Origin of the sequence: Dyella flagellata, from assembly GCF_030160275.1 — a bacterium.
GTDB lineage: Bacteria > Pseudomonadota > Gammaproteobacteria > Xanthomonadales > Rhodanobacteraceae > Dyella_B > Dyella_B flagellata.
In genome coordinates, this window is the sequence record NZ_BSOA01000003.1 from 498,123 (window position 1) to 553,234 (window position 55,112).

Sequence of the window (55,112 nt, forward strand, 5' to 3'; positions counted from 1 at the left end):
CAGGTCGATCAGGTCCCAGCGCGAATTGCCGTTTTCCCACTCGCGCCCGTACGGCTCAAAGAAATTGCGGTAGAGCAGCTGGCGCGTGAATTCGTCGTCGAAGCGCAAGGAGTTGTAGCCCACGCCGCAAGTGCCCGGGGCGGAGAGCTGCTCGTGCACGCGCGCGGCGAAGTCGGCCTCGCTCACCCCTTCGCGTTCCGCCTGCTGCGGGGTGATACCGGTGATCAGGCAAGCCTCCGGGCTGGGTGGGCTGTCCCGCGGCGGCTTGCCGTAGAACATCACCGGCTCATCGACGATTTCCAGCTCCAGATTGGTGCGGATACCGGCGAACTGGATCGGGCGGTCCCGTCGCGTATCGGTGCCGAAAGTCTCGTAGTCGTGCCAGAAGAGCGTTTGCATGGGCAGATGATAGGGGCTGGAAGTTGGCAGCGGGGCATGGGGAAGTGGCCTGCCTCTTGCTAAACTCCCCGGTCAGGAGGGCGCATGAGCCAAGCGAACGAAGACAACCTCATCTGGATCGACCTGGAAATGACCGGTCTGGATACCGATAACGATTCGATCCTAGAGATCGCCACCATCGTCACCGACAAGGATCTGCTCGTTCTGGCCGAAGGCCCCGTGTTCGCGCTCCACCATCCGGTGGAGCGGCTGGAGGCCATGGACACCTGGAACCGCAACCAGCATCGCCGTTCCGGCCTGTGGGACCAGGTGGTGGAGTCCACCGCCACGCATGCCGAAGCGGAGCGGGCGACGTTGGAATTCCTCAAGCAGTGGCTGCAGCCGGGCAAGTCGCCGATGTGCGGCAATTCCATCTGCCAGGACCGCCGCTTCCTGCATCGGCAGATGCCGCAGCTGGAACGCTTCTTCCATTACCGCAATCTGGACGTGTCCACCCTGAAGGAACTGGCGCGGCGCTGGTCGCCGACGATCAGCCGCGGTTTCTCCAAGGAGTCGGCACATACCGCCTTGTCCGACATTCGCGATTCCATCGACGAGCTGCGCTACTACCGGCAATTCATGGGGGCGCTGGGCGGCGTGGAGCAGAGCGCATGACGACGGACCTGTTCGCCACGGTGCTCGATTGCAATGGCCGGCCGTTGACGCTGGACCGTCCGCGCGTGGTGGGCATCATCAACGTCACGCCCGATTCGTTCTCCGATGGCGGCCAGTTTTCCAGCACGCAAGCGGCGGTGGAGCACGGCTTGCGCCTGGCCGAAGAGGGTGCGGACATGCTCGATGTCGGCGGCGAATCCACGCGTCCCGGCGCGGCGGACGTGCCGCTCGAAGAGGAACTGCAACGTGTCATTCCCGTGATCGAACAACTCATCGCCCGCACCTCGCTGCCGGTCGCCATCGATACCTCCAAGCCCGAAGTGATGCGCGCGGCGGTGGCGGCCGGTGCCGGCATGATCAACGACGTGTATGCCCTGCGCCGCGAAGGTGCGCTGGACGCGGCTGCGGAGTTGCGCGTACCGGTCTGCCTGATGCACATGCAAGGCGAGCCGCGCAGCATGCAGGACGAGCCGCATTACGACGACGTGGTCGGTGAAGTGCACCGCTTCCTCACCGATCGCCTGTTCGCCTGCGAATTGGCAGGCATCGAACGGCGCAAAGTGATGGTCGATCCCGGCTTCGGCTTCGGCAAGACGCTGGAGCACAATCTTGCGCTGCTGCGCAAAGTGCAACGATTCGCCGATCTCGGCAGCGGGGTCTACGTAGGGCTGTCGCGCAAATCGATGATCGGCACGCTCACTGGGCGCAAGGACCACGCCGAGCGTGCCGCGGGCTCGGTAGCCGCCGCGATGATTGCCGTGCAACGCGGTGCACGCATGGTACGCGTGCATGACGTGGCTCCCACGGTGGATGCGCTGAAGGTATGGCATGCCGTGCAAGCTGGCGACACGCCCGAGCGGCACGACAAGCCGAAAATGCCCAGCTGGCCGGATGACGAGTAGTAACCGGATCTACTCCCTCCCCTAGGTGTAGTAGGCGAGGGTTGGGGTGGGGTGAAGCAACCTCGCCGTGAACTTCAGCAGGGCGGCAAGCTCAAACAACCCCACCCCAACCCTCCCCTGCAAGCAGGGGAGGGAGCAAGATTCGCCAACGTGAGGCATGGATAACCGACCGGAGTAGGATTCACGCCCTACAGACGCCTGTGTCCCTATTTCCTGGCTTCTTACCCCAAGACAGATCTTCATGACTCAACGCAAATACTTCGGTACCGACGGCATCCGTGGCCGCGTAGGCCAGTGGCCCATCAGCGCGGACTTCATGCTGCGCCTGGGGCGCGGCCTGGGCGTCGTGCTGGGCCGGGAAAGAAAGAAAAAGCATGGCCGCCCGCTGGTGCTGATCGGCAAGGACACCCGCGCCTCCGGCTACATGTTCGAATCGGCCCTGGAGGCCGGGCTGACTGCGGCCGGGGCGGACGTACGCCTGTTCGGCCCGATGCCCACGCCGGCGGTGGCCTACCTCACCCGCAGCCTGCGTGCGGATGCAGGCATCGTGATCAGCGCCTCGCATAACCCGCACTACGATAACGGCATCAAGTTCTTCTCCACCCATGGCGAAAAACTTTCCGACGAAATCGAGGCGGCGATCGAGGCGGAAACCGAAGCCCCGTTCACCACCGTGGATTCGGAGTACCTGGGCAAGGTGATCCGTGTCACCGACGCCATCACGCGCTACGCGGAATTCTGCAAAGCCACCGTGCCGGAAGACTTCAGCCTGGCTGGCATGAAGATCGTGCTCGATTGCGCGCACGGCGCCACCTACCAGGTGGCCCCCAAAGTGTTCGCCGAGCTGGGAGCGGAGCTGCATGTAATCGGCGACAAGCCGGATGGCTTCAACATCAATGACAACGTCGGCTCGCTGCATCCGCACGCGCTGCAGCGCGCTGTAGTGGAACAGCAGGCTGACATCGGCTTCGCCTTCGACGGCGACGGCGATCGCGTGCAGGTGGTGGACAGCCACGGCGTGCTCGGCGATGGCGATGACATGCTCTACGTGCTGGCGCGCAGCTGGCACTTGCGTGGCCAATTGAAAGGCCCGGTCGTCGGCACCCTGATGAGCAACTACGGCCTGCAGCAGGCCTTGGCCGGCATCGGCGTGGAACTGATCCGCGCCAACGTGGGCGACCGTTTCGTGCTGCAAAAACTCAAGGAGCATGGCGGCGTGCTGGGTGGTGAAACCTCCGGCCATTTGCTGTGCCTGGATCGCGCCACCACTGGCGATGGCATTGTGGCGGCACTGGCGCTGCTCGAAGCGCTCAAGCTGTCCGGCCAGGACCTGGCCACCGCGCGCCACGGCCTGAGGAAAATGCCGCAGGTGATGATCAACGTGCGCGCCGACGGTGCGCGCGAAGCGCTGGACAGCGAAGCGGTGCGCAAAGCCCTGGCCGATACCGAGCAGGCCCTGCTCGGGCGTGGCCGGGTGGTGCTGCGCGCCTCCGGCACCGAGCCGCTGGTGCGCGTGACGGTAGAGGCTGCCGACGAGGCCGAGGTGCGGCAGATGGCCCAACGCCTCGCTGACGTCGTAAAATCCGCCACCGAACGCTCGTGAACCAGTAGCGCTGTGCTTCGGGCAGCGCTACGAACAGATGCCAGGTCGCCATGGAAGGGAGCCTGTCTGGGTTATGCAGACAAGCTCCTAAGGCCCGACGTGCACCGCCCCTGCGGTGGCGGACAACTCGACCGCACGCCCATACAAGGACAATGTCATGGACCCATCTGCCCGTACTGAGCCCAAGCAAGTTCCCACCCTCGACATCCGCCGCTACGACAGCGACCGCGCGGCGTTCGTTGCCGAACTCGGCGCGGCCTACCGCGAATTCGGCTTCTGCTGCATCAGCGGCCACGGTATTACCCCGCAACTGATCGATGGCGCCTACGACGCCTTCCAGCGCTTCTTCGCGCTGCCCGCCGAAGCAAAGATGAAGTATCACGTGCCGGGTACCGGCGGCGCGCGCGGCTACACGCCCTTCAAGGTGGAAACCGCCAAGGACAGCAGCTACCCGGACCTGAAAGAGTTCTGGCACATCGGCCGCGAGATCGACCGCAACTCGCGCTTCGCCGAACTGATGCCGCCGAACCTGTGGCCGGCCGAAGTGCCGGGCTTCCACGAATACGGCTACGAGCTGTACCAGGCGCTGGACTGGCTCGGCAGCCGCGTACTGCGTGCGCTGGCCCTGCACATCGACCTGCCGGAAGACTACTTCGAGGACAAGATCGACCAGGGCAATTCCATCCTGCGCCCGATCCATTACCCGCCCATCAGCGAGGCAAACGTGCCCAACGTGCGCGCCGGCGCGCATGAGGACATCAACTTCATCACCTTGCTGGTGGGCGCCAGCGCCGAAGGCCTGGAAGTGCTCACCCGCGAAGGCAAGTGGCTGCCGATAACCACCGCGGGCGACGCCATCGTGGTGAACATCGGCGACATGCTGCAACGCCTGAGCAACCACGTGTATCCGTCCACCACCCACCGCGTGGTGAACCCGCCGAACGCCAACGCCCGCAAGCCGCGCTACTCGGTGCCTTACTTCCTGCATCCGAACCCCGACGTAGTGCTCGACCCGCTGCCGCAATGCATTACGCCGGACAATCCGCGCCGCTACGACACGTCGCTCAACTCGCATGAATACCTCATGCAACGCTTGCGCGAAATCAAACTGATCTAACCAACGGCTTTGGTAGGCTGGGATGCCAATCCCAGCATTGCCATGCACGCATACCTCGCGATGCTGGGATTGCCATCCCAGCCTACCTGTTCCATGGCCGCACCAACGACGACGTGCAAACGCCAATGCGTGTACGTCTCATTGCCTCACCCCCGCACACAACCCGCTAAAGTCCCCGCATGTCCGCCGCCCATCGCCACCACCACCACACAGAACGCCACTTCGCCGCCTCGGACACCGTCCGCGACATCGTCCTCGGCATGGCCGACGGCCTCACCGTACCGTTTGCGCTCGCCGCTGGCCTTTCCGCCGCCAACGTTGCCAGCCGCGTGGTGGTCGTCGCAGGCGTAGCGGAAATCGCCGCTGGCGCCATCGCCATGGGCCTGGGCGGTTATCTCGCAGCACGCGGCGAAGCCGACCACTACCACTCCGAGCGCCGCCGCGAATTCCGCGAAGTGCGCGAGCTGCAGCGCGAAGAAGAACGCGAGATCGTGGACATCTTCAAAGGCTACGGCCTGGATCGCGCCGCCTGCGAACCCATCCTCGAACACTTTCGCAACGATCATGAAGCCTGGGTGGATTTCATGATGCACTTCGAACTGGGCTTGGAAACCCCGCAGCCCGGCCGCGCCTTGCGCAGCGCACTCACCATTGGCAGTGCTTACATCGTCGGCGGCCTGGTGCCGTTGGTGCCGTACATGCTGATCAATACATTGAAGCCGGCGCTGCTGGTATCGGTTGTATGCACCGGTGCGGCGTTGGCGATATTCGGCGCGGCCAAGAGCCGCTTCACCGGCGTACGCGGCTGGCGCAGCGCGTTACAGACGGTGTTGATTGGTGGCTTGGCCTCAGCAACCGCTTTTCTGCTCGCCCACTGGATCGGCGGCGGCACTCCCTAACGCTCCCTCCATGTAGACAACAAAAATGTTGTATACAACATTTTTGTTGTCTATGAGGAAACACAGACAATGCGCTACGCAGTGAAGTTGATCGAATCGGACGGCGCGTTCGTAGCGACGTGCCGAGACCTGCCTGCGTTCAACAGCGTGGGCGAGACGGTGGATGAGGCCTTGCGCGAGTCGGTCGATGCCATGGCCCTGGCACTGCAAGGCTACATGGACGAGCGCGAGCCCATCCCGGCGGCGACGGAGAAGAAGCGAGGCGAGTACTGGGTATCTTTGCCGGCGCTCGACGTGGCCAAGGTGGGTTTGTACGAAGCCATGCTAGCCAAGGGGTTACGCAAGGCGGATATCGTGCGCTTGTTGGGTGTGCATGGCCCGCAGGTGGATCGCTTATTGGACCTGGCCCACAAGTCCAAGCTGGAACAGGTGGAGGATGCCCTAGGCAAGATCGGGTATCGCCTGAGTGTGGCTGTGGAGCCGGTGGACAAGCGACGGGCGGCATAAGACGCCCCAACACTAGGTAGGCTGGGATGACAATCCCAGCTTTGCCATCTATGCATACATCGCGATGCTGGGATTGCCATCCCAGCCTACGCGCGAAGCTTCGCGGCAAATCATTAATCCTGCGCCCGATACCGCTTCGACTGCTTCGCCGACATCTTCAGCGCCATCCGATCCGGCATCAGCTTGAACAGGCCCTTCACCGTGCGATTGAAACGCCCAGTCACATGCACGGCTTCGCCACGCTCCACCGCATCGATACCCTCCAGCACCACCGCTTCCGCACGCTGCCACATGAAACTCGGCATCTTGCTCACCAACGCGCGCGTGCCGGTCACATCGTGAAATTCCGAGTACGTAAAGCCAGGACATAACGCACACACATTCACGTCCAGGCCCAGATTCTCCAGCGCCAGCGATTGCGAAAACTTGATCATGTACGCCTTGCTGGCTGCATACAGCGTATGCCCTGCGCTACCCGGCACATGGCCCGCCAACGAAGCCACATTGACGATGCGTCCATAGCGCCGCTCACGCATGCCGCGCACCAAACGCCACGCAAGCTCGGTTGGTGCAGTCACCAACACGCGCAGAAAATCCGCATGTACCGACCAATCGCTCTGATCAAAGCGTCCAGGCACACCGTAGCCTGCATTGTTGATCAACCAGTCCACTTGCAAACCACGTTCGCCTAATGCAGTGCACAACTGCTCCACACCGTGCGGATCGGCCAGGTCATTGGTCAACACCGTAGTGTTCACCCGATGCAGATCATGCAGCTCCACCGCCAAGGCTTCCAGGCGATCGGTACGCCGTGCCGTCAGCACCAAATCATGCCCACGTGCTGCAAGTGCACGAGCGAAGGCGGCGCCAATACCGGCGGATGCGCCGGTGATCAGGCTGAGCGGTCGGGCTTTGGTCATGAGCTTTTTCCTAGCTGGATCGATATAAATGAAAATACCTTCAGCATGCGCGTTGCCGTGCCCAAGGTCGGTGGTTAAGCTTGCCAGCTTTCATTTGCAACGGACGCGGGCATGCGTAAAAAACTCGTCGCCGCTAACTGGAAAATGCATGGCAGCCGATCGATGGCGGACGGCCTGATGGAAGACCTCATCAAGGCCCATCCTGCCGATGGCGTCGACGTGCTGGTCTTGCCGCCGTATCCCTATCTTGCCCAGCTGGTCGACAAGTACGGTGCTTCCGGCATCGGCTTTGGCGCGCAGGATGTCAGCGAGCACCAGGGGCAGGGCGCTTATACCGGTGAGGTATCGGCCACGATGGTGGCCGACATGGGGTGCCGCTGGGCGCTGGTCGGGCATTCCGAGCGCCGCCACCACCACACCGAGAGCAACGAAAAGATCGCCCGCAAGTTCGCCGCCGTGCTCGCTGCCGGACTTACCCCCGTGTTGTGCGTGGGCGAGACCCTGCACCAGCGCGAGGCTGGGCAGACCATGGAGGTGATCCAGCAGCAGATGCACGCCGTGATGGCGCTGAATGGCATCGCCTGCTTCGACACCGCCGTAATCGCCTACGAGCCGGTCTGGGCCATCGGCACCGGCAAGACCGCCAGCCCGGAGCAGGCCCAGGAAGTGCACGCCTTCATCCGTAGCCAATTGGCTCTACAGGATGATATGATTGCCCGTCTGACCCGGCTGCTTTATGGCGGCAGCGTCAAGGCGGCCAACGCTGCAGAGCTTTTTTCGCAGCCGGACGTGGATGGAGGCTTGATCGGTGGCGCGTCTTTGGTGGCCCCCGAATTCCTAGCCATCTGCCACGCCGCCCATTGAGCGACACAAGAACCCTACGCGAGACCTCATGTTCGTCATCTTCAGCGTGTTCTACATCCTGATCGCTGCTGCGATGATCGTGCTGATCCTCATGCAGCGCGGTGCAGGCGCCGAGGCAGGTTCCGGCTTTGGTGCCGGCGCATCGGCCACGGTCTTTGGTGCCCGCGGCTCGGCCAACTTCCTGTCGCGCTCCACCGCCGTGCTCGCCGCGCTGTTCTTTGCGCTCAGCATCGGCATGGGCATCTACTTGAAGGCCAACGGCGGCGCGATCCGCCAGCAACAGGCCGATACCAGCCTCGGCGTGATGGCAGGACTTGGCAGCAAGCCCGCCAACGCGCAAAATGCGCAGCCCGCGACCCCGGCCCAGCCGAAGGCAGCGGTGCCGGCGCCAGCTGCCCCGGCAGGCAACGGCGAGGTTCCCGCCGCCCAGCCGGCCCCGGCCAAGGCACAGCAGGGCGAAGTCCCCGCTCCCACGGCCCCGGCAGCAGCAGGCAGCAAGCACTAAAATTAAGCAGTATTAGCCCAGGTGGCGGAATTGGTAGACGCACTACCTTGAGGTGGTAGCGACGCAAGTCGTGGGGGTTCGAGTCCCCCCTTGGGCACCAATGCAAGATTCCAGATTGTCCAAATCAGTCCAGAATCGTAGATAACCCCGCGTAAATGCGGGGTTTTTTATTGCCTGATGTCCAGGAGTGTCCAAATCCATCCAGGGGTGTCCAGGGCTTTTGGGTAGGTTTTTGGGTATGATTATTCCAAATCATACCCAAGTAGGTCTCAAGCCGTGCCCCGTCTTGCTACCCCACTGAGCGAACTACAGATTCGTAAGGCCAAGCCTGCCGAGAAGGCTTACTTCCTTGCCGATGGCAATGGCTTAAGGCTTCTGGTTAGCCCCGCCGGGCGTAAGTCCTGGGTTGTGCGTTACCGGCTACCGAATGGTTCGCGTCCTGCCCCGGCGACCATTGGGCACTACCCAGAGATGTCATTGGCTGAGGCGCGCATCAACGCTGTTGAGGTGCAGCGCGATGCAAAGAAAGGAAAGAGCACTGCCGGTATCCGCAAGGCTCAACAGGAGGTTGAGGCTGCAGCGAGCGCTGAATTGGAAGCCGCAGCGCAGCAGCTTGCTGAAGTTGAGCGGGTGTCGTTTCGCGCTGTATCAGGGCGATGGATGGCGGAGAAGCGTCCAACTTGGGCAATGGAGACTTATCGCAAGGCTCGTCTGGTGGTGGATGCGTATTTGGTGCCGAAGCTCGGGGGATTAGATATGCGTCAATTGGAGACGAAGCACGTTCGTCCTGTCCTAGTGGAAATGGCGAAGAGCACTCCGCAACTAGCTCGCAAGGCGCGCCAATACCTTGGAAGCATCGTAGATCACGCCATTAACGAGGGTCTCCGATCTGATGAAAGTCGCCTCAGGCTTGATCGCATTCTGCCGGCATACCGAAGTGGGCACATGCCTGCGGTCACGGACAACGACGCCAAGCTAGGTGAGGTCATGCGGGCTATTGATGTCTATCCGAACAGGGTAGTGCGCGCGGCATTGATCCTTGCGGCCCTAACTGCGATGCGCTCGGGTGTAGTAGCGAGCGCCCGATGGGAGGAGATCGATTTGAAAGCGGGGGAGTGGCGTATTCCTGGTATGAATCCGGATGGTACAAATCGCATGAAAACGGGCCAGGACTTCAGCACGTCGTTGCCGGAGCAGGCTCTTATGGTGTTGCGGGAGATGAGGGAGCGCAACATGGGTGGTGAATATGTGTTTCCACCTCAGGGGCGGCAAAACTCCCCGCACCTCAGCCGTGACACGTTGAGCAAAGCGTTGCGTGAGATGGGCTTCCAAGGCGAGCACACCACACATGGCTTTCGTGCGTCGTTGCGCACGCTTGGTCGTGAACGGTTAGGTATAGACGTGGACGTATTGGAATCTCAGTTAGCTCATGCACCGAAGGACGAGGTGGAGGCTGCTTATGCGCGAGTGAAGTTCCGTGAGAAGCGCCGCGAGGTGATGCAGCAGTGGGCTGACTACCTAGATAAGCTGAGGACGGGAGATATCTTGATGGGTGTAAGCTGATGCCCATTGGTCCTATCAATAGATGCGAAGTCCAGTGACCTCTCCTCAGATTGCTGACCGATTTGCGTTCCATCGTTCTACACCACAGATCACGATCGACGAGTACGAGCGGCGTCGAGTTGTCGAACTCGGTGAGTGGGTGATGGCGAGGGATCGTATATATCTCGATAAGTGCTTCTGGATTCATCTGCGTGCTGCGCGCACTGCCGTACCAAGTCCACCGGGCGCATCGGATCTGTTGGACGCACTCGTAGCTGGAGTCTCTACCGGGCGGCTGGTGTGCCCCATCAGCGACATGCTGTTTCTTGAGCTAATGAAGCAGTCTGACCCGGCAACCCGGGGTGCAACAGCCGAATTGATTGACGAGTTGAGCAGCGGTGTCACTCTTAGCTCGGAACCGACGCGCGTGGCAACGGAAGTTGCGCACTTCCTACACGCGAATACTGGGCATAGCGTTCATCCATTGGAGCATCTTGTCTGGACGAAGGTTCCATACATCCTTGGTGTACAGCATCCAGTGGCTACAGCCTTCCCAGAAGAAGAACAGCTCGTCATTCAGAAGGTGTTCTTGGACCATTTCTGGGAGATTTCTTTATCGACGATAATTGGGACCATTGGAAATGCGTGGCCCTTCTCTTCATCGTTCGTCGACATCGCTGATCGGCTTAATCGCGACAACGCGGCGCATGCTCCCGTGATGAAAAGCTTTTCGCAGGTCTATCGAGACGAGATCAATGGTGTTCTTGAACTCGCAGCCCCGATTGCTACTGATGTACTGCAAGAAATGGCCAAGAAAGCCCTCGGTTCCGGCATCCAACCTTCAGCAGATGAAAGAGAGGGCGTTACTAGGGAATGCCTCGGCTTTCTCAGGGCTGCAGTCCGGAAACCTGCAGGTCGACGGGCGCTGCGCACTCTGCAAGTCGGTGCGTTGTTGCATGCGGCGCTTCGTTGGAACCGAACACAGAAATTGAACGCTAACGACATATTCGACTTCCATCACGCTGGAGCCGCGCTAGGCTACTGCGATGCCTTTCTGACGGATGGCCCTATGCACGCACTGCTGATGCAGCGGCATCTAGGCATCGAGCGCGATTTTCCGTGCCGGGTGATGTCTTCAGTTGAGGACGCCGCCGCTTGGGTTTGGCATCGCATCGCGTGATGGTCCAGAAGCAACTGATGTAAGTTGAGCCGAGCAGGGTGTATAGATTTGCTCTCCTGCAAATCGTTCTATCTCCAGCGCCAGCAAAGGTGTGCATTTCTGACGGTGAAAGTGACTATAAAGCCCTATGTCGATCACAGTCAGGTCCTTTAATCACGCTGATTTCACTGAGTTTCTTCGTGGAAAAGGGTGCTCTCGCTGATTGATGTGGAGCCAGAGCACCCGATCTGCGTGGTCAGACGGGCGGTGAATCGAGAAAGACGTAGAGCACGGCTTGATCAACTCGACGGATGAGCCCTGCGGATATTACGTGGTTATTTCACGTGAGCGGTGACATGTCCCTACCGTGCGGGACATGCTCGCAATAACTGCGCTAGACAGAGAGGCGGATCCAGGCACTCACCGATTACGTCGCCATAAGTCTGCATGATCCATGCAGTGCTTACGGCGGCTCACTAGATGTTCTGGTCATAAGGGGAGCGAGAGCCTACTGAGATGTGCCCGAATTCTCCCGTTTAGTAGTTACGCTCGCCGCGTCAAACAGCCGCTTATGATGTCAAAACTGCCTTGGATAAGATTATGGCCATCAACACTGGGTTTGTTAGGGTTCCTCACTATGTCCGGCTTATCCGGATGGATAACCCGATTGGTAGCTTGTTGCTGCTTTGGCCGACATATAGCGCATTGTGGATCGCCTCCAAGGGGAGGTCTTCGTTCTCGTTAGCAATGATTTTCGCGCTCGGAACATTGCTTATGCGATCGGCGGGCTGTGCGATCAATGATTATGCTGATCGGGACTTCGACCGCCATGTAAAACGCACGGCGGGGCGTCCGCTGACCTCTGGGAAGATCCGCGCGTGGGAGGCCATTGCCATAGCCGCAGCGCTGGCATTTTTGTCCTTTCTTTTGATCTTGCCTCTTAATGGTCTAACTAAGATCATTTCCGTGCTTGCGCTGGTCATTGCGGCGACATATCCGTACATGAAGCGCTTTTTTGCGATCCCTCAAGCCTACCTGGGAATTGCGTTCGGCTTTGGCATTCCCATGGTCTTCGCCGCCGTGCAAAATACAGTGCCGCCGCTTGCTTGGCTGATGCTGGCCGCAAATGTGTTTTGGTCTGTTGCGTATGACACCGCTTACGCGATGGTTGACCGTGATGATGACCTTAAGCTGGGTATTCGGACGGCTGCGATAACTTTCGGTCAATACGATGTGCTAGCCATAATGTTCTGCTATACGGGAACGCTCAGCATTTACGCTTGGATAGGCCTATCGCTTGGTTTTGGGGTAACGTATTGGCTTGGTTTGGCCGCCGCTGCCAGTTGCGTGGTGTACTACCACAGCCTGATTGAAAGTCGTGATCGAGCCGCTTGTTATAAAGCATTTCAGCATAACAAATGGTTTGGCGGGCTAATCTTCGCCGGCATTGCCACGCAATACGCATTGGCCGGAAACTAAGTAAGTGCCTGTCCGATGACCACTCCTGCGGCAAGTGCATCAGTAGCGACTGCGCGGTTCGATGTCCCACAGGGGCTGAAAAGGCGAGCGGGCTCTTTCAGGCGTTTGCCAACGTATTTAGAGCAGGACTGACGGCGAGTATCGACTCGACTTGATCTCAAGTCAGAGGGCTTCTAAGCGGATGGTCAACGGGCCCCGGACAATGCTAGCAATCCTGTCGCCGCACGCTCGATCTCCGGCCTACCCATGGCCACGTAGGATACATGGGTGGCCACCTAACAGCGTTGCAACTCCAGAGCCCTGCTGCGCAGCTATCGACCGATTGTCATCCCCATTAACGGCGTCGAAGCTCCTCTTTGGCACGCCACTCTTTTACCAACTGGCGACGACTCCCCAAATAGCGATCGTCCAGGAAGTTCACTTTCACTATACGGTCGGCACGAAACAACCTGAAGTCTTCGCGTAATTCGCACCATCCAGCAATGAATCGTTGCGATTCTACAAATCCGATCATGATCGGCCAGATGATGCGTTCTGAGACATTTCCATTCTGGTCCGTATATGCGATGAGCATTTTGCGTTGCTCGCGCATGGCGCGTCGAACGTGTGCCAAATCGAGTCCGGAGGTATTTTCTTTCTTGCGGCCGATGTAAAGCGCATCGTCGTGCAGCGCTGGCCTCATCTCAGAAGGAAGCACACCGCTGATTTTTCCTAGCGCATTCTGGGCAGCAAGCGCCAAGGTTTCGTCGGTCTGATGACTGACCCATTTGGCGCCGGCGACGAGCGCTTGCAGTTCTTCTTCGGTAAACGAGAGGGGAGGGAGCAGAAACCCAGGTCGCAAGATGTAACCCACGCCAGGGGAACCATCGATATCGGCCCCCATCGCTTGCAGTGTAGCCACGTCGCGACGGATGGTGCGCAACGACACACCGGCCTCGCGTGCGAGCACCTCGCCGGACACCGTTCCACGGTGTCGGCGCAGTACCTGCATAAGGTCGAAGAGTCGGTGGCTTCTTGACACGTTCAATTCATCGCGATGAGCCCTTTTCCTGCTAGTTTACGGCCCGCTTCAAGCGCGGTCACCAGCGGGATCGCTTCACCCAGCGGCACAATCTCGGCGACGGGAAGTCGAAGTTTTCCGTCCCTGGCAGCCTTGGCAAGGCCATCCAGAATGTCCGCTCTCGGGGTACAGACAATCGGCTTCAATCGCCGGTTGAAGATGGAACGAAAAAAGGTTCCTGGTGTGGGGTTGATGTCCAGGTAGACACCATCCTTTTGCAGCAAATGGAGGCCTGTTTCGATCCTCATCGTCGCGGAGGTGTCGTAGACCACATCAAAACGTTCATCGATGCGCAAAAGATCAGTGGCTCGATAATCGAAAACTGTTTGGACGCCAAGGGTAAGCATTTTTTCTACGTCACTACTGCTGCAACTGCCAGTGACAACGGCGCCCAACATGCGTGCAATTTGCACTGTGGCCTGGCCGACGGCACCGGCGCATCCATTGACGAATACGCGCTTGCCAGCTGTCAGGTTCGCCTTGTCCACCAGGCCATTCCATGCTGTTACGCCGGGGGTGCTGAGACAGGCCGCCTCTTCGAATGAAACGCTGTCGGGCTTTTGAGCGATGAACGTGTCACCGGTCACCACCGCCTGGCCGAGCGCGCCGCTCTCTTTGAGACGCGCTAGACCGAACACTGCATCACCGGGTTTGAACCGTTTTACGCCGCGGCCTACCGCCATGACGATTCCGGAGAAATCGCTTCCCATCGCGCGTGGAAACACTTTTCCTGTAACCATTTTCAGATGGCCATTGCGCACCTTCCAATCGATGGGGTTGAGGGCGGCAAACTTGACTTTCACGACCACCTCGCCCTCGCCTGGCGTAGCCGGTTCAAAGTCATCCAGCCGCATGAGCTCGGGGCCGCCATAGGCGTTGTATTGAATGCGCTTCATTGCGAGCCGTCCTTGGGCTTAGTGGGGCTGTACGGTCGCCATGTAGGCGGCGAACGGTGTGGCGTCATAGATCACATGAGTGGAGGCCAGCTTGCCGTTCTCGACTTTGATGAGTTCGGCAACGACGGTGTGTGGAACGGGGTGAGTTTCCACGTCGTAGACCACCACTGCCTGCCGGTCGTCGCCATGGACGGCGAGGGTGGTCAGGCGGGTGATCATCTGTGCAAAGCCTTCCTGGAAACCGCGGAACTGCGCGATGCCAGTTGTTTGGCCGATAGGCGAGATGCAGATCACATTCTCGGCCGAGATCGAGACGATCGTTTCGACGTCTCGGTTAGCCATGGCTTCCACGTAGATGCGCGCAAGTTCCAGGGCGGTAGTGTTCGGTTTGGCCACGACGGTTCCCTTCAAGCGGGTTGGGAAACTCAGTCTAGGCGGCCATAGGGACAGTTTTTGTCACCATTGTGGGTGGAGAATTGTCATAGTTGACAGTGGCCTGCGTGTAGCACCGGTTATGGGGCGGCTGGCATTCACGGTAGAGCATCACCCCACAAGCAGATTGATTGCCGCGGATATCAGCGTCAGATAGGTCAAGATCATCCCGAAGCCACGCAACGCCGCCTTGTCTCGCCACATGCCAATCGCATGCAGCAATCGCCCTAAAGCGAGGATGCTGCCCATCATCAGCACCATCCAGGTGGTCGCTGCACGTGCCTCGGCCAGACCCAATGCGATCAGCGCAAGCGGGACGTATTCGACAAAATTGCCCTGTGCCCTGATTCGCCGACGTAATGTCTCATCGGTGCCTTCGCCCACCCAAACGCGAAACTTCGCGCGGCGCAGGGTGACGGGAATCGAAAGTACAACGAGGGCGACGGTAAAAAGTGCCGTAAAGAACGAAGTGATGGGTAGAGACGTCATGACTCAATGGCGAGAAGCAGAGAGGGCAAAAGGGGGGGGCGTGGGCTTAGCGTGCGCTATCGATGATGGAGCCGCCGTCCGGCGTGAGGCTGTAACCCGTTAAGAACTGCGCATCCTTGCTCGCGAGGAACAGAACCACGGGAGCAATGTCATCCTCCGGCGTGCCGAAGCGACCGAGCGGATTGCTTGGCGGGGGCACGTTGGCCTCCGGTCCCCATGTTTCCGCTAGTGGCAGCACGTTGTTCACGGTGATGTTGTCGGACGCCCACTCGCGCGCCGCCGTTCGTGTGAGCGCGCGCACCGCTTCCTTGGCCATGTTGTAGGGGCCGTAACCGACGAGGCCCAGAACACCTGCCATCGAACCGAAGTTGATGACGCGCCCTGCGTCGCTTGCCTTCAAATGCGGATAGCAAAGCTGCATGGTTCTCAGATAGGCGATGGGGCCCGCTTCAAAGTTCCGCTGCAACTGCGTCACGGAGAGATCCAGGATGGATGAGAACGGCGCGGTCGGATCAAATGCATTGTTGACGAGGATGTCGATTCCACCAAACGCGGCAACAACCTTGTCCACCGCAGCGCTGACCTGGTCTCCGCTACTGACGTCACAGGGAACCCCTATTGCAGTGCCACCTGCTTCTTGAATGCTGGTAACGACAGCATCAACGTTGGCAGGTGTGAGTGAAAGCACTGCTACTTTGGCTCCTTCGGCTGCGAACAGTTTGGCGGTGGCGCGACCGATGCCGCGGCCAGCACCGGTGACAATCGCAACTTTTCCATTGAGTCGGTCCATGATGCGCTCCTGTCAGTTGAGGGGGAGTGGATGGATTGCAGCGATCACCTCATACGGTGACGGCGTGGCACGAGCAACGTTTTGCGTCGCAAAGGACACGGTCAACAACACGAGCCCCACCACAGCGGGAATCGCTTCGCTGGGCTTCCGAACGCCGAGATGAGCCAAAAGCGCAAGCAGCAGGTGATAGAAGATGCCGGCGTAGGCCAGATCGCTCAGTGGCACGCTGATGCGCGACAGGATTGCAACGACAGCAAAAATCTTGACGGCGATGAGGACGGGAACGAGATAGCCCGGATAGCCAAGTCCCGCGAGATTCTGGCGAACCCATTCGCGCTTGGCGATATACATCGTTGCAGAGGTCAGGTAGAGCAGCGACAGCAATGCCGTGGCAATCCAATATGCGTAAGTTGCGGCCATGGGGTTCTCCAAGGGAGCGATAAATGTGGATCGATTTGTGCCTAGAATGGCTGCTATACGAATCTGTGCAAGTAGGATGAAATCATTGAGGTAAGTATGAAAAAGCAGACCAATGGCGATGTTGAAATCAACATGCACGAGGAAATGCGCCGCGCATTTTCGCTGCTCTCGGGCAAGTGGAAGCTGGAAATCATGTGGCTTCTGAATCAGCGTGTTTATCGCTTTGGTGAGCTGAGAAAGGCCATTCCGGGCATCACACAACACATGTTGACTGCGCAACTTCGTGAGTTGGAAGCGGATGGTTTGGTGTCGCGCACGGTCTTCGCGGAGGTGCCTCCGCGAGTCGAATATGAGATCACTCCCAAGGCGCGCGGACTCGGGCCGACGATGGAGGCACTGACGGCCTGGTGGCATGAATACGGAAGGACGGTGCCCGTCAAACCAACCTCTCGGGGGCGCCAGGCGAAGGCAGTGAAGTCGAAACAGAAGTAACGAAAAGATCTCTTAGCGGCCCGTCATCGAGACGCCGTTCACATGATGGGATTGGCCAAGCTTGCGGGTTCAACTTTGTTGACTAGCTTGGTCGCGACACGGAGGTTCCCATGCAACCCATCATTCAGATATTCCCCCATCCACTGAAAGTGGTGATCACGGTGCTGCTCGCCGCCGCATTGTGCGGTTGGTTTGCCGCGGATCCTTGGGCGGCCTTGCGGTTTTGGTCGGGCGTCTTGATCGGTGCTTGGGGTGCCATCGTGGGGTGGCAAAAGTTGAAGACGGCGAGTGAGCGATGCGCCAAACGCCGCTTCAAGGTCTTTGTGGTCGTGCTGTTGGTGTGGTTCGCCTTGGCGTGGGTGCCTCAACGGGACATTCCCGTGATCGCTGCGCCATTTGGGATTTGGCTCTCTTTGACGGTGGCGATGGGAATCGAGCAGTTCAGGCGGCAACGTTTGCGATCGAGAGAGGCCTCGTAGAAGGAGATGGTGATCACAAGAGACGGCCATGCCAGCCAGGCACCGATCGCCTCCGTCGGCTGGGCGGATGCACCGCCGCCCAAAAATCTGCCCGCTGCCGGGAAACGCTGAACCGCTTCCCACTCCGGGCGACATCGCTAGTCAGCTAGGGCCTCCCTCGGGCGTTTCAGACTTAGACAGTCCGCGAACGCGCGAAGGAGGCTCTGCGATGAAAAACGTCAAGCACGGCATGTTGCTTATTCTTTGTGGTTTGATGCTGGCCGCATTGAGTGGTTGCGTCGAGGACGCCAGAACAGGGTTGATTTGTCCGCCTGGAACTCATCCGGGCCCACACGGCCATCAATGTTTCGCAGACTGATCCGTTCGTTTGGTCGGTCGTTGGTTAGACTTTGGTGCGTGGTATCCCGGTGCAGACCGTTGAGGTCTGCGCCGGACAACAAAGGAATGAACAATGAAGTCAGCTGTTGTGGTGGCACTTTCGCTGTTGTGGTCAGGGATGGCGATGGCCGATGCACCGGGCCACTGGGTGGTGGCCATCGCGGGCTCTAACCAGCCTTACATGTGCAATGAGTGTGCGCTCCGAACGCCACTTCCCGATGTGACATCCGCGCAGGCATTGAATACGTGGAAGGCGGGACAGTCACCCTTCATTGGGCTGGTGGATGCCAAGGGTGTGCATCACACCATCCAGAACGGTGACAAAGTCTCCCTGTGCAATCAGACCGGGTGCTCGGTCTATACCTGGCAGGAACCGGACGGTTGGACGCAGGGAGTCTTCCAGCGCATGGAGTCTCACTGATCAAGTAGTGCGATTAGGGCACTGGTGCAAACGGGCAGGCGTGCCAAATACCTACCCCGAATCTTTCGGATGGCCCGGGCGTAATCCGACTGCGACACTCGCGGCTTCACCCAAGGGGAAGGGCAGCGATGGCGTCCATCTGGCGTTGGCTTTCAGGCTGGCACCTAGGCGCGCTTGGTCGCATCTGTGTCACATCGACTGACACACAAACGCGATCCCTGGTCAGTTGGGCGGGGAGCGGGCGCACACGCAGGGAAGACGAGGTCCAACGCCGGCATGATCGCGTGGTTGAGCCGTCCCGGTGACGCCGCTGTTCAGTGCGAGGGCGCCCTCCATTTCTGAGGGGGTGTCCACTCTTGCCTTTTTCCTCAAAAAGAATATGATAAATATCATATGGGACGCACCGCCAATCAATCGAAAGAGGCTACGCACGAGCGCATCGTCGAAACCGCCGCGCGGGTCATCCGTCGCAGTGGCTATGGTGGCACCAGCGTTGCCGACATCATGAAGGAGGCCGGTTTGACCCATGGCGGCTTCTACGCGCACTTTGCTTCGCGCGAGGCCATGTTGGCCGAAGCAGCGGATCGCGCCGGCGCCGAGGCCGTCTCGCTATCGACACGCGTTGCAGCCGATGCGCCACCGGAGCAAGGATTGGATTGGCTGCTTCGCGCGTATTTGTCGGAAGAGCATCTCAAAAACCCAGAAATCGGATGTCCCGTGGCCGCTTTGGGGTCGGAAATGCCACGCCAGGCACCCGAGGTCAGGCGCGCTGCCACGCGCCGCATCAAGGAAATGATTGACGTCATCGCTCGCCAATCGCCGGATTGGGGACAGCCCGGTGCGCATGAGAACGCACTGATGACGGCGGCGACGATGGTGGGCGCCTTGATCATGGCGCGCGCCGTCGATGATTCCAAACTGTCCGATGCGCTGTTGAAGGCGGCGCTGGAACACCTCACCCCCGCTTGCGCTTAGGTGCATCGACCGATGTTTTTCGTCACGGATAAAAATATGATAGATAACATATTTATGCAGAGGGAGTGGTCGCCACGGCCACTCGGTTCCAACCACCATCGCCTCACCGTCATCACCGCTGATTTTGTGATGACTCGCAGGCAGGCATCCCCATGAAACCCAAGAAATCCATTGTGATCGTCACAGGGGCTTCTTCTGGCATCGGAAAGGCCACGGCAGAGCGGCTGTCCACCGCGGGCTACAAGGTCTACGGCACGAGTCGGGGCAGAGCGCAGGCAGAGCAGCCATCCTTTGCAACGTTGTCTTTGGATGTCACCCGTGACGAATCGGTCGAAGCTGCGGTCAAGGAAGTGATTGGGATCGAAGGACGCATCGACTTGCTGGTGAACAACGCCGGATTCGGCGTGGCTCCGGCTGGTGCGGAGGAAAGTTCCATCGAACAGGCACAAGCGATTTTCGATACCAACTTCATGGGCATCGTCCGCATGACGCGTGCCGTTGTCCCGCACATGCGACAACAGGGCAGCGGACGCATCATCAACATCGGGTCTGTGCTCGGCTTCCTGCCCATGCCTTACATGGCGCTGTATTCGGCCACGAAGCATGCAGTCGCCGGTTATTCGGAAGCGCTCGACCACGAACTGCGCACGATGGGCATACGTGTTTCTGTGGTGGAGCCCGCCTACATCAATACACCCTTCGATGCGAACGTGATGAAGCCCGACGCTCCTCTCGATGTGTATCGCGTCATTCGAGAGGGTGTGGAAAAGCGGGTGAAAGAAGTATTGGCGAGTGCGGACGGCCCTGGAATCGTTGCCGAAATGGTGCTCAAAGCAGCCTTGGCTGATCGTCCAAAGCTCCATTACGCCCCTGGACTGGCAAGCCGCATGCGATTTCTACGCCGATTTGCCCCAGCGGGTGTGCTGGATGCGGGAGTTAGAAAAGACCTGCGACTCCCAGTGTGAGCCGCACCAGCCTCTCGCGCTGAATCAACGCCGTAACAGCGACGAGCGATGGGAATACAGAAGGGAAGCGTTTTCCCTTTGCTCGATACCACTACAAAGAGAAACTTCATGAAGGCATTCATCATTGATCGGTATGGCAAGAAGGATCCGATGCGGCTGGGCGAAAGGCCACAGCCGGAACTTCGGGACGACGATGTGCTGATCGAGGTTCACGCTGCGGGCTTGAACCTGTTGGATTCAAAAATCAAAAGCGGCGAGTTCAAGCTGATCTTGCCTTACCGCATGCCGCTGGTGCTGGGTCATGACGTCGCCGGCGTTGTGACGAAAGTGGGATCGAAAGTTCAGCGATTCAAAGTGGGCGATGAAGTCTATTCTCGCCCGCCAGATCACCGCATCGGAACGTTTGCGGAGTTCATTGCCGTGAATGAGAACGATGTTGCCCCCAAGCCTAAGAACATCACCATGGAAGAAGCGGCGGCGATCCCGCTCGTCGCCTTGACGGTCTGGCAGGCGTTGGTTGAAAAGGCCCATCTGAAAAAGGGGCAGAAGATTTTCATCCAGGCTGGCTCGGGCGGCGTGGGCTCTTTTGCCATTCAAATGGCTAAACACCTCGGGGCCACCGTCGCCACCACCACGAGCAGCACCAACACCGAGTTAGTAAAGGGTCTGGGGGCGGACATCGTCATCGATTACAAAAAAGACGACTTTGAAAAAGTCTTGCAGCACTACGATGTCGTCCTGCATAGCCAAGATGCAACGGCATTGGACAAATCCCTGCGTGTGCTGAAACCCGGTGGGACGCTCATCTCGATCTCTGGGCCGCCTGATCCCGCATTTGCCAAAGGAATCGGAGCACCTGGGTTTGTTCGCCTCATCATTCGCTTGCTGAGCTCGGGAGTGAGAAAAAAAGCAGCGACTCGCAGTTTGAACTACTCGTTTCTTTTCATGCGGGCCAATGGACCCCAGTTGCGACAGATCACGCAACTGATCGAGGCCGGCGCCATCCGCCCCGTGATTGATCGCATCTTTCCGTTCGAGTCCACCAACGAGGCCTTGGCTTACGTGGAAGCGGGACGCGCGAAGGGGAAGGTCGTCGTCAAGATCAAATGATGGGTCTGGTCATCACGCAGTGGTTGCTACCTACACCCTACCGGATCGTGCACCGCTTCTTGGATTGCCAACGCAATCTCGTCTTCACTGCGTCCACCGTTGATGGCAATGCGACCACCAAAGACAAAGTGTGGAACGGATCGAACGCCAGCCGCAGCGGACTGGGCGGCCTTTTGCTCCACGCGTTTGTGCTGTTCCAGATCAAGGGCGATTTGCCGGGCTTCGCTGCGGTCGAAACCATAGTCGCTGGCAAGACCAGCCAAGACATCCACATCGGCGATGTTCTGGACGTCAAGGAAATAAGCTTTGGAGATCGCCACGGCAAGCTGGTGTTGCGTGCCGCGCTCACGGGCCGCCAGGATGAGGCCATGTGCGGCCTGGGTGCGATAGGCCCAGGGCTGACGACTGAGGTCAAGATTCAAACCTGACGCGCGTGCTTCGGATTCAGGACGTGCAAACGCTGCCTTGGGATCGGTGACGCCGTGGCGGGTGCGCAGCAGGTCCGGAATGTAGATTCCCTCCGCAGGTGCATCGGCAATCAACAGCACCGGATGATGACGGATGTCGACAGTCAGGTCAGGGAAGCGCTCCGCCAGCACCTTGTCCAGACGATGCTGGCCGATGATGCACCACGGGCAGGAGATTTCGGTGTAGAGATCAATGTTCAACATGATGTGCTCGTGATCGAAAGAGACCGTGATGGAACGCCACGTCTCCTTCTTCTGATTTTCAGTGATTGGCAATGCCGGGTGCCGCACGCATGAATGTCTTGTCTGCCACTTGGTTGATAAGGAACGTCGCCAAGTTGCCTCTGGACAGTTGCATGCTGAGTTTGTCCCTTCCATACCAGCCGACGTCGAGCTGCCCGGTTGCTGGGCCATCTTTGAGATTGGGTATTCGCACCAGTGTCCAGTCGAGGTCAGATCGCGCGACCAGGTTTCCGGCGGCCTTGATGTCGTCATAGGCTTTGCGAAGAAGCAGCTTGATCAAAAACACATAGGTGTGAGTCTTGAAGTCGAAGCCGTCCTTGGGATCACGGTAGCTCGCTGTGGAGATCTGGATGATTCGACGAATGTCCGATTGCCTCATCGCCGCGATGATGTTGGAAAGACCCTGGGTAACGGGTCTTTCTCCTTGGATTTTGAGGCTGTTGGGTCCCAGGGCGCTGATGACGGCGTCAGCCCCGCGCACACAGTTGAGGATCGCCTCTCGGTTCTGCAAGTCACCGACGACCACTTCAACTTTTCCTGCAAAGGCTTCCAACTTCTGCGCGTCGCGTGTGTAGACCGATAAGCTGTGCCCCTGTTTCAGGGCTTCTTCGATGAGATGCTTCCCCGTCGGGCCGGTCGCGCCAAATAGAGCGAGCTTCATGCCGCCACCTCGACACGGCCGATGTCTGAAAGAGCAGTGACCGTGGCACTCATCGTCAGGCCGCCTTCGTCAGCAATGCTTGCACGGCTGCTTCGGCGCCAGCGACGGCTGCTTTCTCGGCGTCAGGACCGAGCACCGTGCCCTCGACGCGCACCAACTCCACATCGGTCAAGCCGATGAAACCGAGCAGATGCAGGAGGTAGTTGGTTTGGAAGTCGAAGGGTGCATAGGGACCTTCGGCAAACACGCCACCGGAAGCGGTGACGAGATACACCTTCTTACCCGTCAGCAGCCCCTTCGGGCCGTTGCCGTCATAGCTAAACGTGACGCCGGGCCAGGTGACATGATCGAACCAGGCTTTGAGCGGGGAGGGCAGGCCAAAGTTGATCATGCCCGAGCTCAACACGATCACATCGGCTGCTTTCAGCTCCTCGACCAGCGATTGCGCAAAGTTCACCGCATCGGACTGCTCGGGTGTGCGGGCGTCGGGTGCCGTGACACGTCCGTGGATGTAAGCCGGTGTGATGTGCGGAACCGGGTTGGCGGCGAGGTCGCGCACGGTCAAGGTGCCGCCTAAACGGGCCTGGACGCCCTCGGCAATCTGGGTTCCGAAACGAGCAGAAAGGCTGCCGTCCCCGCGCGGGCTGGACGTGATCAACAGGATGTGGCTCATGGGGCCTCCTCAGGCTAAAATAAGAACTAGGTAACTCATGAGTTCTGAGTTACCAAACGATACGAAGGATCGTATGGTTCCCACCCAAGCCCCACAAGAAGGCACATGTATGTCACCCAGGCACATTGCTGTTCCCCATGAGGTGCCCGCGCCGAGCGCCGAAGGATGCGAGGGCACCCGCAAAATCCTGGATCGCATCGGCGACAAATGGAGCCTCTATCTCATCATCACGCTGGCGAATGGCGTGCGGCGTTTCAACGAGCTGAGGCGTGGCATCGACGGCATTTCTCAACGCATGTTGACGCTGACGTTGCGCGGATTGGAACGCGACGGGCTGGTGACGCGGACGATGTATCCGACGATTCCGCCGCGCGTTGACTATGAACTCACCGAGCTCGGAAGAACGTTGCTGGAACCCGTCATGGCGCTGGTCAGTTGGGCCGACACCAACAAAAGTGTCATTGCCAAAGCGCAGAAACGGTTTGATGAATCCATGGAATCAGAGAGCACTTCGGTTGTTGGCGCCGTCCAGCATCGTCGGTGAATCGGCTCGCAACAATCGAAAATCACGACGCTCGACGGGGGTAGCCTTGCTTCAAGGCTTCCACCACCAGCTCGACAGCCCGTGATGACTTACGCCGGCTTGGGTAGTAGACATGAAGCCCCACAAACGTGGGAAACCAGTCTTCCAGGACCCAGGCCAAACGACGGGCCGCGACGTGGGGTGCCGCCATATCCTTGGGCACATATCCGAGCCCGTATCCGCTGAGCGCTGCTTCAAGAATCGGATAGATGCTGTTGAACACCAGCTGTCCGTCGACTCGAACCCTCACCTGCCGCTTGCCCTTTTTCAGCTCCCAAGGCAGTAAGGCATCCCGTGTCGGCAACCGAAGGTTGATGCAGTTGTGAAGCGTCAGGTCTTGCGGTTTTTTGGGGGCAGGGTGGGATTTCAGATACTTCGGTGAGCCGACGATCGCCATGGTCATCGGAGGAGCAATGGGGGCGGCGATCATGTCCTTGGCGACCTCGTCGCCCAACCGCACGCCGATGTCATACCGGTTCGCCACGATGTCCGATAGCCCGTAGTCGCTGATGATCTCAATCTTTAACTCCGGGTATCGGCGCAGCAGCGGTTGCACACGCGGCCAAATAAGCGTGTTCGCGTCGTAGTCCGTGGTCGTGATGCGCACGGTTCCGGCTGGCCGATCGGCCAGCGCGCGCAGAGATTCCAGTTCGGAACCGATTTCTGTCAGGCGTGGTTCGATCGTGGAGACCAATCGTTCCCCGGCATCCGTCAGGGACACACTTCGGGTCGTTCGCATCAGCAACGGAAGACCCATGCGCTCTTCCAGCGCCCGGACTGTGCGGCTAAGCGCCGATTGAGAGACGCCAAGCTGCACGGCAGCACGGGTGAAGTTGCGCTCACGCGCCACGGCCATGAACGCCACCAAGTCGTTGAGGTTTTCCATGATTGATGTCCCTTGGCATAAGTGCTTGCCGATTTTGCCATCTAATCATAGGAAGGAGGTTCCGATACATTAACCCTCCTCTACCTACATCCCTCGATATCCAGGAGATAAGCATGTCCCGAATCGTTGTCATCGGTGGAAGTGGACACATCGGCACCTATCTGATTCCGGGCCTGGTGGAACGCGGCCATGACGTCGTCAACGTCAGCCGAGGCCAGGCCAGGAGCTATCAACACCATGCCGCTTGGGATCGGGTTGAACAGGTGGTGATCGACCGAACGGCGGAAGAGAAAGCGGGTGCATTTGGTTCACGCATTGCGGAGCTTCGCCCCGACATCGTGGTCGACCTGATTTCGTTTGATCTCGCCAGCACACAGGCCTTGGTCGAGGCAGTCCGCGGGAAGGTGGAGCACTTCCTGCACTGTGGAACCATCTGGGTCTACGGTCACAATGCCTCGGTGCCCGCGGATGAGAGTGATCCACTGAATCCGTTTGGAGACTATGGCGTCAACAAAGCGGCGATCGAGACCTGGCTGTTGCATGAGACGCGCCGGACGGGCTTTCCTGCCACGGTCTTTCGGCCGGGCCACATCGTTGGACCCGGTTGGGCGCCGATCAACCCGCTCGGTCACCTCAACACCGACGTGTTTTCGCGTATGACACGTGGTGAAGAAATCACCCTTCCAAACTTCGGTCTCGAAATGCTGCATCACGTCCACGCTGAGGACGTTGCGCAGATCGTGCTTCTGGCGATCGCCAATCGGGCGGCGTCCATCGGTGAAACCTTCAATGCGGTATCCGCCAAGGCCTTGAACTTGCGAGGTTATGCCGAAGCGATGTTTCGTTGGTTCGGATTCGAGCCCAAGATTCGCTATCTGCCGTTCGACGAGTGGAAGGCAGGGCAGGCGCCAGACGAAGGCCACCTGGCCTGGGAACACATCGTGCGCAGCTCTTGCATGTCCATCGAGAAGGTGCGCAGTCGTTTGGGCTACCGGCCTCACTACACGAGCTTGGCTGCGATACAGGAAGCGGTCTCAGCGTTGATCGTCGCGGGACATGTCCAGCCGCCCAAAGGTTGGATGTAGTGGGAGTAAGTTGACGGCCGTGAGATGGAGTGGATCGCGTAGATGCAGCCGCATTCATGGCGATCACCTACACCTTCACGGCTGCCTTCACCCCGCTCAGGCCCTCGCTGGTTGGTTGTTGCCCAGCGACGCGCTATCGATGACAAAGCGGTATTTCACGTCGCCTTTGAGCATCCGTTCGTAAGCCTCATTGATCTGATCCGCACGGATCATTTCGATGTCGGACACGATTCCGTGCTCGGCACAGAAGTCCAGCATCTCCTGGGTCTCAGGAATGCCGCCGATGACAGAGCCTGCCAGGCTGCGGCGTTTCAGGATCAGGTTGAACACCTGGGGCGACGGATGCGGCGATGCCGGTGCGCCGACCAGGGTCATGGTGCCGTCCCGTTTGAGCAGAACGAGGAAGGCATCCAGGTCATGGGGTGCAGCGACGGTGTTGAGGATGAAGTCGAGGCGCTTGGTGTGTGCCGCCATCTCATCCGCGTTGCGTGAAACCACCACCTCATGTGCACCCAGCGCCTTGGCGGCGTCACGCTTGGATTCGGACGTGGTGAACGCCACCACGTGCGCTCCCATCGCGCGGGCAAGCTTGATGCCCATGTGGCCCAAGCCACCGATGCCCACCACGCCCACCTTGTGACCCGGTCCCACTTTCCAGTGGCGCAGCGGGGAGTAGGTGGTGATGCCCGCACACAAGAGCGGTGCAACAGCGGCCAGCTGCGTTTCCGGATGGCGGACGCGCAACACGTAGCGTTCGTGCACGACGACCTGCTGCGAATAGCCGCCCAGTGTATGGCCGGGCGCATCGGTCGTCGGGCTGTTGTAGGTGGCGACCAAATGATCGCAGTAGTTTTCCAGCCCATCGTTGCACTCAGCGCAATGTTGGCAACTGTCGACCATGCAACCGACCCCCACCAAGTCGCCAACCTTGTGGTGGGTCACCTGTGCGCCGACGGCCGAAACACGGCCAACGATTTCGTGACCGGGCACGCAGGGATACTGCGTGCCGGCCCATTCGGCGCGGACCGTGTGAATGTCCGAGTGACACACGCCGCAAAAGGCGATGTCGATTTGCACGTCATGAGCGCCCGGCTCGCGCCGGGTGATGCGCATCGGTTCAAGGGATTGATCGGCGGCGATGGCGCCGTAAGCGTGGATGGACATGATGTGCTCTCCGTTAGTCCGTTGCTCGTTCAAGGGTCACCGGGGTGTGATCAGGAATCGTGTGGATCTGCTCGACACGCGCGTGGATGCGTCCCAAGGGAACCTTGCCGGGCCAATAGCCAATCGGGCCGTAGTAGAGCGCCACCCACTGGCCTGGGGCGTAGTAGCCCACTTCGGGGATTTCGGGTTCGTCACCACGGGGCGCCCCTTTCATGGAAAGCGCGCTTGGCAGCCGGATGATCTTTTCGTCGTAGCCGGGATAGTTGTTGGCGTTCAAGGTCAACGGCAGTCGAGACACCAAGTCTTTCGCGGTGTCGTTGTCATACAGCTCGACAGTGAACGCCTTGTCGCCCACACGTATCACGATTTTTTGGCCCGAAAGCTTTCTCAAATCACGATGGCTGGACGTTTCATGGGGTGCGTTGTTCATGGTCTGGGCCTCAATCACTCCGATCACGGCGACCGATGCCAATGACATCGCCACCATCCACGTCAAAAATCGTCGCTTGTTCATCGTCATCTCCCTTCAAGGTGTGAACTGTCCCTTTGCTGCGACGCCGGTGCGTGACGTCAGCCAGGTGAGGAATGCGGAGATCAGCAGCAACGTTGTGCTGGCGATGAAGGTGCCCTGGTAGCCCCGATGGTCGAAGAGCAGGCCGCCTACGGTGGAACCCAGGGCAATGGCCATCTGGACGACTGCCACGAAGAGACCGCCGCCGGCTTCGGCATCGTTCGGGAATGTCTTGGCAACCCATGCCCACCAGCCCACCGGCGCGGCGGTGGCGGTCAATCCCCACAGTCCCAGCAGTGCAACGACCACTGCCATCCAACTGCCGAAGGTAATCAAGGCCACCGAAATCCCTGCCATCAACATCGAGATCGCGATCAGCGTTTGATAGAAGCCGCGTTGAAGGACCTTGCCGATGAGCATCGTGCCGATAACACCGGCGATGCCAACCACCAACAAGATGAGCGAGAGCGTGGGCACCTGAACCCGCGTGACGGTTTCCAGAAAAGGCCGCACGTAGGTGAACATCGCAAACTGTCCCATGAAGAACACGCTGCCGGCGGCCATGCCGACCGCGACACTGCGGCGTCCAAACAGCGCGAACACTTGGAAGACCGAATCGGTGCGACCGTCGGCGCTTTTCTCAGTGCGCATCGCGGGCAATGCGAACCCCTGCCAAGCCAGCGTCATCAGCGCCACCGGCACGAGGCAAAAGAAAGCGCCGCGCCAACCGATGACGGCCCCAAGGTAAGCGCCCAAGGGTGCAGCCACCACGGTGGCCAGCGCGGTGCCGCCGTTGAAGATCGCCAAGGCGCGTGGCACCTCGGTCGTCGGCACCAACCGAATGGCCGTGGCGGCCGACATGGACCAAAAGCCACCGATGACCACACCAATCAGTGCACGGCCCAGCATGTAGGTCGCGTAGTTGGGAGCGAGCGCGATGATCGCACCCGACAATCCCATCGCCGCCGTCAGGCCCAGCAGCAACGTCTTGCGGTCCAGCGTGCCGACCAATCCCGATATGAAAAGACTGGTCAACACCGCCAGGGCACCGGAGATGGCGATGCCTTGCCCCACCATGCCTTCGGTGACGTGCAGATCGGTGGCCATCGGCGTCAGCAAGCTGACCGGCATGAACTCCGACGCGACCAAGGCGAACGCGCAAATCGACATCGCATACACGCCGCTCCAAGAAGCCGTTTGCACACCGCTTGGGAGGGTGGAGTCGTCGAGAGTGGTGGCAGAGGCTGGGGTGGTCATGACGTGTCAGGGGATATCGGAGGGGCGAGGGGGAACACCGGGCGTGTCGGTCACAACGGTTCGACGAGAACAGCAACGTCCAAGGCCGGCGGTGCGTTCGGCACACCCGGCAAGGGGTGGGATCGGTCTGGAAGCGGCAGATGCAGCGAGAAACGATGGACGCCGACGGACGGATCGAAAAACTCAGTCAACTCGCCCCAGGAATGAACTCAGGAGCGGCTTGGTTCGCGGAACCCCAGAGCGAGGGGAGGGCGTTGGTCCATGGGGCACATCTTGGCGAACGCAGGGCCCCTTGACTAGCTAATGAATCGTGAAAGGGGTTATTAGTGAAGCTAATGAGTGATCATGAGACACTGCCCCCGTCCCAGGTCCGGCCCATTTGGCCGCTTCGATGTCGTCACGGTGGATGGCATTTTGCGCGTAGTGGCGTTCTGGGTGTGGCGGATCGCTCATCTTGGACTACAAGTGATGGCGACAACACCCCAAGTGTGGCTGCCTGTTGAGAAGGCCAGGAGATAGATGCGATGGCAAGACCCAACCTCAATGACCTCTCGGCTTTTGTCACCGTCGCCCGAGAAGGCAGCTTCACGCGTGCGGCGAGTGCCATGGGGGTGACCCAGTCTGCCCTCAGTCAAGCCATGAAGGCTTTGGAAGAGCGACTTGGAATCCGGTTGCTCACGCGGACGACGCGCAGTGTCTCGCTGACGGAGGCCGGGGAACGTTTGTTCGCCGCCATCGGTGACCGGCTGGATGAGATTGAAACCGAACTCGATGCACTGACGGAGCTGAGAGAAAAGCCTGCGGGATTGGTTCGCATCACCACCGGTGAGCACGCCATGCGGGCGGTGTTGCTTCCGAAGTTGATGCCACTGATGCACAAGTATCCCGACCTGCGCATCGAGTTCGACGTGAGCTATGGATTGCGGAACATCGTGGCGGATCGTTTTGATGCGGGTGTGCGATTGGGTGAAAGCATCGACAAGGACATGATTGCGGTGCCGGTCGGGCCGCAGCTTCGGATGGCGGCTGTTGCCTCTCCGGCTTATCTCAAAACGCATCCTGCACCCAAGGTTCCGGGTGACCTCGTCAAACATCGATGCATCAATCTGCGACTTCCCACCACCGGCGGCTTCTATGTGTGGGAGTTTGCAAAGAATGGCCGGGAGCTCAATGTGCGTGTTGAAGGACAAGTGGCGTTCAACACGTCGCCTCACATTGTGGATGCTGCCATCGCTGGGCTGGGGATCTGCTTCCTGCTGGAAGACGAGCTGTCGCCTGACATCAAGGCGGGCAAGCTGGTCCCGGTGCTGGAAGACTGGTGCCCCTTGTTTCCAGGCTATTACCTTTACTATCCGAGCCGCCTTCATCCGTCGCCGGCGTTCTCGTTGGTGTTGAATGCCTTGCGTCTGTCGTCAGCCGTGACGACATCCCCTGGGCGTACTCAAAAACGCAAGGCGTTGCCAGGGGCCAGACGTTAGCCCTGTGCAAGCTGCCTCGGCATGTTCGCGTGACGGGATGATTTCACACGGTCATGCGCTTCGTGTTCCCGCGACCGCAAGCGATTCATAAGCAACACTACTAGGCCATTTCACCTGTAAGCGGTTAATGGCATTGCGCTTGCTCGGCACAATCGGAACGTCTCCAACGGCGAACGAGGTGCGACATGTGCAAGGTGTGTGGCGATGGCGAACACGTCCACGATGAGCACGATTCGGTTCAACAGGGACGCCGCCGGGTGATGGCAATGGCGGGCGCCAGCCTTCTGGCCGCGCCGGTGCTGGCAGCCATGTCACCCAAGACCGCGGCGCAGGAAGCTTCCCATGGTGTCGGGAAGGAGGCATTCAAGACGCGGGCGTGGGCCGCAGCGGGTGCGGACATGCGATTCACCCCAAGGGAGATTGAACGCCGGGCGCTTCGACCCACGGATGTGCGAATCGAGATCCTTTATGCCGCCATTTGTCACTCCGACATCCACACCGTGCTGGGTGAGTTCGGGCCTCCGGGTTATCCGGTGGTGCCCGGCCATGAGATCGTGGGACGTGTGAGCGCGATCGGCGATCAGGTCACCCAGTTCAAGGTCGGTGACATCGCGGGTGTGGGTTGCATGGTCGACTCCTGCGGCACGTGTGAAAACTGCCGCGATGATCGTGAGCAAAACTGTCTCAACGGTGCGACCTTCACCTATGACTACCCGGACAAGGTATCCGGTGGCCGGACCTACGGTGGCTATGCCAAGGCCATCGTGGTCACGGAGCACTTCGTGTTCCGCATTCCGCCGGGAGCGAACCTGCCGGGGATGGCGCCCCTGCTGTGTGCGGGCATCACGACGTTTTCACCCATGCAGCATTGGAAGCTGCAACCGGGCCAGCGCGTGGGTGTGGTGGGGCTGGGCGGCCTGGGCCACATGGCATTGAAGTTGGGGGTGGCGCGCGGAGCCGAAGTCACCGTGTTCACCACCACACCGGGAAAGATCGCTGATGCAAAGCGGATGGGGGCTCGCGAGGCCGTCTTGTGGAGCGATGAGGCGTCGATGAAAAGATGGGCCAATCACTTCGATCTCATCCTCTCGACCGTTCCTGAAAGCTACGCCGTGCAGCCGTTCATGGACCTGTTAAAGCTGGACGCAACGCTGGTCAATGTCGGTGCGCTGGGCGAGCTTCGCGTCAATGGGCTGGCCAACATCTTCGGTCGGAAAAGCCTTGCCGGTTCCTTGGTCGGCGGTGTCGCGGAAACCCAGGAGGTGATCGACTACTGCGCCGCTCGCAACATCACCGCCGAGGTGGAAATCATCCGACCGGATCAGATCCAGGAAGCCTATCGGCGCGTTCTTAATAAGGACGTGCGCTATCGCTTCGTGATCGACATGGGGGCCGCTTAGCGCAACGACCTACGCTCGCGGCCCATTTGTTAATGCCGATCAACTCCGATGACGAGGCCGTGCGATCCATTTGGGATAGCCATCACACGCCGGGGTTAGTGCGAAGCTGGACTTGGGTCAGCGCTGGCCGGACTCTTGGTCAGTTGGACCAGAATACGCAAGCAGACCAATGGCGATGTGAAAATCAACATGCACGAGGAAATGCGCCGGGCATTTGCGCTGCTTTCAGGGAAGTGGAAGCTGGAAATTATGTGGCTGCTCAATCAGCGTGTTTATCGCTTTGGTGAGCTGAGAAAGGCCATTCCGGGCATCACACAACACATGTTGACTGCGCAACTTCGTGAGTTGGAAGTGGATGGTTTGGTGTCGCGCACGGTCTTTGCGGAGGTGCCTCCGCGAGTCGAATATCAGATCACGCCAAAGGCTCGCGGACTCGGACCAACGATGGAGGCGCTGATGGCCTGGTGGCATGAATACGGAAAGACGGTGCCCGTCAAAGTAGCCTCACGGGGTCGCCAAGCGAAGGTTGTGAAGTCGAAACCGAAGTAACGAGCAGAGGTACGGCACGTATGATCAGCAGGCACATCAGCAGCAATTGTGCAGTTCGATGCCCGGAAATAGGCGTCGAATCATGCCTCATAAATGGCTTTGTATCGCCATTTATTTCAATTCGATTTTGCGAGTTACCCCCAAAATTACCCCCAGATAAGAGCGGCTTGGCTAAGGGGGCGATCGCACACCCATGCATCGTGCGGCGATCACAACGAAAAAGCCCCGACAGAGCCGGGGCCTTTGACACGTCCTGTGAATGGTGCTGCCCCGCTAGTCCAATGACGACATCCTTGCCGCCCTGGCGTCCGTGCCACCAGCCGATACGTCGGCGGGACTCACGGGGCATGGGGGTATTTTCTTTGAACGCGTGGGCTTGGACTATCGGATGTCTTCGTTTTGTGGTGTCGGCGAATTCCTACAACGGGCCAGGCGTTACGGGGAGGGCTAACAATAAAGTCTGCTTCCGACCCGAAGCGGACATCCACCGCCATGTCAGATGCATATGGAACTCGCCGAACGATCTATTTGTCGCCGCTGACCAATCCACTCTTCGCGGGAATCTTGTGATCCTTCAGCTCGTTGACCATGCATATCACCTGGCCATACGTCGCGGTCTCAGGTGCAGTCACACTGACGACACCATCGGATGACATTTTCATCCACGTGCGCGGCACTTCGCATTTTCTGGCGATAGCCTGCAGTTCCTTGTCGTGATTGACCGGTGACGCGATCACGGTGCCTCCGGAAAGAAGGCCCATCGATAGCATCATGAAGCATCTCAAGCGCATAGTTGCCTCGCAGGGCCGCCACCAAGACTGTCGGAGTCGCGAGTATAGGCACACTGAAACGGTGGGCGCACTTAAGGGTCTTCCCTAGCGTGAGTGGCTGCCATGAATGCTTGCGACGATAGCCGCCCTTCAGGCAGAAAATGTTCGGCTGACACCTATTGGAGGGGTGTCATGGAAGCGGCTTGAATACTCGCATTCCGTTGTGGCCCAAGGTGCAAGGGATCACTCGGCCGGAAGAATCTATCGAAACCGCCATCGCATCCGCATGGCGAAAGGCGATTCTTCAAGAGCAATGTATGGCAGCACGCTTTTGAGTTACCTCCAATTGGGTGACACCGTGCGGTGTCATCGTTAAGAAATATGTTGATGGTATGCGGTATCGATGTCTTGGCATCGTGGACAATTTCGCCGCTATCGTTCAAGCGGCGAAGTTGCTTTCCCATTTAGCATCGCAACGTATTACCTTGAAGATGACACGGTTATGGATATCGAATCTTTTATCTCGCTCATCGAAGACGGAGACGTCCCGTCTCCCGGCCCAGATGCCGTTGCGCGGTTCGAGGCAGAGAACGGCCTTGCGCTTCCTGAGGACTATCGTGCCTTTCTCGCCGTGACCCCCGGCGGCCGTGTTCGGGGAAACGTCCATTTTTCGCTTGTCGGAGAAGACGAGGGACCGGAGATCATGGGCAGTGTGCTTGGTCTCCAATCGGAGGGCTATAACTCGTTGGCGCGGCGATTGGCTGACGCTGAGAAAGATTCGATTCCTCATGGCTTGCTTCCGGTCATGAGGGATCGTGGTGGCAATACGATCGCGTTGGTATTGCGTCCAGATCGTTTAGGTGAAATGGTATTTCTCGATCACGAGGTGGCGGACGAAGGTCGTGCCACATTAGAAGCCGCTGAAGCAGACGACTGGGCCTATGCATTGACTTTCGCGGGTTCGTTCACTGCGATGATCGCGGGCTTCAAACTGGTGAATAACTGAACCGGTACACTCTTTTGGGGCTACAGAGTGGAGTACTCCCATCTCAATAGAGCGTGGAGCCAAAGCAGGGGCAACGCTGAAAGCGCCATGCACCGAGAGGCAATATCCGCCTATACAGCCCATTTGAGGCCTATTGGGTGATGTCCGCTTCCGACCCATGGCGGACGTTGCGGTAATCGAAGAGTTTGGCGAATCCAGGAGGACCAGATGGCTGAGAAACCGCGCCTCGCAAAGGCACACAGGAAGGAAGTCGCCGCTCAGTATCTAGACTTGGGCTGGACCCTTGTATGCAAATTTACGGACGGCGAGAGCGATGAGCCTTACGAATATTTGTTTCGCTGGGACCATGCATCGGATCCCAAATACGTCGTTGATCCAGTGGCCTTTCCGGGTGAATCCGAAGAATAGAACGTCTGTTTCCGACCCAAAGCGGACATTCCGTTTCAGCCATAGTCGGAGATGCTATGAGCGAGCGTATCTATGACGGCCCGATCGATGAAAATGCAATTCTTGCTTGGGCCTACGATGAAGATCTCCTGTTCTTAGAACAGGATGAGGATCTGCTGGTTGGTGCACACCACGAGTTCTTTCCGCTTTTGGCCAGACTGTCAAAGGATGCTTCATGCCCGAAGGCGGACTATTGCCTGACCATCATGGATTTTAGACTCATGTTCTGGGTCTTGCGGAAGCACCCTCGCGCAGCCGAAGAAATCCGCAATGTACTAATTCATTTGCTGGATTCAGACCGTCCGCTGATAAGAAACTTCGTTCACGTAAACAACCTGCGGCTGGACCTCCTCAAAGGCGTGCCAGTTCCTACGCTCCATCGTGCACTGGAAGTGGGAGAGGCGGCTTTAAACGGCGTATGTCGCAAATCCGAGATCTCAGTAGTTGACGACGGTGAAGCCTGGATCGTGGAGCTATCTGTTCCTCCCTTTCACACGCATAAAGAATGGCTGAGCTTGTCGAAAGTAGATGGTGCGTATTCGTTTCGCCGCTGACGAACCGCGGCATGGACTAGGATAAGGGAACGCCCGCTTTCGACCCAGAACTGTCAGTCACAACCAATTGTTTCGCAGAAAAAGCTGGATAGAGGCACTCATGTCCGAAGAAGAAATGATCGAAATCGTCAAACGTAACGAAGACATCTGCTCCGCCATGTTGGGCGCCATGAAGGCGCTCGAATATGGCGTCCGCACGCTGATCGCAGTGCATCCTGATCCGGTGCTTTTGAATCACACCTGGCAGGATTTGCTGTCAGATATTCCGGACCATCATCAGGATACGTCCGTGTCAAACCCGGGGATATTCAATGCCACCATGAGCGCGATGCTGGCTACCCTGACACTCCAGATCGAAAGGGCAGCTCGGCCTTGATTTGACGCGTTGTTGGCGTCTATGGGGATACCCTTGGGGCGTGATCTGGGGGGATTGCCATGGACCTGAATACGTTGCTGGGATTGCTCGGTGAGGTGCCCGAGAGTGAGAGGGCGAGACCGATCCTCAACCATTTTCCTAGTCTCCATACCACTGTGGCAGAGCTGCCTGGTGATGTGGACACACTGACGGAAACACTTTTGTCCTGCCGGGATTATGGCTTTGAGGCACGGCTAGCATCGTCGGGCGAAATCGCTACGGTCTACCTCATGGGCGCCGGCAACGAAGGCTTTGGTGAGTTTCCGTACCCATTGGTCGAGGGGCTGCGTTTCGGGGCGCGGAGAGACGCGGTCGAAGCCAAATTTGGTAGGCCGCATTGGTCCCGATCGAACAACGAAACCCCGGTTGTGCTCAACGGTGCCGGCGAGGCGATCAGATATGACTTAAAGAGTTACGCGTTGTATTTCCAATTCGACAAGCGCAATGGGCAGCTCCAGCAGGTCGCTGCCGAGTCGACGATAGGCTTGTCAGCTCAACACCATTGAAGGGGCGTCATGGATCTGCAGCAGAGGTTGCTCGTTGAGGTGATGGTTCAAAAGGCCGTGATAGGGGCGCTTATAGCAACCCATCCAGAGCCTGAGAAGTTGAGGCACTACATTCTCGGAGCTGCTACCTCGATCGGCGCCACGGCCTTTACAGGAGACCAGGAAGCAGGGCTACAAGCGACGTTTGATGCACTGATCCAGGAGTGCGTTGAGTTGACGGTGAGAGGTTAGGAACATAGGAAGGCGAAATTCGTGATGCCTAATGTTCTGGTTTTGGCAGATTGGTGGCATATAAACAACGCTGCCAGAAAGTCTCCTAGGCCTTATTGTCACGTTTCGATCAAGGGTTGCACCATGTTGCGTCGATGTTATTTGAGCGAAGCCAGGACCCAGCCGGGAAGGAGACCTTGGTATCGGGTCTCGAACGGTGGTGGCCCGAAAAAGACGCTCGATGCATTGCAGATAGGTTGGTGGGTTACTACCAACAAGGCCGGCCGCCAGAATGGTTGGAGGCTCAAAAGACCGAGCCTGGCCGCATTGATGCGTTGATTGCGAAGGGTGAGGAGCTCATTCGTTGCCCTGTATAAACACGATGGTGTGAGAGTGCATGAAATTGAGATGACTTCGTGAGCCAGGAGGCACTTAAGCAGGGGAAGAAGCGATGCACATCTTCATTGACGAATCTGGGTCTTTCGTCCAAACCGATCAACCGAATAGTTTCTCTGCCGACGTCGCATGCGTCATGTCTGAGAAGAATGTTGCCGTGGCAGAGGCCGCTTTGCGCCGCTACAAAAAGCGGGCGGGACGGAGGCCTGGGGAAGAAGTGAAGGCATCCGCCACGACAGAAGAGAATTATTTCAGCTTTCTTGATGACCTAGGAAATTGGGACGGGTTCATTACCGCCGTTATTTCTGATGGGGCCATGCAAGGCGACATCGCCCATCACAAAGAGCAACAGGCGAAAAAGATTGATCAATATGTGCCTGTCATGGTTTATGACGAGGGCAAGGCGATGATAGCCAAGGTGGCAGCTGACGTTCGTCAGTTGTCAAATCAGAACTATGTGGAACTCCATTGCCGTGCCCAATTGGCGTGGGGAGTGGTTCGGCGGGCCACGCTTTACTACTCGCAGCGCGCCCCGAAAACCCTCGGGGCCTTCCGTTGGGAGTTTGACGCCAAGGATGTGCAGAAGAACCACTTTGAATCAACGTTGGCGGATCTCGTAGGAGTGCTCTCGCAAACGTATTCAATTCGAAAGCCCCTCATTCGATTGCGGGGTGCGGATTATTCACACTTCGACAGGTTTGCCGCTGACGACAGAGATGCCAGTTGGTTTCCAAGGCCGAAGGATGCGGACGCGGATAACGTGGTTATGAACGGGAAGCTCTTCCACGAACATATGGAGTTCGTGGATTCCAAAGCCTCACCTGGGGTCCAGATCGCAGACCTTGTCGCCAATGGTCTTACGAGGTGTCTAAAAGGGAGGTTTTCCAATAACGACACCGCGGCTGCTCTCCTGGGGCGACTAATGATCCGAGAGCCGGGTGGTGTTCCTTCTCTTGAATTTGTCAGGTTCGACGGAGATGGCGAAGAACGTTCGCTAGACAAGACGGTAGCCCGGCGCGTGAAAATCATGGACCGAAACGGGAAGTCCATGATCGCCCACCGCCCCACTGCTCAAAGCAAATAGTATTGCTTAGGTCATTAAATTGAACCCAAAGTGACGCTTTGGTGTTGACACTTGCTGCCCTGATTGTGATGCACCTAAGGTCGGTTCTGGTTGTAGTTAGCACGCAGGTGTTGGCATCAAGGCGCCATACGTCAGTGACAAGCAGCCAACGAATTCCGAAAGCCCCGCTTCAACGAATTTTCAAATCCATATCACCCTGCTGAGCAGAGTTTTTCCTGCTCCTTCTGCATGGCAATCGTGCAGGAGCCTAATTAGAAGGAGTACGGATGATGTTTGATAGATATTGGATTGGTTATACCTGTTCATCGCTCGTCGAATGCCTGATCGTGTTCACGGTTCTCTTTCTGGCTGGAAGTCTTTGGGCATTTTGCATTCGGTGTTACATCGAGTATCGCTTGCAGGAGGTCTCTCATGCATGATTTGGCCTTGGAGCATGAGTGGGACGATGGGCTCATGGATGTGACGCCACGGTGCCCAAAGTGCATGTCGCCACAATTGGAGGCACGCAATCTAGCCAGGCGCTTTGGCGGGGCCATTGGCGCGCTTGCTGGTACGACGAGCGGAGTATTGCTGGCGCTTGGGAGCACGAAAAGCGGTGTTCTTAAGGGCTCCGTTGGTACCTTGCTGTGCACTGCGGCCGGCGTAGTCATTGAGGGCATCGTGGGTGGCGCCACGGGATGTATTGCGGGGTCGAAGCTGGGGAGTGCCATCGACCGGAACGTCCTGCACAACCAGCATTGCCGGGCCTGTGGGCACACCTTCAGCGACAAGACCCCGTAGGTCTTCGCTGCGTCACTGACTTTAACTCTACCGCCTCAGTGCACGCCAAGAGCCCGGCATCCGCCGGGCTCTTGGCGTTTATGCCGTTGAAAAAGGAGCCTGTTATGTCATCCGCTCTACTGTCGGCCTCCGCCGCATCGGATACCTCCACCCAAACCGAGGAGTACGCCGTGCTAGCGGCCGCCGAAAACATCTTGAAACGAAAGCTTCAACGACAAGGAGGTATCCGCAACCCGATGGATGCGGCGGACTACCTGCGTATACGGTTAGGTGGATTGCCGCACGAAGAGTTCCACGTCTTGTGGCTAGATAGCCGTCATTGCATTCTTGACTGCCAACGGCTGTTCATGGGCACCATCGATGGCGCCAGCATCTATCCCAGGGAAGTGGTCCGTGCGGCGTTAGACGTCAATGCCAGTGCGGCGATTCTGGTCCATAACCACCCGAGTGGTGCCACGGACCCCAGTGCGGCGGACCGAATCATAACCAAGGAACTGCAGGACGCCTTGCGTCTAATTAGCGTGCGCGTGCTGGATCACCTCATCGTCGGCGCCGAATGCGTCAGCATGGCGAGTCTGGGATATCTCTAGGGTTGGGACGTTTGTCGCTTGGCAGTCCGCCGCCGTTCCATTCTCTTTTCTCTTAAACCCTTGCACACGCGCATAGAGCCCGGCTTTCGCCGGGCTCTATGCGTTTACGCCTCTCTCTATAAGGAATCTTTGTCATGCATCACGTTCAAACCATGGCCTATGCAGGCCAGCAACCTTGGCACGGTCTCGGTGCACGCCTAACCCCCGATCAGCCATTGGAAGTGTGGGCTAAACAGGCGGGCATGGACTGGCAGATCGAGACCGCCGACGTGCAGTTCATCGCCGGTCGCCCGTTCCCTGGTTCTCTACAGACATACCGCGACCAAAAGGTCCTCTACCGATCTGACACCAAGGAGCCACTGTCTGTAGTGTCCAAGCGCTTCAAGGTCGTCCAGCCAACCGAGATTCTGGAGTTCTATCGTGACCTGACAGAGATCGGTGGTTATGAGATGGAAACGGCAGGCGTCCTCAAGGAAGGTCGCAAACTTTGGGCGTTGGCGCGAACTGGTCAAAGCGTAACCCTGAAAGGTGGTGACTTGGTCAATGGCTACCTGTTACTGGCTACGGCTTGCGATGGGACGTTGGCTACGACGGCTCAATTCACCTCGATGAGGGTGGTTTGCAATAACACCCTGGACATTGCGTTGCACGACGGTGAGGGCGCTGTAAAGGTCCCGCACCACAGCACATTCGACGCTCAAATGGTCAAGCAGCAACTGGGTATTGCCATTACCCAGTGGTCATCGTTTTCTGACCACATTAAGGAACTGGCGGATTGCCGGGTGGCGGAGAAAATGGTCGAAGATTTTCTGACCAAGGTGTTTGCCTACAGCCATTCCAGTACCGAGCTGCCCGGATCTGCTTTCAACGAACATGCAGCTCAGAAGGTATTGGCACTCTATACAGGCCAAGGCAAGGGCTCGGGGCTGTCGTCGGCTAAGCGAACTGCATGGGGCTTGCTGAATAGCGTCACTGAGTACGTAGACCATCATCGCCGCACTCGCAGCAGCGATCATCGGCGTGATGCGGCATGGTTCGGGCAGGGGGCTGCGTTAAAACACAAAGCGTGGAACGAGGCGTTGAGCTTAATTGGATAAAGATTGTGGCTTCAGAAAAACGGGCTGACAGAAGGTTGTGTCAGCCCGTCTTATTTAACGAACAATCTTTAGTAATCTAAGGTCGTCAGCGTTTAAGCCATTTATAAAGTCCATAGCCGATGCCACCTGCTGCTAGAGGAGCTGCAGCAATCACAGCAATTCCCGCGGCCATGCCACCTCCAACTAAACCCCCGATAGTAGCAAGTGCAGTCGTCATGGTTGCCGCGCTGGTTCCTGCGGCGGCTACGCCAATAGCGCCAGCAGTGGTGGCTCCACTGCCAATACCGACAGCTGTGGCCTTTGATTGCTCATCCATATCCCCCCCTCTTTATTTGGTTAATAGAGGCAAATATCCGCTCGTCATGCTACGCCCTAAGTTATTTGAGGGCTAGCCGGCTGCTATAGGATGAATGGCCAGCGATCACCCGGTCCACACTTAAGCAAAGCTATTTCTTTGCTTTTTCAGCAGCCATTTGTCTAGCCAAGCCAAGCAGCTTCGACTTCTCGGTCTTAGAGAGACCGTTGAACGTGAGCAGCAATTCAGCCTGGTCATCGTCTTCGGCAAAGAGGTATGCCAAGGGGACATCAAGTGCTTGAGCAAGTTCCGCAGCCGTATCCATGTCGGCACGGTTGACCATTTGCTCGTAGCGGTTGATGCGAACGCTTCCGTTGGCTTTGTCACTCGACACCATGCCCCCTAACGCACGCTGAGACAGGCCGCGTAAAGCACGGGCTGTCTTGAGACGTTTGGCAAAGATAGCAGTGATGGGCTGGATCAAGCAGGGGTAACGGTGGCTGAACTTGGCACAGCATGGGCCATGTACTCCTTGCGTAGTAGTCTATACCGTAACGGTATATGCATCAGGGCACAAGCGGCCCTGCTGACCGGTCATGGGTCAGCAGGACCGATATCCATCAACCGGCTTTATCAACAGGGGTACTCAATTGAGATTTCCAAGGGAAAAGGACAAAACGACACGGATCGTGCTGACCAAAACATCCGTTACAGCGTGCGACATTGGCCTTTCTGATTGCACGAACGAAGGCATCGCCAGTCTCAAGGACAAAGTAATCAATGGTACCTCGTACACGATTGGTCAGGCTTTTGATCATCGCAAAGCGTGCGACTCGGTCAGAGCCGATCTGACCCAGTAATTCATTCTCAACAGGGGAACAACATGAACACCGTAACGTTGATTCTGATTGTGCTGACGGCCTTCAATCTGAGCATGTTGGTTATGAAGGCGTGGGGCGACAAGTTCCCGCAACCACATGCGCGAAACCTGCACGCGAACTGGCTACAGGGATGGAGGAATACACAGAAGCCGGTACGGCGCTTCTGGATACAAGTCATCGTGATGCTCGCGATCATCGTGCTTTTTAATGTGGCCGACCAACTGTTCGTCGGCTTTCTGGTGTTTGTGCGCCTTGTGATTTATTGCATGGGCTACAGGCGAGCCAGACACCAGATTGCGCAAGCTGCCGTCCAGATCTCCTAGCGCGGTTTCAGGCCGATCACGTCGGAGCTTTAGAGACGTGCTGGTAGGCCGCCATGCAGTTGCGTTTGTTCTTAGCGGCTTTCGGGTATTTCGTGCTTGGCATTCTTCATTCGTGGTCGGTGCAACTCGTATATGAGTTGCGCCTCGTCCGTTTGCGCGAGCGTGGTTCATCCGCGTATCCAAACCCTACTTTCGTATCCCCATTACCGCTCGCTGACAGAGGTGTCATCGTGAAACGTATCAACTTTGCGTTAATAGCATTCGTAACCTTCGCGTCCATACTTACTCTTGCTGGATGCAGTGACGGCAAACAAATTGCCGAGGTCAAGGCGTTGGCCTTCAGCTATCCCAATAACTACGTCCGAGATCCAAATCTGACCGTGGATCAGGCGTTGGATACCAGGAAACTTTGCGACAGTGTGAAGTGGTCGGTCAACCAAACAGACCGCAATCAGACTTTCGTCGAGTACAAATGTGACTACAAAGATGTTTCGGATTCGGGCTTTATCGAACACGACAAAAGTGACGTCACTTCCGCGGGTGACGTCTACCAGTGGACCTACGGTACAGACGGACAGCCGGATCTGAGTTACGTTGGCCTTGTCCTTCATTACAAGAACGGTAGTTCCAAGGACTTCAAATTGGATGCTACTAGCATCATGAGAGTGGCTGTCGATAATAACGCCACGAATTTTGATCAGGCGTGGTCTGTCCTGCGTAATTTGCCTATCCCGGTCAAGCCTGCCTCCCCCCTCACGGACACGACCTACGGCAATATCCTTGCCGCGTTATATCCAGATCACAGTGCGCTCGATGCTGCCAAGCTTGCCTATCTTTGGAAAGGTGTGCCGGTGACGATCTTCGGCATTGACAAGCTTGGTTATCCCCTGGTCGCCGCATATCCCGAGCAGTTCAAGCAACTGTTTCCGGTGAATCCAGCAGATGTCCAAATTGCCAGGAGTGACGCTCCGTCTCCACAGGCTGCAAAGGAGATCATTGAGCAATCACACCTTTCCCCTGACAAGCTCATCTGCCTTAGTGATTTGTGCTTTAACAGCAATGCCCAGGCTGTAGGAGGTGCCCCAGCCTCGATCCTGGCTCAAGAAACTGCATCAGATGGGTCGAAGCAACAAGCATTAGCCGCTGCTCCTGCAGCCGATCCCGCGATATCTGCTGCTAGTGACAATGACTGGCCCAAGATGACGCCATGCATCCAGAAGCTCGACGATGCTTTCGCTAAGGACGCTCAGGCTAAAGGCATTGATTCTTCGGTAAGCATGGAGCAGATGCAGGAATGGGCCGCTACTTGCAAAGCACCCGGTCAGTAACAAGAAACGGGCCGCCTAAAGGCGGCCCGGCCGGGCGTCAGTCATCCATGCTGGCTGATGGACCTAGGAAGGACGTGATATGCAGCGAGATCATGCGCAGTGGTTCCTTGGAAAATCGCTCGACACTTTCTGCCCTGTGGGACCTTGGGTGACCACGATTGACGAGGTGCCTATCGAAGCTTAGGTCAATGGCGAATTACGTCAGGATGCTCCTCTGTCGAATCTGATCTTCGACATCCCGTCATTGATACAGGCCTTGTCATGGCCGATGCTCTACTGCCGGGCGATATTATTGCTAGAGGCACACCGGGCGGATTGGGAATCGGATTGCCGAAGGCCTCATGACGTTGGTGACCGATTTGTTTGTGGCGCCACAGGCGAGGGTGATGGGGCAGGGTTTCTGGTGTAGTGCGGCGCTCACCCATTGACTTGCTACAACGGCACGCAGCATGGAGGTCTTGCCGCTTCCCGGTGGACCGTTAATCGCTTGTATTTCGCCATCCGCCAAGCGCAGGGGGGCTCGGTGACGGCCACCGCACGCCGCGGTCCGGCTAGAATCCTGAGGCCTACAGATTCAGGAGACAGGGGATGGCGCGATGGCTAGGGGCAATGTGCGGCTTGTTGCTCGCACTGGCAGGCGTGTGTTGGGCTGGAACTTCGAGGGACGCTCAACATACCGTGGCGCCCGCGTCGAGCGCCCAGGATTCGATAAATCTTGCACATGAAACGGTGCAGGCGGCCTCCAAGTCTTTGGACGTGGCCGGTAACTCTGTAAGCTTGGCAGCCCAGTTGGCCAAGCCCAAAGCCGAAGGAGCGCATGGTTTCTGGTCGGACACTTTCACGAAACCGGACATCTTTTGGTCTATGTGCACAGCGCTCGCCACTTTCGTGGCGGCACTGGTTGCCCTCTATACGCCTTTTAGGCTGGAAAAGAAGCAAAGAAAATATAGGCAACTGCAAGCCAAAAAGTTACTCCCGGAGATCCTGCAAGAAGTCATGGCAGCGTGGTCATCTACGTTTTCTGGTGAACAACTCGCTTCTGGCATAGCAAGAAATATGGCCGCCCTGCGATCAATGCCTAATGCAGTCCATTCTGGAGAACGCCAACTTGGCGCGGGTGAACGGCAACAGTTGACGGGGTTTGCAATAGTACGGATGTCGAGTTTCTCGGCCGCCCGTCAATACCTTTTGGATCTTGAGGAAGGTGCTGCGTCCGACATCTTTGCAAAGGCAGCCAACGGAAAAATGCTTGTGGATGGCGTTAGTGAGCAGGTGGCAAACTGGCCCGCTGAAGTTGGTGCACACCTGCTACTTGAATACGCGGATGGAATGGATTGCGCGTCTTCTTCTTTCAAGATTGCGGCGAACCTGATCCGTAATGTTCTAGGTTGGGCGCCGCTGGAAAGTCCAATCCAAAGTGGTTTGTCAGACGAGGCGGAACAACCCCAAATCGCGGATTTTTATAGGGATCACTCAAGAGAACCTTGACGGCTACCTGGGTTTCAGTGGGCGGGCATCTGGACTCTGTAGATTGTTGGTCACAGCCGGGAGCGTGCAGCCGTCAAGCAGTGCCTCAAGGTTGGCTGATAATAGTTGCGTGCCGTCGGAAAGGGGAGCTGCATGACTCCCTTCCTGCAATTACACGTCGACAGACTCTGGATTACTTCGTGGGTTTATAAACCCACGAACGTCCATATGACGGCCAAGCATGCACCGATTCCAAGGACAGTGAAGGCGATTGCCCACCCCAATGCAACCCGTTCTGAGCGCTTGGTCCTTGCTTTGTTGTTTTCTTGGTCTAGCACATCAGCAAGTACAAACAATGCAGCCATCGCAATGGCGAGACCAATTAACAATGCGATAATGGCAATGCCCTGATGGTGATTTTTAAAGAGCTTTGCGCCCGCCGCTGCGTATGCAGCACCTAAACTGAAGTACTTAAGGGTGTCAAGTAAACTCTTGGCGAGCACCGCTTTTGAATGCTGCTCCTCAAGGGTCTGCTTGAGCGCGTCTAGCTTCCCTCTGACTTGTGCCTCCCATTGCTCCTGCGTCATGCCGTTAGGCGCAGGAAATGAGACGAACTCTGCCGCTATGGAGTTAATGGCATTGTCGGTCTTTTCGGTCAAATTGGGCATACCCCACTCCTTGGTTGCGATGTGTTCTACTATGTCGGCAATGCTTCATCCTGGCCATAACTGGCCGTAGGTATCACTGGTTTTTATATCCGCGCTTCCCTCGGCTCACCGCCGTTTCGGTTTAGTCGCCCATGCACACGAAAGCAATATCTGGCTAGGTGACCAGCGTAAGCTTTGCGCGCCGAATCCTTCCGCCTGAGCCACTTCCGGGCAACAAATTCAGGACTAGTCCAAAGGTTAGAGCGCCAAGCTCGTCCGGAGAGAGATTGAGTTGAGCGGCGACGTCACGACGCGAAACTCCTTCTTCTTTGAGCACCCCGAACACCTTTTCCAGAAGTAAGGACCGCTCATGAGGGATGCTCTCGGGCTCCTTTGTTCGGTATCCCTCTTCCGCCAGCTGAATGCACAGCGTCCGATATACCCAGTCCGAGGTGAGGCCAAGCGTATGCAATCGGTAGTTGAGAGCAGCCACTGAGACCGACCAATATTTCTTAAGGCGCACTAACGTGGGCAGCGTGACTTGGCGAGGCGCCTGTGCAAGCACGCTCGCTTTTGGCATCAAGAACGCTGAGGCAAATGCGTTTGCTTCCCGCTCGATGTCCGGTCCATGGGGTGACCCGTGCCTATGCAAGACAAGGTGACCAAGCTCATGGGCTGCATCGAACCGGCAATGCTCGGCGGACTTGAACGTGTTGAGAAAGATATAAGGGCGCTCGCCATGCCACATGGAAAAGGCATCGACCTCTTTGGCGTCGATGGCAAGGGAATAGACGCGTACTCCCCTCGACTCCAATAGTTTGATCATGTTTTTGATCGGTAGCTCGCCCAGGCCCCAATGAGCCCTCAGGGTTGACGCGGCGGCCTCAGGCGATCCTTCCCCTGACTCAACTGGGTAGTCCACATCTCCGTCTGCCAGACCGGGAGCGCCAGATGTTACGGGTCGCTCTCGCCCAAGATCCGGTAGATCCACTGCCGGAAGATTGAAGCGTCCCTCTATCCAGTCATTGAGCATCAACGCTAAGGCCCCAGCCCCAAGAGCCGAGTTCTTTTGCCGGGCAGTCATCTTTGACATAGAGCGAAAACTAGCGACGTCCGGAGATAAGATCTCCGGTTCGTCGCCAAAGAAGAAGGCCTCGGGAAATCCCAAGGCCTCACTGATGCGTAGGAGCGTGACTCGTTCTGGCTCCTGGCCTCCAGCTTCATAGGCGGAGATAGACCGTTCGCTGACACCCGCCTTGGTGGCAAGTGCCTTCATGGTCATTCCCCGACGCTGTCGCGCCAGGGAAAAACGTGCTGCGTTAAACATAGTTGATCACAAGTGCTTTCTCTCGATGTCAAAATCGACATCAGGTTGATCCGGAGGAACGATCTCGGCAAAGTCGCCGTCAATGCTCAGCGGGGTCAAAATGATCCTCTCATACCAAGCAGAAATTCTCCCATCGTCATCGATGTCACGAGGACGCGATAACTCTGCGCGACGCTCACCCTTGCGAGCGTCGTAAAAATGAAGAAGTATCCAAGTCTCTCCGTCTTTGTCGTCAGGTTCTTTGCTCTCCACCACAGGAATAGGGAAGAGTTCCAACTGCCGATTGGTTTCCACCGCCGCGATCGTATTGCGTCCTTTGGGGGACTTGTTTGTGGGTTCCATCTCCGGAATACCCACTGCCTCGTTTCCAGAGGCCACCGCAATGCCCATCGCTCCGTCTGAACGAATGACGCGGTCATACGTCCCTTCGTCCTGACTGTGCCATCCCTGAGGGCGGAGCAGATCACGGAGTGCCTTGATGGTCTCGGCCCACATGACCAGACCTGGGTAGATACGGGGATGGTTAGGAGTACAACGGGCGGCGAAGCTATGGGCCAGGGTCAACGCCTCTCGGAGAACGTCCTCCGTGAGTTCAAGCTCTGCAAGGCGGCTCTGCACATGTTCGAACTGGACTACGACAGACTGGTTCACTGAGGTTGGTCTCCCGGATAGATTGATGCCCCCCCTTCCGGAAATCCTCCCTCAAACGCGGTAAAAAAACAAGAAGTTTCGGTTTTGCGAAAAATGCTAGACCCAAGGTTGCTCTACCAACTAGCCGAACGCTTGGGGCAGCCGGCCGATGTGGTAATGCGGTGTGGCGGAACGCCGGCACGCCCCGAGGTCAAAGTTCAGCGCGTTCACGAATGCGTGATGAAAACGTGAAGACACTCCGGCCCAGGAATTCTGGCGCGGACGGCATTGTCTTCGTTGAGTCCTGCACGCATCATTGCGACGGCCCTGGTTCTAGGGCCGCGCAAAGGGGGCGATGATGATTTGCTCATTCCAAACCGTGCTTCTGCGCGGTCGGCCTCTTGGGCGTATCTCATTGAAAAGAGCGTTGGTCGCAACATGGCATCGATTGAATTGTCCCCCGAAGAGTTGATCAGTGCCGCCACCATTCCCGGTAAAGGCGGCCTGTACTTCCTCGGACCTTTCACACCGCGAATCACCTTCTTTTCTCAGCAGGTACGAGCACTGCGATTGGCGCGTGCCCTCCACGAACTCGGTTATTTCAAATCTGGTCAAGGGATAGGAGTGGTCGGAGCGGGTGCCGCAGGTGCGACTATGGCTGTGGCGCTGGCCTTGCTTGGTCACAAAGTTACGCTGTTCGACCAGTCCGGCGAAATTCTCCATTTGCAAAGCGGATCAACTCGGCTGCTCCACCCGCACATCTATGAGTGGCCTCAGTTCGGTTCTCTCGATGATCGTGCCGGGCTGCCCATTCTCGATTGGTCCGCGGGCATGGGGAAAGTGGTTGTGCCAGGGCTTCGCACCGACTTCAACACGCTATGTGCCGGTCTGACCGACTTGTCCTTCGAGAAGGGTTGTGTGCTTACCAAGCTGGAACCGTCGGGCAAGGAATGGGCTCTGACTTTCAAGAGGAATGCAAAACTTGAACATCGAAATTTAGATCATGTCTTCCTCACGATGGGTTTCGGCGACGAACTACCATGCGGAGCGGTGACGCCGGAAGATTATTGGAAGCCAGGCGCGATCGGCACAAACGCGACCGAAGCGGTCAAGGACACTACGTATGTGGTGAGCGGCAACGGTGACGGCGCACTCACCGTTATTCTTGGGCTGCTGATCCAGGATTTCGAGCATGACAAATTCACGCGCGAGTTCCTGAACTTCTCTAGGCCCGACAAATTACGCGAAGCTGCTGATAAGGTTTACACGAGCAAGGCTTTGGATGCCGACGTCGAGGCCGAACTGCGCACGACCGTGCTGCCGATCCTTTCGCAATATGGCGTGATAGAAACGATCAAGAAGAAGCTTCGCACCGATCGCATTGTGACCGTCAATGCCAACGGATCGCTGTTTGCCGCCGGCAGGGCCTCGCAGCTCAACCAGTGCATGGTTCTGGCATTGCTGGAAGCGGCTGAAGTCGCTTTGCTTACGGTGGCACGCTCGAACGGTTTCGTCACTGCCTGCACGAATAGCGATGCCGGCGTCACGCTTACGGGGACCGCCATAGCCGGCGTTGCCGATACGAATACCTATAAACACGCCATTCTACGCCATGGTCCCAACATCGAGCAGCGCTACTCGCCAGCGGGCAATCTGATTGGAGACTATGAAGCCCACATCAAAAAGCTAATCGCAACAAATCAGCTGTTCGGAGTGCCCCCCGCGCTCGACGACGAAACTTACGATCTGTTCGAGGCTAAGCGGATCAAGCGCTTGGAGCATGCTGCCACACATAGCGCCGCACTTGCGGCGGCGACGGAAAAACGGCGCGTGATCGAAATTGCGATCGATGCCGCGACTAAGGTGTTAGTCGAGCGCGGCTGCCGCAGTGTCGCTGACATCGCGCAGGAGTGCGAGCAACTGCCAGAGCGCTTTTGGGTGGATATCCATGTCGCGCCGGACAACTTGCCATATCCGTTAGATCTGGTGCGTCTCGCGCGGGCCAGCGGCCAAAAGATCGAATTACGGGCTGGCTCGGAGGTTCTGTCGGCTTGGAATGACATTGCGCCTGGTATCGTGAAAGCGCCGACGCCATCTTCGGCGCGCCACGTTTCCCAATATGGCAGTGTCACAATTGCGGATTACGTAGACGCCTGTCTTGTGCGCTTGCTCGACAAAGGCATTCAAGCGGCCATCGCAGCCCAAGCCTCTGCGATGCTCGGCTCCATTTCATCCCAAATCCTCGGCCTGATAAGCACCACCTGGGCTGGCTGGAAGGTTACGTTAAGCGCAGATCCAAAACTGCAATTCGATTTTCTGCGCTGGTTGGCCAATGTCGAGCAACAGGCAGCCAAGCCCTGGAGTGGCGATCACGGCTCGCTCAAGCATATGGTCAATGCGCTGATCATGATCGCCGCCACTCATGCAGGCGAACCGCTCACGCCACGCTCTATTGCCAACGGAAATCTCGCCTTCGCTTCCAATGGTGTTGGCATCGGGACAGGGTGTGAGGGTATCGGACTGCAACTGCTTTCGTCGCGCACTACCCCAGATGACTGGGATGCGGACGCCCTGATCCTTGCGGCGGCCAATGAGGTCATCGTATCGGATCCTGCAGGCACGGTGATGGACGGCGGCGATGCGGGCAACTCGATCAAGGCCGCGCGCCGCGTACGGCCCGCGATTATCCAGAACGACAAGAGATGGCGTACACATCTCGGCGATTCGCTGGCCAGCTGGAAACAAGCTGTCGAACTGGAATTCGCTGAATGGCGGGAGCGCCAGGAAAAGGAACTTAAGAGGATATTGAAATGACTGCAGAGGAATTGCGAGATCGACTACTGGCCTCGGCTTTCTCTCTCGGGTGGAACGCCAAGGAGGAACCAGATTTCGTCTCGGCGCAGTTTCGCGGTAGGCCAGACGCCAGCACTGCGGCATTGCCCAAGGTTGCTTACGGTATCCGTCTCGGCGCCTACCCGGCAATCGTCGCGCCTGTCACCATCGGCAAGAAGACAGAAATGCAAGAGACGCTACGATTGCTGCATAGCCAGATGGTGATTGCACGCTCTTACATGACACGCAATGAAGTGATTAATGCGCACATCTTTCTGTGCGCGGTCAATCCCAGTTCCGATGCAGATTGGCGTACGGTGATTGACATTGCCGAGCGAGATGAAAGCGTGTGTCGAAAGGTGATCTGGCTGCCGAACTCGAAAAATCTGGATCAATCCTACGTGGAATTTCTTGCCAGGACTTTTCTCGCTGCGCCATGGGAAGATGTCTCGGAAAGACATGACGCTCCGCTCGATCAGGTTCAAGGCCTAGCCGCAACACTGCTGACAGAAGCAGGCCTACAAGAGGCTGTCGCGACTGCTTGGATCGATATCGTGGATCAGGCCGGCGAAGATCTCGAATCCATGGTTGAACGCCTGGTTCGGGCTCGAGGGATACCATAATGACGCATCTCTATCTGACTGGAATCGAGCTTTCCGATTTCCGTTCGTTCGGAAGTCTGCAAATAGATCTTGCCCCCGAACCCGGCGTATTGATCGTTCACGGTAGTAATGGTCTAGGCAAGTCGTCGCTGTTCGATGCGCTCGAATGGGCACTCACTGGCAATATTGATCATTTCAGCAGCGTCGACGGCTACGCAAAGTTTGGCAACTATCTGTGTCGGTGGGGTAGCCGCAGCGATCCGACCACCGCGGCTCTAGCTTTCTCAGACGGGAATCGGATCGCACGGCAACTGGACGGGCAGAAAGCCAGGGAGTCCACGCTGAATGGCGTTCCAGACATTGCCGAATATTTGCGTTTGCCTGATTGGCAGGCGCCTATCTCGAGCTTGAGTCGCTATCTACTGCTTACACATTTTCTCGGTCAATCCTCACTGTCTCGACTTACGCATCGTGACCCAGGGGAGCGGCTGGCAATTTTGAAGGAGGTGTCGCAGAGTGCCAAGCTTCAGAAATTTGGTCTGGCTTTGCACGGGGAAGGGAAAACGCTTCCGGCACGGGCTTTCAAGCTTCGTATTGAACAGTTGGGTGACGAAGTTGATGTCTTGAGCGATGCGCTCGACCAGGAGGAGAGGCTATGGTCAGGTTCGCAGGCGTCTGGTGCGCTGGACGATGGCGATGCTGCGAAACTTACGAGCGAGATCGCAAACGCCCTGAACGTCCTCTGGCGCAAGCTGATAAGTACGCGGTCGCCCTTTGTTTGGGACAAATTGCCGGATCCGGGGAATATTCAGTCCGCGATCGACCAGGGAGCTGAGCTTGCGCGTAAGCGCGAGCTCGCTATTCTCGAAGCGCGGCGTTTGCTTGCGTTGCGTGACCGTCATTACAAGGCACTGACTGAGACGTCGGGTGCATCAGAAGCGGCGGAGCGCGATCTTATCGTTGCCGTCGGAGCGATGGAAGCCGCCAAGCAGGAGTTAACGCGCCGGCAAAATGCGCTCTCCGCGACGGCCGAACCGCTGGCGGTGGCGCGGAGTATGCACGCAAGCGTGGTCGCGTTGCGGGAGGCGGCCATCACGTGCGAAGCGGCGCGTAATGAACGTGAGAAGGCCGAAAGCGATCTTGCTAAGGCGCGTGCTTCGCTCGTCGAAGCTGAGCAATTGGTGCAGCGGAACGAGCGTCGGACTCAGATCGAGGCGCGTTTGCGCGAAGAGGTTGCTAACCTCGAAAGGAGACTCGGCTTGTCGAGTACTCGTATCGAACGCGTACGCACGTGGCTTGACTACGAGGGCCAGATTGATCAGGTCGACGCCGAACTGCATGACTTAAAAGCGCGCCACCCCGATATCGACAATCAGATCGGGTTCGCGTCCTCCAATCTTTCAGCAGCTCGGTTGATCGAGACTGGGGCGAATGAAGCATTACGCACCGTCGAGCGCTCGGTTAGTGCTCTTTCGAATGCGGTTTCTACTGTCGCCACGCACCTCTCACACAACGCCCAGGATTGCCCAGTTTGTGCGACCCATTTTGCCTCTCCGGCAGACTTGTCTGAACGTGCAGGAGCTGCGGCCAAGCGCCTCGCTCCCCTTGTGCTCGCTCAACAAGAAGCGCTCAGCGACGCACAGTTGTTGGTTGCCACGGCAACAACTAATTTAGAGCAACTTCGCGGTATCGCTGAGCGGCTAAGGTCATTGTTTGCAAAGCGCAATTCGGACCGCGATGGCAACGATCGTTTATTGACAGGCCTCGGGCTGGCAGCCGACGTATCGCGTTCAAGTGTGGAGTCTTGGCTTGCGGAGCTTGTTAAAGATGAGGTGCGGTTAGAGAAATCACGCCGCAGGCGGGCCCGTTGGTTGGGCCGTTTCACCGCTAACGGAAGGGCGATTTCGCGTGCATCCGAGGCTGCGCGAAGGCGCGACACAGCGAGTCTTTTGGAAGCAACCACAATGCGGCGGCTCGACGACTGCAAGGTGGCCGAGCAGGTTGCTGGTGAACGTATCGCGACATTGGCGGTTCAGCTTTATTCTGGCAGAGCACCTTCTCGGGAGCAGATTGAAGAGGCAGTCGTAGTTTCCGCTACGGCCCTGGCTGCGGCGCAAAAGGCTTATGACGACGCAGCTACGACTGTTTCAGAGCAGGATCTGAGGCTAGCTCCATTGCGGGAGGCTGAAGCCAATCTGCGGGCGCGTATCGCGCAGGCCGTGGTCGATCAGGAAAGTAACCGTATCGCTCTAACTGATATATCAGGTAAATGGCGAGACGCGGGCTGGGTTGACGAGGACTTCGATGAGACGAAAATCGAGGCGGCTGCGTCCAACCTCAATCAGGCCCGCGAATCACTCGCCGAGGCCGATGCACTACTTAAACGGTTGCGCGACGGCCGCGAGGCTTGGAACCGGCAGATTGCACATCGAGCAGCTATTAACCGTGTCCGAGGCTTGACCGACCTAGCTCCGAACAGTACGCGCGAGCAGGTTCGTGTCGCGGCTATGAAAAAGCTGGAGATGGCCAAGAGGGACGCTCTAGCCACCACACAATCGAAGGAAATAGCGTCAAAGGCGAGTATCCTGATTGCCGATGCTGTAAATAAGTTTAATGCCGCCTATCTCGACCCACTCCAGTTACTCGCCAACCGGATCAATCAAGCGATACTTTGCGACCCCCGAATTGGCATCGGCCTCACTCTCCAAAAGCGCGGCATCAAGCAAAGTGCCTCTGTAACCGGCGAGATGCCCAAGAATCTCAACAGTGTCGATCCAATGCTGGTCCACTCCGAAGGGCAGATGGCGGCGCTTGCGGTTAGCATGCTATGTGCAGCTAGTCTGACCTATCCCTGGTCGCGATGGCGGGCGTTGATCCTGGATGATCCGCTTCAGCATAATGACGCTATCCACGCGGCTGCGTTCGCGGATTTCATCGGGAATTTGGTGCGGGCGAAGAGCTATCAGGTCCTTCTCTCCACCCATGATCTTGGCCAAGCGGAATTTCTACAGCGGAAATTCTGCGCGCGAAACATACCGTGTGCGGTCCTAAACCTGCTCGGGCGCGGCAACAATGGCGTTGACTGGGCGTTTCGCCCTTCGTCTGAGGGGGCGTTTAAGACTGCAGCGCTCAACTAGGTTCCCCATCGTTGCAATGGGGATAGTTTTATACGTGCTGTACAATATTTATTTTCCATCTTCGCCTCGGCCCGAGCCAGTGGCACAGGCTGCAGCACCCGTGACACCAGTCACGCCGATCCATCTGCTTGGCATGAAGCTCGCGAAGACAAAAGGCGCGCGCCAATCCATCACAGCAGCGCGGAATAGGGGCGCGGCGTGCACAAAATTCAACGATTCTAGAAGCCGGGTTCACCCGGCTTTTTTGTGCACATTCTGAAACAAACATGCCGCGGTGCAGCGTGAACCCACTGCCGAAGCCCTGCCCATGTTCGTAATCCCAGCTCCACGAAGATGTGCGAAATGGCCCGTGATCCGAAGACGCCCATCCGCTCATCCTGATTGTTACGACTTGCTCAGTTCAAGCCGATCAGAGACCCGCTCCACCAGTGCCGCCAGGTTGCCATCATAGTCGCCTGCATCCACACGACGGATTTCTCCTCGAGCCGACTTCGGAACCCTATCGCCATATTTCTCCAATACGTAGACACAGCGCTTCCTTCGTCCTCGAATCTTGGCGAACTCTGGGTCCACCAGCAGCTCGTCGGCCAAACGCTCCAAGGTTTCGGCGTCCTGCTCCAGGCGGACCTGCTTCGCCTCTTCACGCCGGTCATCGGCAGAGTCGCAGAAGGCTGCTAGAGCTTCCATCAGTTGGTCGTGTGATTCGCACAGAACACCGCAGGAGATGAAAGCGCCCTGGTGAAGAACCGAAAACTCGGCATAGAAATGTTCGTGGCAGTGCGACCGGGCACGTTTGAGCAGCAAAGCATTCTGCACTTCGAATGTTTTGATCAGAAGTACTGGGTCCTCGTTGTCCTCGCAGAGCTTTTGGATAACGGACCGAATCGTTCCATCCACGTCGACCTCACCGCGCATTTGGAATACTGCGTTTTGGCCGGAGGCAGTACAGAACGCCTGGAATTGTCCCGGTTCCAAGAAGACGAAGTGAGCATCTTCCTGGATCATGTCTTCAGCATCGATGATTACGAACCCGAGTCCGGTAAGGGTTCGAGACTGTTCGTCCGCCCATTCGTCCACGTTGCCCTTGTAGCGACCAAATGCGTCCAGGTTCATGCGGTTCTCTCCACTGCATGGTTATTCCCCTTCAGACCGATCAAAGACGAGATGGCTACCCTTTGCTCTACGGCACCATCCACCCGACTCTAGGACGTGCCCAAGCTCAATCCTAAAGCGCCTACGTCGATCTTCAATGGTTTGCGCAGGGCCAACTTTAGGGATCACTTCATTGAGATTGACCTTGACGCTTCTTGCGTCTAGCCATGTCAATTTAGGATCGTGCTTTTCCTCAAGGATTAAAGCCGCTACACCCCTGGC

Annotated in this window: 61 protein-coding genes and 1 tRNA gene (2 of these 62 cut by a window edge); 38 read left to right on the forward strand and 24 right to left on the reverse strand. The window is 57.7% G+C overall.

What is annotated here, in order from left to right; genetic code table 11:
• Positions 1-399, reverse strand: partial view of an exodeoxyribonuclease I gene (sbcB, locus tag QQJ96_RS03875; protein ID WP_284330620.1) — the beginning only. 1,050 nt of this gene lie to the left of the window's left edge; 399 of the gene's 1,449 nt are visible here — the first part of the coding sequence; it begins with the start codon at positions 397-399; the stop codon falls past the left edge of the window.
• Positions 400-483: 84 nt separating this feature from the next.
• Here sbcB and orn point away from each other — a divergent pair, with 84 nt between their 5' ends.
• The 6 genes from orn (at position 484) to QQJ96_RS03905 (ending at position 6,081) form a co-directional block, all read left to right on the forward strand.
• Complete coding sequence (gene orn / locus QQJ96_RS03880) at positions 484-1,053, forward strand: oligoribonuclease (RefSeq protein ID WP_284330621.1); 570 nt, start codon at positions 484-486, stop codon at positions 1,051-1,053.
• Positions 1,050-1,955: a dihydropteroate synthase gene (gene folP, locus QQJ96_RS03885; RefSeq protein ID WP_284330622.1), complete on the forward strand. Its 906-nt coding sequence runs from the start codon at positions 1,050-1,052 to the stop codon at positions 1,953-1,955. Before orn ends, folP begins: the two co-directional genes overlap by 4 nt.
• Before the next feature lie 241 nt (positions 1,956-2,196).
• A complete protein-coding gene (gene glmM, locus QQJ96_RS03890; protein ID WP_284330623.1) occupies positions 2,197-3,558 on the forward strand; it encodes a phosphoglucosamine mutase in 1,362 nt (453 codons plus the stop codon).
• 157 nt (positions 3,559-3,715) lie between these two features.
• Positions 3,716-4,675: an isopenicillin N synthase family dioxygenase gene (locus tag QQJ96_RS03895; protein ID WP_284330624.1), complete on the forward strand. Its 960-nt coding sequence runs from the start codon at positions 3,716-3,718 to the stop codon at positions 4,673-4,675.
• Between the two features lie 179 nt (positions 4,676-4,854).
• Positions 4,855-5,574 carry a VIT1/CCC1 transporter family protein gene (locus QQJ96_RS03900; RefSeq protein WP_284330625.1) on the forward strand — a complete coding sequence of 240 codons (720 nt, stop codon included), beginning with the start codon at positions 4,855-4,857 and terminating at the stop codon, positions 5,572-5,574.
• Positions 5,575-5,643: 69 nt separating this feature from the next.
• The gene (locus QQJ96_RS03905; RefSeq protein ID WP_284330626.1) at positions 5,644-6,081 is read left to right on the forward strand and encodes a type II toxin-antitoxin system HicB family antitoxin; all 438 of its coding nucleotides are present in this window, start codon (positions 5,644-5,646) and stop codon (positions 6,079-6,081) included.
• 113 nt (positions 6,082-6,194) lie between these two features.
• Here the strand turns inward: QQJ96_RS03905 and QQJ96_RS03910 are convergent, their stop codons facing one another.
• Positions 6,195-7,001: an SDR family NAD(P)-dependent oxidoreductase gene (locus QQJ96_RS03910; RefSeq protein WP_284330627.1), complete on the reverse strand. Its 807-nt coding sequence runs from the start codon at positions 6,999-7,001 to the stop codon at positions 6,195-6,197.
• Between the two features lie 111 nt (positions 7,002-7,112).
• Here QQJ96_RS03910 and tpiA point away from each other — a divergent pair, with 111 nt between their 5' ends.
• The 6 genes from tpiA to ubiA all read left to right on the forward strand — a co-directional run bounded on the left by tpiA (position 7,113) and on the right by ubiA (position 12,550).
• Entirely contained in the window at positions 7,113-7,865 is a 753-nt protein-coding gene (gene tpiA, locus QQJ96_RS03915; protein ID WP_284330628.1) for a triose-phosphate isomerase, read from the forward strand.
• A 28-nt stretch (positions 7,866-7,893) separates the two neighbouring features.
• Complete coding sequence (gene secG, locus QQJ96_RS03920; protein WP_284330629.1) at positions 7,894-8,370, forward strand: preprotein translocase subunit SecG; 477 nt, start codon at positions 7,894-7,896, stop codon at positions 8,368-8,370.
• A gap of 15 nt (positions 8,371-8,385) precedes the next feature.
• Positions 8,386-8,470: transfer RNA gene (locus tag QQJ96_RS03925), tRNA-Leu, on the forward strand.
• Between the two features lie 176 nt (positions 8,471-8,646).
• Positions 8,647-9,933 (forward strand): tyrosine-type recombinase/integrase, encoded by a 1,287-nt coding sequence (locus tag QQJ96_RS03930; protein WP_284330630.1) that lies wholly within the window; start codon positions 8,647-8,649, stop codon positions 9,931-9,933.
• A 34-nt stretch (positions 9,934-9,967) separates the two neighbouring features.
• The gene (locus QQJ96_RS03935; RefSeq protein ID WP_284330631.1) at positions 9,968-11,092 is read left to right on the forward strand and encodes a hypothetical protein; all 1,125 of its coding nucleotides are present in this window, start codon (positions 9,968-9,970) and stop codon (positions 11,090-11,092) included.
• 579 nt (positions 11,093-11,671) lie between these two features.
• A complete protein-coding gene (ubiA, locus tag QQJ96_RS03940; RefSeq protein WP_284330632.1) occupies positions 11,672-12,550 on the forward strand; it encodes a 4-hydroxybenzoate octaprenyltransferase in 879 nt (292 codons plus the stop codon).
• A gap of 334 nt (positions 12,551-12,884) precedes the next feature.
• Here the strand turns inward: ubiA and QQJ96_RS03945 are convergent, their stop codons facing one another.
• The 6 genes from QQJ96_RS03945 to QQJ96_RS03970 all read right to left on the reverse strand — a co-directional run bounded on the left by QQJ96_RS03945 (position 12,885) and on the right by QQJ96_RS03970 (position 16,637).
• A complete protein-coding gene (locus QQJ96_RS03945; protein ID WP_284330633.1) occupies positions 12,885-13,571 on the reverse strand; it encodes a helix-turn-helix transcriptional regulator in 687 nt (228 codons plus the stop codon).
• A gap of 2 nt (positions 13,572-13,573) precedes the next feature.
• Complete coding sequence (locus QQJ96_RS03950) at positions 13,574-14,506, reverse strand: NAD(P)-dependent alcohol dehydrogenase (RefSeq protein WP_284330634.1); 933 nt, start codon at positions 14,504-14,506, stop codon at positions 13,574-13,576.
• Between the two features lie 18 nt (positions 14,507-14,524).
• On the reverse strand, positions 14,525-14,902 hold the full coding sequence (locus QQJ96_RS03955) for a nuclear transport factor 2 family protein (RefSeq protein WP_284330635.1): 378 nt from the start codon (positions 14,900-14,902) through the stop codon (positions 14,525-14,527).
• A gap of 147 nt (positions 14,903-15,049) precedes the next feature.
• Positions 15,050-15,427: an MAPEG family protein gene (locus tag QQJ96_RS03960; RefSeq protein WP_284330636.1), complete on the reverse strand. Its 378-nt coding sequence runs from the start codon at positions 15,425-15,427 to the stop codon at positions 15,050-15,052.
• A gap of 46 nt (positions 15,428-15,473) precedes the next feature.
• Complete coding sequence (locus QQJ96_RS03965) at positions 15,474-16,217, reverse strand: SDR family NAD(P)-dependent oxidoreductase (protein WP_284330637.1); 744 nt, start codon at positions 16,215-16,217, stop codon at positions 15,474-15,476.
• A 12-nt stretch (positions 16,218-16,229) separates the two neighbouring features.
• Positions 16,230-16,637: a DoxX family protein gene (locus QQJ96_RS03970; protein WP_284330638.1), complete on the reverse strand. Its 408-nt coding sequence runs from the start codon at positions 16,635-16,637 to the stop codon at positions 16,230-16,232.
• 96 nt (positions 16,638-16,733) lie between these two features.
• On the opposite strand from QQJ96_RS03970, the gene QQJ96_RS03975 reads away from it, so the two are divergent.
• From QQJ96_RS03975 to QQJ96_RS04000, 6 genes are all read left to right on the forward strand, one after another.
• A complete protein-coding gene (locus QQJ96_RS03975; protein WP_284330639.1) occupies positions 16,734-17,129 on the forward strand; it encodes a winged helix-turn-helix transcriptional regulator in 396 nt (131 codons plus the stop codon).
• A 110-nt stretch (positions 17,130-17,239) separates the two neighbouring features.
• Positions 17,240-17,608: a hypothetical protein gene (locus QQJ96_RS03980; protein ID WP_284330640.1), complete on the forward strand. Its 369-nt coding sequence runs from the start codon at positions 17,240-17,242 to the stop codon at positions 17,606-17,608.
• Positions 17,609-18,059: 451 nt separating this feature from the next.
• The gene (locus tag QQJ96_RS03985) at positions 18,060-18,407 is read left to right on the forward strand and encodes a hypothetical protein (RefSeq protein WP_284330641.1); all 348 of its coding nucleotides are present in this window, start codon (positions 18,060-18,062) and stop codon (positions 18,405-18,407) included.
• A gap of 393 nt (positions 18,408-18,800) precedes the next feature.
• Entirely contained in the window at positions 18,801-19,382 is a 582-nt protein-coding gene (locus QQJ96_RS03990) for a TetR/AcrR family transcriptional regulator (RefSeq protein WP_284330642.1), read from the forward strand.
• Between the two features lie 152 nt (positions 19,383-19,534).
• Positions 19,535-20,347, forward strand: coding sequence for an oxidoreductase (locus QQJ96_RS03995; protein ID WP_284330643.1), 813 nt, complete (start codon positions 19,535-19,537; stop codon positions 20,345-20,347).
• A gap of 108 nt (positions 20,348-20,455) precedes the next feature.
• The gene (locus tag QQJ96_RS04000; RefSeq protein ID WP_284330644.1) at positions 20,456-21,457 is read left to right on the forward strand and encodes an NADP-dependent oxidoreductase; all 1,002 of its coding nucleotides are present in this window, start codon (positions 20,456-20,458) and stop codon (positions 21,455-21,457) included.
• Positions 21,458-21,483: 26 nt separating this feature from the next.
• On the opposite strand, the gene QQJ96_RS04005 is transcribed toward QQJ96_RS04000, so the two are convergent.
• The 3 genes from QQJ96_RS04005 to QQJ96_RS04015 are packed head-to-tail and all read right to left on the reverse strand — an operon-like array spanning position 21,484 to position 23,501.
• A complete protein-coding gene (locus tag QQJ96_RS04005; protein ID WP_284330645.1) occupies positions 21,484-22,128 on the reverse strand; it encodes a DsbA family oxidoreductase in 645 nt (214 codons plus the stop codon).
• Positions 22,129-22,186: 58 nt separating this feature from the next.
• A complete protein-coding gene (locus tag QQJ96_RS04010) occupies positions 22,187-22,828 on the reverse strand; it encodes an NAD(P)-dependent oxidoreductase (protein WP_284330646.1) in 642 nt (213 codons plus the stop codon).
• Between the two features lie 55 nt (positions 22,829-22,883).
• Positions 22,884-23,501, reverse strand: a complete 618-nt coding sequence (locus QQJ96_RS04015; RefSeq protein ID WP_284330647.1) for an FMN-dependent NADH-azoreductase — start codon at positions 23,499-23,501, stop codon at positions 22,884-22,886.
• A gap of 109 nt (positions 23,502-23,610) precedes the next feature.
• Between QQJ96_RS04015 and QQJ96_RS04020 the strand changes: the two genes are divergently transcribed.
• On the forward strand, positions 23,611-24,045 hold the full coding sequence (locus QQJ96_RS04020; RefSeq protein ID WP_284330648.1) for a winged helix-turn-helix transcriptional regulator: 435 nt from the start codon (positions 23,611-23,613) through the stop codon (positions 24,043-24,045).
• A 22-nt stretch (positions 24,046-24,067) separates the two neighbouring features.
• Here the strand turns inward: QQJ96_RS04020 and QQJ96_RS04025 are convergent, their stop codons facing one another.
• Positions 24,068-24,970, reverse strand: a complete 903-nt coding sequence (locus tag QQJ96_RS04025) for a LysR family transcriptional regulator (RefSeq protein WP_284330649.1) — start codon at positions 24,968-24,970, stop codon at positions 24,068-24,070.
• A gap of 113 nt (positions 24,971-25,083) precedes the next feature.
• On the opposite strand from QQJ96_RS04025, the gene QQJ96_RS04030 reads away from it, so the two are divergent.
• The gene (locus tag QQJ96_RS04030) at positions 25,084-26,055 is read left to right on the forward strand and encodes an NAD-dependent epimerase/dehydratase family protein (RefSeq protein WP_284330650.1); all 972 of its coding nucleotides are present in this window, start codon (positions 25,084-25,086) and stop codon (positions 26,053-26,055) included.
• Positions 26,056-26,151: 96 nt separating this feature from the next.
• On the opposite strand, the gene QQJ96_RS04035 is transcribed toward QQJ96_RS04030, so the two are convergent.
• From QQJ96_RS04035 to QQJ96_RS04045, 3 genes are read right to left on the reverse strand one after another with little or no spacing between them, the layout of a single operon-like run.
• Positions 26,152-27,219, reverse strand: a complete 1,068-nt coding sequence (locus tag QQJ96_RS04035; RefSeq protein WP_284330651.1) for an NAD(P)-dependent alcohol dehydrogenase — start codon at positions 27,217-27,219, stop codon at positions 26,152-26,154.
• A gap of 13 nt (positions 27,220-27,232) precedes the next feature.
• Entirely contained in the window at positions 27,233-27,733 is a 501-nt protein-coding gene (locus tag QQJ96_RS04040; protein WP_284330652.1) for a cyclophilin-like fold protein, read from the reverse strand.
• 12 nt (positions 27,734-27,745) lie between these two features.
• The gene (locus tag QQJ96_RS04045; protein WP_284330653.1) at positions 27,746-28,987 is read right to left on the reverse strand and encodes an MFS transporter; all 1,242 of its coding nucleotides are present in this window, start codon (positions 28,985-28,987) and stop codon (positions 27,746-27,748) included.
• Between the two features lie 524 nt (positions 28,988-29,511).
• Here QQJ96_RS04045 and QQJ96_RS04050 point away from each other — a divergent pair.
• From QQJ96_RS04050 to QQJ96_RS04060, 3 genes are all read left to right on the forward strand, one after another.
• On the forward strand, positions 29,512-30,465 hold the full coding sequence (locus QQJ96_RS04050; protein WP_284330654.1) for a LysR family transcriptional regulator: 954 nt from the start codon (positions 29,512-29,514) through the stop codon (positions 30,463-30,465).
• Between the two features lie 398 nt (positions 30,466-30,863).
• A complete protein-coding gene (locus QQJ96_RS04055) occupies positions 30,864-31,865 on the forward strand; it encodes an NAD(P)-dependent alcohol dehydrogenase (protein WP_404649525.1) in 1,002 nt (333 codons plus the stop codon).
• 177 nt (positions 31,866-32,042) lie between these two features.
• Positions 32,043-32,414 carry a winged helix-turn-helix transcriptional regulator gene (locus QQJ96_RS04060; protein WP_284330656.1) on the forward strand — a complete coding sequence of 124 codons (372 nt, stop codon included), beginning with the start codon at positions 32,043-32,045 and terminating at the stop codon, positions 32,412-32,414.
• Positions 32,415-32,938: 524 nt separating this feature from the next.
• Here the strand turns inward: QQJ96_RS04060 and QQJ96_RS04065 are convergent.
• Complete coding sequence (locus QQJ96_RS04065) at positions 32,939-33,187, reverse strand: hypothetical protein (protein WP_284330657.1); 249 nt, start codon at positions 33,185-33,187, stop codon at positions 32,939-32,941.
• Positions 33,188-33,587: 400 nt separating this feature from the next.
• Between QQJ96_RS04065 and QQJ96_RS04070 the strand changes: the two genes are divergently transcribed.
• The 8 genes from QQJ96_RS04070 to QQJ96_RS04105 all read left to right on the forward strand — a co-directional run bounded on the left by QQJ96_RS04070 (position 33,588) and on the right by QQJ96_RS04105 (position 40,269).
• On the forward strand, positions 33,588-34,190 hold the full coding sequence (locus tag QQJ96_RS04070; RefSeq protein ID WP_284330658.1) for an SMI1/KNR4 family protein: 603 nt from the start codon (positions 33,588-33,590) through the stop codon (positions 34,188-34,190).
• Between the two features lie 464 nt (positions 34,191-34,654).
• Positions 34,655-35,191 carry a hypothetical protein gene (locus tag QQJ96_RS04075; protein ID WP_284330659.1) on the forward strand — a complete coding sequence of 179 codons (537 nt, stop codon included), beginning with the start codon at positions 34,655-34,657 and terminating at the stop codon, positions 35,189-35,191.
• 100 nt (positions 35,192-35,291) lie between these two features.
• Complete coding sequence (locus QQJ96_RS04080; protein ID WP_284330660.1) at positions 35,292-35,567, forward strand: hypothetical protein; 276 nt, start codon at positions 35,292-35,294, stop codon at positions 35,565-35,567.
• A gap of 59 nt (positions 35,568-35,626) precedes the next feature.
• Entirely contained in the window at positions 35,627-36,112 is a 486-nt protein-coding gene (locus QQJ96_RS04085) for a hypothetical protein (protein WP_284330661.1), read from the forward strand.
• Between the two features lie 9 nt (positions 36,113-36,121).
• A complete protein-coding gene (locus tag QQJ96_RS04090; RefSeq protein WP_284330662.1) occupies positions 36,122-36,343 on the forward strand; it encodes a hypothetical protein in 222 nt (73 codons plus the stop codon).
• A 430-nt stretch (positions 36,344-36,773) separates the two neighbouring features.
• The gene (locus tag QQJ96_RS04095; RefSeq protein WP_284330663.1) at positions 36,774-37,802 is read left to right on the forward strand and encodes a DUF3800 domain-containing protein; all 1,029 of its coding nucleotides are present in this window, start codon (positions 36,774-36,776) and stop codon (positions 37,800-37,802) included.
• Positions 37,803-38,686: 884 nt separating this feature from the next.
• Positions 38,687-39,172 (forward strand): JAB domain-containing protein, encoded by a 486-nt coding sequence (locus QQJ96_RS04100; RefSeq protein ID WP_284330664.1) that lies wholly within the window; start codon positions 38,687-38,689, stop codon positions 39,170-39,172.
• Positions 39,173-39,306: 134 nt separating this feature from the next.
• Entirely contained in the window at positions 39,307-40,269 is a 963-nt protein-coding gene (locus tag QQJ96_RS04105) for a DUF932 domain-containing protein (protein WP_284330665.1), read from the forward strand.
• An 85-nt stretch (positions 40,270-40,354) separates the two neighbouring features.
• Here the strand turns inward: QQJ96_RS04105 and QQJ96_RS04110 are convergent, their stop codons facing one another.
• The gene (locus tag QQJ96_RS04110; RefSeq protein WP_284330666.1) at positions 40,355-40,585 is read right to left on the reverse strand and encodes a hypothetical protein; all 231 of its coding nucleotides are present in this window, start codon (positions 40,583-40,585) and stop codon (positions 40,355-40,357) included.
• 130 nt (positions 40,586-40,715) lie between these two features.
• The gene (locus QQJ96_RS04115) at positions 40,716-41,048 is read right to left on the reverse strand and encodes a helix-turn-helix domain-containing protein (protein ID WP_284330667.1); all 333 of its coding nucleotides are present in this window, start codon (positions 41,046-41,048) and stop codon (positions 40,716-40,718) included.
• A gap of 399 nt (positions 41,049-41,447) precedes the next feature.
• On the opposite strand from QQJ96_RS04115, the gene QQJ96_RS04120 reads away from it, so the two are divergent.
• The 3 genes from QQJ96_RS04120 (at position 41,448) to QQJ96_RS23560 (ending at position 43,280) form a co-directional block, all read left to right on the forward strand.
• A complete protein-coding gene (locus QQJ96_RS04120; RefSeq protein WP_284330668.1) occupies positions 41,448-41,768 on the forward strand; it encodes a hypothetical protein in 321 nt (106 codons plus the stop codon).
• A gap of 53 nt (positions 41,769-41,821) precedes the next feature.
• On the forward strand, positions 41,822-43,096 hold the full coding sequence (locus QQJ96_RS04125; protein ID WP_284330669.1) for a hypothetical protein: 1,275 nt from the start codon (positions 41,822-41,824) through the stop codon (positions 43,094-43,096).
• Positions 43,097-43,175: 79 nt separating this feature from the next.
• Positions 43,176-43,280, forward strand: a complete 105-nt coding sequence (locus QQJ96_RS23560; protein ID WP_404649471.1) for a fumarylacetoacetate hydrolase family protein — start codon at positions 43,176-43,178, stop codon at positions 43,278-43,280.
• 111 nt (positions 43,281-43,391) lie between these two features.
• On the opposite strand, the gene QQJ96_RS23565 is transcribed toward QQJ96_RS23560, so the two are convergent.
• Positions 43,392-43,604, reverse strand: a complete 213-nt coding sequence (locus tag QQJ96_RS23565; protein ID WP_404649470.1) for an AAA domain-containing protein — start codon at positions 43,602-43,604, stop codon at positions 43,392-43,394.
• Between the two features lie 110 nt (positions 43,605-43,714).
• On the opposite strand from QQJ96_RS23565, the gene QQJ96_RS04130 reads away from it, so the two are divergent.
• The gene (locus tag QQJ96_RS04130; protein ID WP_284330670.1) at positions 43,715-44,584 is read left to right on the forward strand and encodes a hypothetical protein; all 870 of its coding nucleotides are present in this window, start codon (positions 43,715-43,717) and stop codon (positions 44,582-44,584) included.
• A gap of 185 nt (positions 44,585-44,769) precedes the next feature.
• On the opposite strand, the gene QQJ96_RS04135 is transcribed toward QQJ96_RS04130, so the two are convergent.
• From QQJ96_RS04135 to QQJ96_RS04145, 3 genes are all read right to left on the reverse strand, one after another.
• Positions 44,770-45,231 (reverse strand): hypothetical protein, encoded by a 462-nt coding sequence (locus QQJ96_RS04135; RefSeq protein WP_284330671.1) that lies wholly within the window; start codon positions 45,229-45,231, stop codon positions 44,770-44,772.
• Positions 45,232-45,385: 154 nt separating this feature from the next.
• Positions 45,386-46,537 carry a helix-turn-helix domain-containing protein gene (locus QQJ96_RS04140; RefSeq protein ID WP_284330672.1) on the reverse strand — a complete coding sequence of 384 codons (1,152 nt, stop codon included), beginning with the start codon at positions 46,535-46,537 and terminating at the stop codon, positions 45,386-45,388.
• Between the two features lie 6 nt (positions 46,538-46,543).
• Positions 46,544-47,188 (reverse strand): hypothetical protein, encoded by a 645-nt coding sequence (locus tag QQJ96_RS04145; protein WP_284330673.1) that lies wholly within the window; start codon positions 47,186-47,188, stop codon positions 46,544-46,546.
• 417 nt (positions 47,189-47,605) lie between these two features.
• On the opposite strand from QQJ96_RS04145, the gene QQJ96_RS04150 reads away from it, so the two are divergent.
• The 3 genes from QQJ96_RS04150 to QQJ96_RS04160 are packed head-to-tail and all read left to right on the forward strand — an operon-like array spanning position 47,606 to position 53,738.
• Positions 47,606-49,981, forward strand: coding sequence for an ABC-three component system protein (locus QQJ96_RS04150; protein WP_284330674.1), 2,376 nt, complete (start codon positions 47,606-47,608; stop codon positions 49,979-49,981).
• The gene (locus tag QQJ96_RS04155) at positions 49,978-50,622 is read left to right on the forward strand and encodes an ABC-three component system middle component 1 (RefSeq protein ID WP_284330675.1); all 645 of its coding nucleotides are present in this window, start codon (positions 49,978-49,980) and stop codon (positions 50,620-50,622) included. The genes QQJ96_RS04150 and QQJ96_RS04155 overlap by 4 nt, the downstream gene beginning before the upstream one ends.
• Complete coding sequence (locus QQJ96_RS04160) at positions 50,622-53,738, forward strand: AAA family ATPase (RefSeq protein ID WP_284330676.1); 3,117 nt, start codon at positions 50,622-50,624, stop codon at positions 53,736-53,738. The genes QQJ96_RS04155 and QQJ96_RS04160 overlap by 1 nt, the downstream gene beginning before the upstream one ends.
• A gap of 384 nt (positions 53,739-54,122) precedes the next feature.
• Here the strand turns inward: QQJ96_RS04160 and QQJ96_RS04165 are convergent, their stop codons facing one another.
• Together QQJ96_RS04165 and QQJ96_RS04170 are read right to left on the reverse strand one after the other, a co-directional pair.
• Positions 54,123-54,851: a hypothetical protein gene (locus QQJ96_RS04165; protein WP_284330677.1), complete on the reverse strand. Its 729-nt coding sequence runs from the start codon at positions 54,849-54,851 to the stop codon at positions 54,123-54,125.
• A gap of 21 nt (positions 54,852-54,872) precedes the next feature.
• On the reverse strand, positions 54,873-55,112 hold the final stretch of the coding sequence (locus QQJ96_RS04170) for a hypothetical protein (RefSeq protein ID WP_284330678.1). The gene runs 351 nt beyond the window's last position; the window shows 240 of its 591 coding nt (coding positions 352-591); its start codon lies beyond the right edge, outside the window — the gene reads right to left on this strand; its stop codon occupies positions 54,873-54,875.

Excerpts from the sequence above, each read along its gene's own strand:
- orn (WP_284330621.1), top strand. The coding sequence starts at position 484 with ATGAGCCAAGCGAACGAAGACAACCTCATCTGGATCGACCTGGAAATG.
- folP (WP_284330622.1), top strand. The coding sequence starts at position 1,050 with ATGACGACGGACCTGTTCGCCACGGTGCTCGATTGCAATGGCCGGCCG.
- glmM (WP_284330623.1), top strand. The coding sequence starts at position 2,197 with ATGACTCAACGCAAATACTTCGGTACCGACGGCATCCGTGGCCGCGTA.
- QQJ96_RS03895 (WP_284330624.1), top strand. The coding sequence starts at position 3,716 with ATGGACCCATCTGCCCGTACTGAGCCCAAGCAAGTTCCCACCCTCGAC.
- QQJ96_RS03900 (WP_284330625.1), top strand. The coding sequence starts at position 4,855 with ATGTCCGCCGCCCATCGCCACCACCACCACACAGAACGCCACTTCGCC.
- QQJ96_RS03905 (WP_284330626.1), top strand. The coding sequence starts at position 5,644 with ATGCGCTACGCAGTGAAGTTGATCGAATCGGACGGCGCGTTCGTAGCG.
- QQJ96_RS03910 (WP_284330627.1), bottom strand. The coding sequence starts at position 7,001 with ATGACCAAAGCCCGACCGCTCAGCCTGATCACCGGCGCATCCGCCGGT.
- tpiA (WP_284330628.1), top strand. The coding sequence starts at position 7,113 with ATGCGTAAAAAACTCGTCGCCGCTAACTGGAAAATGCATGGCAGCCGA.
- secG (WP_284330629.1), top strand. The coding sequence starts at position 7,894 with ATGTTCGTCATCTTCAGCGTGTTCTACATCCTGATCGCTGCTGCGATG.
- ubiA (WP_284330632.1), top strand. The coding sequence starts at position 11,672 with ATGGCCATCAACACTGGGTTTGTTAGGGTTCCTCACTATGTCCGGCTT.
- QQJ96_RS03950 (WP_284330634.1), bottom strand. The coding sequence starts at position 14,506 with ATGAAGCGCATTCAATACAACGCCTATGGCGGCCCCGAGCTCATGCGG.
- QQJ96_RS03960 (WP_284330636.1), bottom strand. The coding sequence starts at position 15,427 with ATGACGTCTCTACCCATCACTTCGTTCTTTACGGCACTTTTTACCGTC.
- QQJ96_RS03965 (WP_284330637.1), bottom strand. The coding sequence starts at position 16,217 with ATGGACCGACTCAATGGAAAAGTTGCGATTGTCACCGGTGCTGGCCGC.
- QQJ96_RS03970 (WP_284330638.1), bottom strand. The coding sequence starts at position 16,637 with ATGGCCGCAACTTACGCATATTGGATTGCCACGGCATTGCTGTCGCTG.
- QQJ96_RS03975 (WP_284330639.1), top strand. The coding sequence starts at position 16,734 with ATGAAAAAGCAGACCAATGGCGATGTTGAAATCAACATGCACGAGGAA.
- QQJ96_RS03980 (WP_284330640.1), top strand. The coding sequence starts at position 17,240 with ATGCAACCCATCATTCAGATATTCCCCCATCCACTGAAAGTGGTGATC.
- QQJ96_RS03985 (WP_284330641.1), top strand. The coding sequence starts at position 18,060 with ATGAAGTCAGCTGTTGTGGTGGCACTTTCGCTGTTGTGGTCAGGGATG.
- QQJ96_RS03990 (WP_284330642.1), top strand. The coding sequence starts at position 18,801 with ATGGGACGCACCGCCAATCAATCGAAAGAGGCTACGCACGAGCGCATC.
- QQJ96_RS03995 (WP_284330643.1), top strand. The coding sequence starts at position 19,535 with ATGAAACCCAAGAAATCCATTGTGATCGTCACAGGGGCTTCTTCTGGC.
- QQJ96_RS04000 (WP_284330644.1), top strand. The coding sequence starts at position 20,456 with ATGAAGGCATTCATCATTGATCGGTATGGCAAGAAGGATCCGATGCGG.
- QQJ96_RS04005 (WP_284330645.1), bottom strand. The coding sequence starts at position 22,128 with ATGTTGAACATTGATCTCTACACCGAAATCTCCTGCCCGTGGTGCATC.
- QQJ96_RS04010 (WP_284330646.1), bottom strand. The coding sequence starts at position 22,828 with ATGAAGCTCGCTCTATTTGGCGCGACCGGCCCGACGGGGAAGCATCTC.
- QQJ96_RS04015 (WP_284330647.1), bottom strand. The coding sequence starts at position 23,501 with ATGAGCCACATCCTGTTGATCACGTCCAGCCCGCGCGGGGACGGCAGC.
- QQJ96_RS04020 (WP_284330648.1), top strand. The coding sequence starts at position 23,611 with ATGTCACCCAGGCACATTGCTGTTCCCCATGAGGTGCCCGCGCCGAGC.
- QQJ96_RS04025 (WP_284330649.1), bottom strand. The coding sequence starts at position 24,970 with ATGGAAAACCTCAACGACTTGGTGGCGTTCATGGCCGTGGCGCGTGAG.
- QQJ96_RS04030 (WP_284330650.1), top strand. The coding sequence starts at position 25,084 with ATGTCCCGAATCGTTGTCATCGGTGGAAGTGGACACATCGGCACCTAT.
- QQJ96_RS04035 (WP_284330651.1), bottom strand. The coding sequence starts at position 27,219 with ATGTCCATCCACGCTTACGGCGCCATCGCCGCCGATCAATCCCTTGAA.
- QQJ96_RS04040 (WP_284330652.1), bottom strand. The coding sequence starts at position 27,733 with ATGAACAAGCGACGATTTTTGACGTGGATGGTGGCGATGTCATTGGCA.
- QQJ96_RS04045 (WP_284330653.1), bottom strand. The coding sequence starts at position 28,987 with ATGACCACCCCAGCCTCTGCCACCACTCTCGACGACTCCACCCTCCCA.
- QQJ96_RS04050 (WP_284330654.1), top strand. The coding sequence starts at position 29,512 with ATGGCAAGACCCAACCTCAATGACCTCTCGGCTTTTGTCACCGTCGCC.
- QQJ96_RS04055 (WP_404649525.1), top strand. The coding sequence starts at position 30,864 with ATGCGATTCACCCCAAGGGAGATTGAACGCCGGGCGCTTCGACCCACG.
- QQJ96_RS04065 (WP_284330657.1), bottom strand. The coding sequence starts at position 33,187 with ATGATGCTATCGATGGGCCTTCTTTCCGGAGGCACCGTGATCGCGTCA.
- QQJ96_RS04070 (WP_284330658.1), top strand. The coding sequence starts at position 33,588 with ATGTCTTGGCATCGTGGACAATTTCGCCGCTATCGTTCAAGCGGCGAA.
- QQJ96_RS04075 (WP_284330659.1), top strand. The coding sequence starts at position 34,655 with ATGAGCGAGCGTATCTATGACGGCCCGATCGATGAAAATGCAATTCTT.
- QQJ96_RS04080 (WP_284330660.1), top strand. The coding sequence starts at position 35,292 with ATGTCCGAAGAAGAAATGATCGAAATCGTCAAACGTAACGAAGACATC.
- QQJ96_RS04085 (WP_284330661.1), top strand. The coding sequence starts at position 35,627 with ATGGACCTGAATACGTTGCTGGGATTGCTCGGTGAGGTGCCCGAGAGT.
- QQJ96_RS04090 (WP_284330662.1), top strand. The coding sequence starts at position 36,122 with ATGGATCTGCAGCAGAGGTTGCTCGTTGAGGTGATGGTTCAAAAGGCC.
- QQJ96_RS04095 (WP_284330663.1), top strand. The coding sequence starts at position 36,774 with ATGCACATCTTCATTGACGAATCTGGGTCTTTCGTCCAAACCGATCAA.
- QQJ96_RS04100 (WP_284330664.1), top strand. The coding sequence starts at position 38,687 with ATGTCATCCGCTCTACTGTCGGCCTCCGCCGCATCGGATACCTCCACC.
- QQJ96_RS04105 (WP_284330665.1), top strand. The coding sequence starts at position 39,307 with ATGCATCACGTTCAAACCATGGCCTATGCAGGCCAGCAACCTTGGCAC.
- QQJ96_RS04110 (WP_284330666.1), bottom strand. The coding sequence starts at position 40,585 with ATGGATGAGCAATCAAAGGCCACAGCTGTCGGTATTGGCAGTGGAGCC.
- QQJ96_RS04120 (WP_284330668.1), top strand. The coding sequence starts at position 41,448 with ATGAACACCGTAACGTTGATTCTGATTGTGCTGACGGCCTTCAATCTG.
- QQJ96_RS04125 (WP_284330669.1), top strand. The coding sequence starts at position 41,822 with ATGCAGTTGCGTTTGTTCTTAGCGGCTTTCGGGTATTTCGTGCTTGGC.
- QQJ96_RS23560 (WP_404649471.1), top strand. The coding sequence starts at position 43,176 with ATGCAGCGAGATCATGCGCAGTGGTTCCTTGGAAAATCGCTCGACACT.
- QQJ96_RS04135 (WP_284330671.1), bottom strand. The coding sequence starts at position 45,231 with ATGCCCAATTTGACCGAAAAGACCGACAATGCCATTAACTCCATAGCG.
- QQJ96_RS04140 (WP_284330672.1), bottom strand. The coding sequence starts at position 46,537 with ATGTTTAACGCAGCACGTTTTTCCCTGGCGCGACAGCGTCGGGGAATG.
- QQJ96_RS04150 (WP_284330674.1), top strand. The coding sequence starts at position 47,606 with ATGGCATCGATTGAATTGTCCCCCGAAGAGTTGATCAGTGCCGCCACC.
- QQJ96_RS04155 (WP_284330675.1), top strand. The coding sequence starts at position 49,978 with ATGACTGCAGAGGAATTGCGAGATCGACTACTGGCCTCGGCTTTCTCT.
- QQJ96_RS04160 (WP_284330676.1), top strand. The coding sequence starts at position 50,622 with ATGACGCATCTCTATCTGACTGGAATCGAGCTTTCCGATTTCCGTTCG.
- QQJ96_RS04165 (WP_284330677.1), bottom strand. The coding sequence starts at position 54,851 with ATGAACCTGGACGCATTTGGTCGCTACAAGGGCAACGTGGACGAATGG.